Origin of the sequence: Marinobacterium sp. xm-m-312 (assembly GCF_013283295.1) — a bacterium.
In the GTDB taxonomy this organism is placed as follows: domain Bacteria; phylum Pseudomonadota; class Gammaproteobacteria; order Pseudomonadales; family Balneatricaceae; genus Marinobacterium_E.
In genome coordinates this window covers 1-57,263 of record NZ_WBYS01000009.1, presented here as the reverse complement: position 1 = coordinate 57,263, position 57,263 = coordinate 1, and the positions used below count along the sequence as shown (strand labels likewise).

The window sequence follows — 57,263 nt, the reverse complement described above, 5'->3', positions numbered from 1 at the left end:
TACCCAACTGCGGTGGTTATCGATTCAAGTGAAGTAGCGGCCGCGCAGAAGATCATATTTGATACACTCTGGCGCCTGCTTTAGCGCTTAGGCTTACTGACCATCTTGTACTGGCGAGAGCAGTAGCCGCGATCAATCCCCTCTGGACGCTTTTTAAGATGTTTAGTGTTGCGACCAGAGACCCGTTCACGCCACATACGAAACGAACTGGGCTTCATCTCACGCTGCATCAACTTGATCACTTGTGGCTCTGACAAGCTGTACAACCCCTCAATCGCTTCAAAGGGTGTGCGATCTTCCCAAGCCATCTCAATGACTCGCGAAATCGCCTCTTCTGACAGGCCGGCGTGTGCTAGCTTTTGTGACATCTAAACCTCTGAAAAATAAAGCAGATGTCGTTGTGTACGCCAGCGTATGTGTTTTAGTTCAGATGAGAGGTAGCTTATGAGTGCAGATGACAGGCTGAATGCCTGTCACTGTGTACTAAACCAGCTACGGAGTGACCGTGACAGGCTTTCAGCCTGTCATCGGCTTTGTCAGCGTCTACCAGAGACTGTAGCGTAACTCCTGAGTCGTGTCAGACTAAAGGTCAGACACGGTGCTTTTTCAAAGCACAAAAAAAGGCAGCCGAAGCTGCCTTTTTTGATCGTGTAGATCTTATTTGCCGAGTTTGCGGCGAATTGCATCGAGGGTACGAAGCTGTGCAGCTGCTTCAGCAAGCTGAGTCGCAGCACGTGAGTATTCGAACTCACCCTGCTTGTCAGCCATTGCTTGTTCAGCATGCTTCTGTGCTTCTACAGCGGTTGCTTCATCAAGGTCACCCGCACGAAGTGCAGTATCAGCCAACACAGTAATCTTGTGTGGTTGAACCTCTAGGAAGCCACCAGATACGTAGAAGATATCCTCTTCACCGCCCTGCTTGCGAAGCTCGACAGGGCCTGGTTTGATTTCCGACAAAAGCGGAGTGTGACCTGGGTAGATACCCAGCTCACCCAGGCTACCTCTCACAGAGACGAATTCGATAAGGCCAGAGAAGATCTCTTCCTCAGCACTTACGATGTCACAATGAACAGTCATAGCCATTTCAATTACCTCTTCAGGTTCCGCTTAAGGGATTACATGCCTTTGGCTTTTTCGACTGCTTCGTCGATGCCGCCAACCATGTAGAACGCCTGCTCTGGTAGAGAGTCGTATTCACCGTTCAGGATGCCTTTAAAGCCACTGATAGTGTCTTTAAGAGAGACATATTTACCTGGTGCACCAGTGAAGACTTCTGCTACGAAGAATGGCTGAGATAGGAAACGCTGGATCTTACGAGCGCGTGCTACCGTCTGCTTATCTTCTTCAGAAAGTTCGTCCATACCTAGGATCGCGATGATGTCTTTAAGCTCTTTGTAGCGCTGTAGGACACCCTGCACTTCACGTGCAGTCTCGTAGTGCTCAGAACCGATTACTAGCGGATCAAGCTGACGAGAAGTAGAGTCTAGTGGGTCTACCGCTGGGTAGATACCTAGCTCTGCGATCTGACGAGACAGTACGACTGTTGCGTCAAGGTGCGAGAAGGTTGTCGCTGGTGATGGGTCAGTCAAGTCATCCGCTGGTACGTATACCGCCTGGATAGAAGTGATCGAACCAGTCTTAGTCGACGTGATACGCTCCTGAAGTACACCCATCTCTTCTGCAAGAGTTGGCTGGTAACCTACCGCTGAAGGCATACGACCTAGCAGTGCTGATACCTCTGTACCCGCAAGTGTGTAACGGTAGATGTTGTCGACGAATAGAAGTACGTCACGACCTTCGTCACGGAACTTCTCAGCCATTGTAAGACCAGTCAACGCTACACGTAGACGGTTACCTGGTGGCTCGTTCATCTGACCGTAAACCATCGCTACTTTCGACTTGTCGAACTGCTCAACGTTTACTACGCCTGCTTCCTGCATTTCGTGGTAGAAGTCGTTACCCTCACGAGTACGCTCACCTACACCTGCGAATACAGATAGACCAGAGTGCTGAGTTGCGATGTTGTTGATCAACTCCATCATGTTTACGGTTTTACCTACGCCGGCACCACCGAACAGACCGATCTTACCACCCTTAGCGAAAGGACAAACAAGGTCGATTACCTTGATGCCTGTCTCAAGCAGTTCGTTAGTCGCTGCTTGGTCTGCGTAAGAAGGTGCTTTACGGTGAATTGGGTAACGCTCCTCTTCACCGATCGGGCCACACTCATCGATTGGGTTACCTAGTACGTCCATGATACGACCTAGGGTCGCTGTACCTACAGGTACAGATACTGGAGCACCAGTGTTTACAACGTCCAGACCACGGCTTGCACCTTCAGTCTGACCCATTGCGATAGTACGTACGACACCGTCACCCAGCTGTTGCTGAACTTCTAGTGTCAGGTTGGTTTTAGTGACGTTTAGTGCGTCATAAACCTTCGGTACATCTTCACGTGGGAATTCCACGTCAACGACTGCACCGATAATCTGAACAATACGTCCGCTACTCATGTTCGGATCCTCTTAACTTATTAGCCTGTTAACTGCTTTAAACAGCAGCAGCACCACTTACGATTTCAGAAATTTCCTGTGTAATCGCTGCCTGACGCGCTTTGTTGTAGATCAACTGAAGCTCGTCGATTAGGTTGCCGGCGTTGTCGGTTGCATTCTTCATTGCCAACATACGCGCTGCCTGTTCACAGGCGTTATTCTCAACAACTGCTTGGTACACCATTGATTCAACGTAACGAGTCAAAAGACCTGTTAGTAGATCACGAGCATCTGGCTCGTAGATGTAATCCCAGTGGTGGTTGAGAGTGTCGTCGTCTTCTTCAGCCTGAAGGGGCAGAAGCTGTTCAATAGTCGGCTTTTGCGTCATGGTGTTAACGAACTCGTTCGATACCACGTATAGACGGTCAAGTTTGCCTTCGTTGAAGCTATCAAGCATCACTTTTACTGAACCGATTAGCGCTTCCAACTCTGGTGCATCGCCTAGGCCGCTTGTTGCTGCCTTAACGTTACCGCCGTAGTTACGGAAGAAGCTAACTGCTTTACCACCAATTGCACAGAAATCGATCTCGACATTCTGTGAATTGAACTCCTTCATTTTGCCAATAGCAGCCTTGAACAAGTTAACGTTCAGGCCACCACAGAGTCCGCGATCAGAACCGACAACAATGAAACCTACTCGTTTCAGGTCGTTGTTCTGCATGTAAAGGTGTTTGTATTCAGGGTTAGCTTTCGCTAAGTGCTGAATCACACCACGGATACTGCGTGCGTATGGACGAGAAGACTCCATGCGATCTTGGGCACGGCGCATCTTAGATGCAGCAACCATTTCCATGGCGCTGGTAATCTTACGTGTGCTACCGATACTCGCGATCTGCGTCTTAATCTCTTTTCCGACTGCCATAAATCCGCCTCTATTCCTTGACCTAGTATCGGCTGAACAGAGTCTGTTCAGCCGTTCTGCTCATAACTCGAGCGCTTACCAAGTCTGGGTAGATTTGAACTTCTCGATGCCAGCTTTGAATCCAGCAGCGATTTCGTCATTGTAATCGCCTGATTCATTCACTTTAGCCATCAGGTCAGCATGCTCCGAGTTGAAGTATGCAACCAATGCAGCTTCGAATGCACCGATTTTGTTCAATTCTACGTCGCTCAGGAAGCCTTCGTTCGCAGCGTACAAGCTCAAGCCCATCTCAGCGACAGACATTGGAGAGTACTGCTTCTGCTTCATCAGTTCTGTAACGCGCTGACCGTGCTCTAGTTGTGCACGAGTCGCTTCGTCAAGGTCTGAAGCAAACTGCGAGAACGCTGCCAATTCACGGTACTGTGCAAGTGCTAGACGTACACCGCCACCCAATTTCTTGATGACTTTAGTCTGAGCCGCACCACCTACACGTGATACTGACAGACCTGCGTTGATCGCAGGACGAATACCTGAGTTAAACATACCAGTTTCAAGGAAGATCTGACCGTCTGTGATCGAGATAACGTTGGTTGGTACGAACGCCGAAACGTCGCCACCCTGAGTCTCGATTACAGGTAGAGCAGTCAATGAACCTGTTTGTCCTTTAACTTCACCTTTAGTGAACTCTTCTACGTAGTCAGCGTTAACACGCGCTGCACGCTCTAGTAGGCGTGAGTGTAGGTAGAATACGTCACCTGGGTATGCTTCACGACCTGGTGGACGACGAAGAAGAAGTGAAATCTGACGGTAAGCCCAAGCTTGTTTAGTTAGGTCATCGTAGATAATCAGTGCGTCTTCACCGCGGTCACGGAAGTACTCACCCATTGCACAGCCTGCGTATGGAGCTAGGAACTGCATTGCTGCAGGATCTGCTGCACCCGCTGCTACAACGATCGTGTGATCCATTGCGCCGTGCTCTTCAAGCTTACGTACTACGTTAGCGATAGTAGACTGTTTCTGGCCCACTGCTACGTAGATACATTTGATACCAGTACCTTTCTGGTTGATGATCGCGTCGATCGCAATTGCCGACTTACCGATCTGACGGTCACCGATGATCAACTCACGCTGACCACGGCCGATTGGTACCATTGCATCGATCGCTTTCAGACCAGTCTGAACTGGCTGGTCAACAGACTGACGAGCGATAACGCCTGGCGCTACCTTCTCTACTGCGTCTGTGATTTTTGCGTCGATAGCACCTTTACCGTCGATTGGGTTACCTAGTGCGTCTACAACGCGACCAAGTAGCTCAGGACCTACTGGTACTTCAAGGATACGGCCAGTACATTTAGCCGTCATGCCTTCTTTAAGACCTTGGTAATCACCAAGAACTACGGCACCGACAGAGTCACGCTCAAGGTTAAGCGCCATACCGTAGACGCCACCAGGGAACTCGATCATTTCGCCGTACATTACGTCAGCTAGACCGTGGATCAGGATGATACCATCGGATACGCTAACGATTGTGCCCTCGTTACGGGCTTCTGAAGACACATCAAGTGACTCGATGCGCTTCTTGAGAATCTCGCTGATCTCAGATGGATTCAGTTGCTGCATTTCTATTCCTCATTCTCAGGAATTCATCGCTTCGGCCAGTTTCGCAAGTCGAGCACGAACCGAACCGTCGATCACAAGGTCGTCTGTACGAACAATTACACCGCCTAGGATAGACTTGTCTACCTGTGCAGTGACTGCTACTTCACGACCCAACTTGGTGCTAAGCGCCTTAGCCAATTTCTGCTGCTGTTCATCAGCAAGATCGAAGGCAGTTGTCAGATCCACTTCAATTGAAGCTTCCTGAGCTGACTTCAGCTTTTTGAACTGTGCAGCGATCTCTGGCAACAGAGCCAAGCGCTGATTTTCTGCCAATAGAGCCATAAAGTTTTGGCCCGCTTGGTCGATGTCGCCTTCTAAAAGGCCATTCAGCGTCCCAGCTTTCTGCTCAGACGTTAGGGCTGGGTTTGCCAGCACCTGGGCTACTGTCGCATCCGCTACACAAGAGGCAGCGATTGACAGCATATTAGCCCACTGATCAAGGCTGCCCTTGCTAGCTGCATATTCAAATGCAGCTTTTGTGTAGGGCCGAGCGACTGTATTGAGTTCAGCCATCGTAAACCTCGCTTAAAGCTCCGCAGCTAGTTTTTCAACTAACTGTGCGTGTGCTTTCTCGTCAACAGAGGCTTCCAGAATTTTTTCAGCGCCAGCTAGTGCTAGTGCTGCAACCTGTGCACGAAGAGCTTCCTTCGCTTGGTTGATCTCTTGTTCGATTTCCGCTTCAGCAGCAGCTTTAACGCGATTAGCTTCTTCGCGCGCTTGCTCTTTAGCTTCGTCAACAATCTGGTTAGCCCGCTTGTTGGCCTGTTCAATGATGGCAGCTGCTTGCTCTTTAGATTCGCGCAGATTATCTGTCGCTTTCTCTTGAGCTAGCTTCAGATCGCGCTCAGCGCGTTCTGCCGCATCAAGACCATCTGCAATCTTCTTCTTACGTTCAGCCAGTGCACTTGTTAGTGGTGGCCATACGTATTTCATACAAAATACGACGAAGATGAAGAACGCGATAGCCTGACCAATGATGGTGAGATTGATATTCACGCCATTATCCTCGCGGTTGTCTGATTAAAAGTAGTGAAACCCATGGGGTATCTAGTTAAAAAACTACTTGTTAGCCAGCAACAGCGAACAGTACGTATAGACCAAGACCAACACCGATCATAGGAACAGCGTCGACAAGACCCATTACGATGAAGAACTGAGTACGTAGTAGTGGGATCAGTTCTGGCTGACGAGCAGCACCTTCAAGGAATTTGCCACCTAGAACGCCGATACCGACCGCAGCGCCTACAGCGCCTAGACCCATCATCAGTGCACCAGCAATGTACAGCAATGCCATTTCCATCGTTTTTCTCCGATTTAGTTAATTTAAGGTTATTACAGTTAGTAAACTCTTGTTATTCCGCTTAGTGATCTTCGTGGGCCATCGCCAAGTAGACGATTGTTAGGACCATAAAGATAAACGCCTGAAGCGTAATAACTAGAATGTGGAAAATTGCCCATGGAACCGACAGGATCCATTGAGCCCAGAACGGCAGCAGTGCAATCAGGATGAAGATCATCTCACCTGCGTACATGTTACCGAAAAGACGTAGTGCCAATGATACTGGCTTAGCCAGTAGACCAACCACTTCTAGGAAGAGGTTGAATGGCAGCAACCATTTGCCTAAAGGCTGGAAGCTAAGCTCTGCTAGGAACCCGCCAAGACCTTTCTGCTTGATGCTGTAGTAAAGAATAAGTGCAAAGACGCTCAACGCCATACCCGCGGTCGCGTTTACGTCAGTCGTTGGAACCACTTTCATGAAGTGGATACCCATCTCTGCTGCTAGGAATGGAATCCAGTCAACGGGAACCAAGTCCATGGTGTTCATTAGGAAGATCCATACAAAGATGGTCAACGCCAATGGAGCGATGAGTGCATTTTTGTAGTGGAAGATACTCTTCACGTTGTCATCGATGAACTCGATGATGGTTTCTACAAAGTTTTGAGCGCCGCCAGGTACATCACTTGTCGCACTTTTAGCCACCTTACGGAAGAACCACACGAACGCTAGACCAAGAGCAATCGACCAGAACATTGTGTCTACGTTGATCGCCCAGAAGCCCATCTCAGCAGCTTCTTGCGCACTGTGCGCAAAGCCAAGACCGTTAACAGGGTGGTTACCAAAGGTAAGGTTGGTTAAGTGGTGAGCAATATACTCTGAGGAGGTAACTGTTCCAGATGCCATTCTCAGTTTCTCTCTTTATCGAAGGTTAAGAATCCGTTTTAACGCCGAACTGCATGATCAGATTACTGACCTGAAGCAGAATCAACATCGCAAATAAGGAAAAAACACTGATGGGTTTTACCAGCACAAACGCCAGTGAAAAACTGATGGCCATCAATGCCATTTTCCATATTTGACTCGCATACAACTCTGCGAGTGTCCCTTGTGCAGACCTCTGTGTCTGCTTGTTAAAGTGCTTGTTTGCGAAATAGGCGTTAGGAATCAAGTAGATTAAACCACCTATAAGCATTGAGTACGCTGCTACAAAATCAATAAATACAGCGACTGCACTTAGCACTAACAGGATGCCTGACTGATATTTCAAAACGGTGAAATATCGAGCTTTCGCCCTATCAGAACGCTTACCAATGAGGTTTGGATTCATCATCTTTGCCCAAAAGTAGTGCGTTTATCCCAACTAATGCGGGCGCAATTGTAGGTGAAAAGGGAATAAGCATCAAGCACAGAGTAGTCTAACTATGACTAAGGTCTTGTTCGCTTTAATCGCGAAGTTGTTTAACGATCGCTTTTAGCTCTTTAGCATCATTGTAGCTGATCACAATCTTACCCTGACCCTTTGCGTTTTCGCTCAGCGTCACTTTGGTAGATAGCAGTCGAGTCAGATCTTCAACGATACGCTCATGCTTGCTGGTAAGCTCTGGCTTCGCTTTAGGCTCCGTTGGATTTTGCAAAGTGCGCACCAATAACTCAGTCTGACGAACCGATAGGCCTTTAGCCACAACCTCTCGACCGGCATCGATCTGTAACGCTTCCGTGAGAGGCAGTAGAGCACGCGCATGACCCATCTCAAGGTCTCCATGCTCTAACATACGTTTGACTTCGTCGGTCAGGTTAAGAAGACGCAGAAGGTTGGCAACGGCGGTACGCGATTTACCAACGGCATCAGCCACTTCTTGCTGTGACAGTTCAAACTCCTGCTGAAGGCGCTGCAAGGCTATGGCCTCTTCGATCGGGTTTAGGTTTTCACGTTGAATGTTTTCGATGAGTGCCATCGCAATGGCCGCTTCATCAGGAACATCTCGAATGACAACAGGCACACGCTCCAAACCAGCCATCTGGGCTGCACGCCAGCGACGCTCACCCGCGATGATTTCAAAATTATCACCACCGATGGGACGCACCACAATCGGCTGCATAATGCCTTGCGCTTTAATCGAAGCGGCTAGCTCTTCAAGCGCTTGAGGCTCCATATCACGGCGGGGTTGGTAACGACCACGACTTAGGCGCTCAACCGCCAGTTCAGTGAGTTGCGTAGAGTCACTCGATTGGTCGTTCGCGACAGTCGCTGCAGAACCGGAAAGTAGGGCGTCTAAACCACGACCCAATCCACGACGTTTTGTGCTCATTTCAACTCCTTAAGAAACCGCTTGGGCTTGCTCTTTGTCGGTACGACGAACCAGTTCACCCGCCAGTGCTAGGTAAGCAATCGCACCTCGAGAATTTTTATCGTACATGATCGCCGGAAGACCGTGGCTGGGGGCCTCTGCTAAACGGACATTACGTGGAATAACCGTACGGTAAACCTGATCACCAAAGTACTCTAAGAGGTGATCAGAGACATCCTTGGTCAAACTCATGCGTGGATCGAACATGGTGCGTAAAATACCCTCAATCTTCAGTCGAGGGTTTAGACGTTCATGGATCTTATCGATGGTGCCCACCAGTGCACTGATCCCTTCGAGAGCATAGTATTCACACTGCATAGGGATAATAACCCCGTCAGAGCTAGCCAGTGCATTCACCGTTAGCAAACTCAGCGAAGGTGGGTTATCGATCAGAATGAAATCGTATTGGTCAGCCACAGCATCGAGCGCCATCTTCAGACGAAACTCTCTACGTGTCATCTGCAGAAGTTCAACTTCTGCCGCCGTTAGGTCGCCATTGGCCCCTAAAACATCGTAGCCTACTTCTAAATTGGTGATGATCGACTCTTTGGCGCTCGCTTGATCGGTTAATAGCTCATAGACCGAGAGTGTAAGATCATGCTTATCAACACCAGAGCCCATGGTCGCATTACCCTGAGGATCTAGATCGATAAGCAGAACGCGCTTGTGCATAGCAGCCAGTGATGCCGCTAAGTTCACGCTGGTGGTGGTTTTACCAACCCCACCTTTCTGATTGGTGACCGTTAAAATCTTGGCCAACTTACACTCTCCCAATTTTCAACAGGTGTCGCTCTTCATCAAGACCGGGCACTTGAAGGGGGTAACTCTCGATTAAATGGTACTGATTTGGCAGATCTGCCAACTCCTGATCAGGATAACGGCCTTTCATCGCAAGAAACAGACCCTGATCGGCTAATAGCTCAGCGCTTAACGTTACCATATCTTCGATAGAAGCAAAGGCCCTAGAGGTAACTTGTTGGAAAGTACGACCGGCAAACGCCTCAACCCGACCATGAACCACCTCTAAATTCGATAGATTCAACTCAACTTTTACCTGATGCTGAAACCGAGTTTTTTTACCGTTGCTGTCCAGAGTAACAACTGGCATATCAGGATTAAGAATGGCCATAGGAATTCCAGGTAACCCAGCACCACTACCGACGTCGATAAGGTCGGTTTTTTCTACGTAGGGCGCAATCGCGACACTGTCCAAAATATGTTTTATCAGCATCTGTTTTGGATCGCGGATCGCCGTCAGATTGTAGGCTTTGTTCCATTTCTGTAACAACGCTAAGTAGGCCAATAGCTGCTCAACCTGTAATTCAGATACAGACAGGTTTAACCGAGTAAGACCTGACTCTAAATCGCTTTTTGGATTGTAATCCATTAACTCGCCGCCTTAGCTTGAAGCTGAAGTTTCTTCAAATGAACCAATAACAGCGAGATAGCCGCTGGCGTCATGCCCTGAATCCTTGAAGCCTGAGCAATAGTCACCGGGCGGACATGCTCTAGCTTAGATTTTAATTCGTTAGAGAGACCACCAACGGCATCGTAATCGAAGTCCTCAGGCAAAGAGGTGTTCTCTTGACGACGCATCTGATCAATCTCTTGCTTCTGACGATCAATGTAACCGGCGTACTTGATCGAGATCTCAATCTGCTCTTCAGCCGCCGCCTCAATCTCAACCTCAGAAGGTTTAATGGATTTGATATCGGCATAACTAAGTTCAGGACGTTTTACCAGATCAGCAAGGTTGTACTCACGTGCCAAAGGTGAACTCAACTTGGGTTCCAATGCAGCCGCTTCTGCTGACTTTGGTTGAATCCAAGTCGATGAGAGTCGTGCCATTTCACAATCAATTTGATCGCGTTTAGTCGAGAAGGCGGCCCAGCGATCATCACCAACTACACCCAGTTTGCGGCCGATCTCGGTCAAACGAATATCCGCATTATCTTCTCGCAACACCAAACGGTATTCAGCACGGGAGGTGAACATACGGTAGGGCTCTGATGTGCCATGCGTAATCAAATCATCAACCAAGACACCGATGTAGGCTTCGTCACGACGCGGATACCACTGATCCTGATCCAGTGCACGAGCAGCGGCATTCATACCGGCCAACAACCCTTGTGCGCCCGCCTCTTCGTAGCCTGTTGTGCCATTGATTTGACCGGCAAAGTAGAGACCAGAGATCACTTTGGTCTCAAGTGTGTGTTTCAAATCCTGAGGATTGAAATAATCGTATTCGATGGCATAACCCGGACGTGTGATATGAGCGTTTTCAAAACCGCGCATTGAACGGATGACCTCAAGCTGCACATCAAATGGCAAACTGGTTGAGACACCATTTGGGTAAAGCTCGTGCGTGGTTAACCCTTCCGGCTCAACGAAAACCTGGTGGGAGTCTTTGTCCGCAAAGCGGTGAATCTTATCTTCAATGGAAGGGCAGTAACGCGGTCCTATCCCTTCAATAATCCCAGAGTACATCGGCGAGCGATCAAGGTTATTTCGAATAATCTCGTGTGTCCGCTCATTGGTATGCGTGATGTAACAACTGATCTGTTCTGGTTGGTCACTCGCCTGGCCCATAAACGACATGATAGGCGTTGGTGTATCACCAGGTTGTTCTTGCATCACTGAGAAATCGACACTGCGTGCGTCAATTCGTGGCGGTGTACCCGTTTTGAGACGGTCAACGCGAAGAGGATACTCACGTAAACGCTCTGCGAGTCGTAATGAAGGCGGATCACCGGCACGACCACCCTGATAATTTTGCATACCAATGTGAATCAAACCGCCAAGGAAGGTACCTGCTGTTAAGACAACGCTGTTTGCAAAGAAACGAATGCCAGCTTGGGTCACAGCACCGCGAACTTCATCATTTTCTACGATGAGATCATCGACCGCCTGCTGAAAGATATCGAGGTTAGGTTGGTTTTCAAGAATAGAACGGATGGCTGCTTTGTAAAGAATACGATCCGCTTGTGCACGTGTGGCACGCACAGCGGGACCTTTGCGTGCATTAAGCGTTCTAAACTGAATACCGCCCTTATCGGTAGCACGAGCCATCGCACCATCCAGTGCATCAATCTCTTTAACAAGATGACTCTTACCAATACCACCGATGGCCGGGTTACATGACATTTGACCCAGTGTCTCAATATTGTGAGTCAATAGCAGGGTTTTAGCCCCTTTACGTGCTGATGCTAATGCCGCTTCAGTGCCAGCGTGACCGCCACCAATAATCAACACGTCATAACGATCTGGATAATCCACTCTCTACCTCTTAGCTGCCTTTTCAAACCTAGACAGAAATATGGCGCGGATTATACCTAGGGATTGCCATTGAAGAAATGGTTAAAAAATAGCCAACCTGCTGTTTGTAGAGTGAGAGTAGATAAATAAAAAATAAAATAAATATATAAAGAGAGTTTATTATTTTTAATATTATTTAAGTAGGCTGATTTCTGTTATTAACTGATTAAAAATCAATAAAAACAGTAGTTTGTAGAAATTATAACCCGCTTATAAAGCGCGAATAGCTTGAACATTTGTTGTGTGTGAGTTGTGTATAAGTAGGCTAGTTATACACAATTTATTTTATTCACAGTTTAATCGTCCAATTACTCGGGGTTAGGCTGACAGTTTTTCCACAATCGAAGAATTATTACCGCGTTTTGTGAGCTATTCTTTGGATAACTATTGAATATATCCACAACAGATGCTCAGCATTCGCCTTTTATCTGTGAGTAACTCTATTTTTGGATTGTGGAAAACTATTTACCGATACAGAAAGAGCCGAAAATCTTTCCAAGCAGGTCATCCGCTGAAACTTTACCGGTTATTTCACCTAACACCTGCTGTGTCTGCCTCAGATCTTCCGCCAGAAGTTCACCAGCACCTTGGGTATCTAACTGCCAAAGACCGGTGTTTAATAGCTCCTGTGCTTGTTCTAGAGCCTCCATATGGCGTCTACGCGCCATAAAAGCGCCTTCAGCATTGCCTTGATAGCCCATAATGGACTTTAGATGCTCCCGAAGCAGATCAATGCCTTGCTCATCTTTGGCTGAGAGTCTAATCAGTGTGTTTTCACCCTGTTGTTCAAGACTAGTACTCTCGTCTGTTAGGTCGATTTTATTGCGAACTAAGGTGACATGGCTCAGATCACCGTTGAGTTTTTCGACCATCTCAGGCCACAGCGTTTGTGGATCCGTTGTCTCTGAGTGGCTAGCATCCACGAGCATTAAGATACGATCAGCCGTTTTGATCTCCTGCCAAGCGCGATCAATACCGATCTGTTCGACTCGATCAGGTGCATCACGTAAGCCAGCGGTGTCGATAATGTGCAGTGGCATGCCATCAATGTGTATCTGCTCTCTCAAGACATCTCGTGTTGTCCCCTCAATGTCGGTGACAATTGCTGAATCACGCCCCGATAGCGCATTGAGCAGACTCGATTTTCCGGCATTAGGACGGCCAGCAATCACGACAGTCATACCCTCTCTCATTAAACTGCCTTGCTGCGCTTGGCTCTGAACCTGATTGAGTTGCTCAATAATGTTGACCAGATCACCACGCACTTTGCCGTCGCTTAAAAAGTCGATCTCTTCATCAGGGAAGTCGATGGCTGCTTCTACATAGATGCGCAGGTTGGTTAGCTGATCGACCAATTGATCAACTTCACGCGAAAAAGCGCCTTGCAGTGATTTTAACGCACAGCGAGCTGCCTGTTCTGAAGAGCTTTCAATCAGATCAGCAATGGCTTCAGCTTGAGTGAGATCGAGCTTATCGTTTAAAAATGCTCGTTCTGAGAATTCACCTGGTCTAGCCATGCGAGCACCTAGCTCAATGGCGCGGCGAATGATGAGATCGATGACAACGGGACCACCATGACATTGAAGTTCGGCAACATCTTCACCGGTGAAGCTATTGGGTCCAGGAAAAAGCAGGGCGATGCCTTCGTCGATCTGTTGATCAGTTTCATGAAAAGGGGTGTAGTGAGCGTAACGGGGTTTGGCTTTAAACCCGATAAATGCCTCTAAAATTTCAGCAGACTTAGGCCCTGAAAGACGAACAATCCCGACGCCCCCTTGGCCAGTGGCGGTTGCTTGTGCAACGATCGTATCTTTACTGCTGCTGATCATCTGAAGTCTTTCTCCAATCAATAAAAAGGGCTCCGAAGAGCCCTAGTGTGTCGCGTGGGGATTTAAGCTGCAAGTTGCTTATTTAGAATCACCCGCTTCGATCTGTTTGTTGATTACATACTGCTGTGCAATTGATAGGACGTTGTTCACCAACCAGTATAGAACCAGACCCGCTGGGAACCATAGGAAGAAGAAGGTGAAGACGATTGGAAGCATCTTCATGATCTTCGCCTGCATTGGATCTGGAGGCGTTGGGTTCAACAGCTGCTGAATGAACATGGTCGCACCCATCAAGATAGGCATGATGAAGTAAGGGTCCATTTGCGACAGGTCTTGGATGTAACCAATGAATGGCGCGTGACGGATCTCAACCGCTTCCATCAATACCCAGTAAAGTGCGATGAAGATCGGCATCTGAGCAACGATAGGAAGACATCCACCGAGAGGGTTGATCTTCTCTTTCGAGTAGAGCTTCATCATCTCTTGAGACATCTTCTGGCGATCATCACCGTATAGCTCTTTAAGACGAGCCATCTCTGGACCGAACTTGCGCATTTTTGCCATCGATTTGAACGCTTTAGCATTCAAGTGGAATAGGGCAGCTTTCACCAAAATCGTGACACAGATGATGGCAAGACCGTAGTTACCGACGATCGAGTAAAGCCACTTAAGAACCATGTAGATTGGTGAAGCGATGAAGAAGAGAATACCGAAGTCGATCGTAAGATCTAGGTTCGGAGCGATCTTCTCCAGCTGATCAGTATCTTTAGGACCCGCATACAGCGTTGCCGAGATCTGGCCTGTCTGGCCTGGAGCAACAACAGCAGAGGGTGCTAAGAAACCAGCAATGTAGTTACCGTTAAGCTGACGGGCCTGGTAGGTGTACTCCTGACCTGGATTAGGGATCCAAGCACTCATGAAGTAGTGCTGAATCATAGCAACCCAACCGTCTTGGCTCTTCTCGCTGTAACGGCCATCGTCGTCTATATCATCGAAGCTAACTTTGTTGTAGTTGTTCTCTTGAGTTGAGAACACTGGGCCTAAGTAAGACTGCATACCCATATCAGTAGTTTCTGAAGGGTCAGCACTACGATCACGCTTAAGTTGACCGAATAGAGTCGCTTGCCAGTTTGAGTCACTGTTGTTAGCAATCAGGTAGTCCATCGCAATGGCGTTGCTACCGCGTGTGAAGGTGAATCGCTTAGTAATGGCTACGCCGTTATCGACTAGGTTCAGATCTACAGCCAGTGTGTCGGCACTGCCCATGTCGTAGCTAGCTTCAGCGACAGAGTAGAGTGGACGCCCCTCTTTAGACGCATCTGGGCCATTAGGGCCAACTAAGCCTGATTGAGCAACATAGGTACGGTTAGCGTTCTGCTCAAGCAGAACCAAGGGATCTTCGCCTTCCAACGTCGCTTTATGATCGAGCAGTTTGACTTCAATGATGTCACCGCCACGTGGATCGATCAGAATGCCGAACTTATCAGTGGTTACACTGACCAGATCACCTGTTGCTGCAGCCAGTGTGGACGTTGCTGCACCTGCGGTTGGTAGATCAGCTTCAGCTGCTGGCGCTGCGCTTGGCAGGTCGTTACCTGCGGCTGGCTGGTACGCTGAAACTGATTCAGTTTGAGTTTGTTGTGCTGCGACGGGAGTGTTGTAATCAGCATTCCACTGGAGAACCAGCATGTATGAGATTAGACCGAGTGCGCCGAGTAGAATGACTCGCTGTATATCCATGGCGAATTAACCATTACCTTTATTTGAGGTTTGGGCTTTTAAAGCCTGCTTGTTTAAACGTTTCCAACTTTTCGCTATGAGCGCATGTAATTGCTCGTTTTCCAGCTCATCAATACCACGTCGAGATAAAACAACAATGTCGACATTAGGGAGCTGATGCTGGTTAAAACGAAAAGACTCGCGAATGATACGACGAACGCGGTTTCGATTCACGGCTCTGCGAATATTTTTTTTGGAAAAAACGAATCCGATGCGGGGATGATCAGATTGGGAGTGGCGGGCAAGAATCAGTAGATGAGTATCACTGACCTTAAAATCGGCTTTGTCGAATACCCTTTTGAAATCACCGCCAGTTAAAAGTCTTAACTGGCGAGGGTATTCGAACTCAGCCATTTGGCATTCAGCAAGTCCGCTTAATTATGCAGACAAGCTAGCGCGGCCGCGTGAACGACGACGAGCAAGCACTTTACGACCGTTTTTAGTAGCCATACGAGCACGGAAACCGTGGTTGCGCTTACGCTTTAGTACGCTTGGTTGAAATGTTCTTTTCATTGCCTTGTCCTATTACAAGTCATTTATACGTCACAGATGTTGTATGGACATCTGCCTAAAAATCGAGACGCAAAATTCTATAGAAATCGCTAAGCAGTTGCAAACCTTTTGTTTGCTATCCATAAAAAAACCAGCCCGAGAGCTGGTTTTTTATCAGCTAAACGAGCTATTAGCGCATTTTACGCTGCATGTAGCCGTCTAGAGGACCTTCTGAAACAGACATCCACTGGTTCTGGTCTTTCTGGAACGCAGCCATGCTGTCGTAGATGCGTTTGAAGTCTGGGTGTTCAGCAGAAAGCTCTTTGTAAGTTTCCTGTGCAGCTTCCCAAGCAGCATCCATTACGTCTTTCGGGAAGACCTTCATCTTAGTACCACCCGCTAGGATAGTCTTAAGTGCTTCTGGGTTCTTCGCATCGTAGAAGGCAGTTGTCTTAACGTTTGCACGCTCAGCTGCTGCTGCAACAATGTTCTGGTACTCAACTGGTAGAGCGTCGAACTTCTCTTTGTTGATGTAGACAGAAAGGTTTGGAGCCGCTTCCCACCAACCTGGAGTGTAGTAGTACTTAGCAACCTTGTTGAAGCCCATCTTCATGTCATCGAATGGACCAACCCATTCAGCTGCATCGATAGTGCCTTTCTCTAGTGATGGGAAGATATCGCCACCCGGGATAGACTGAGGCACAACGCCTAGCTTCTCGATGATCTTACCGCCCATACCACCGATACGCATCTTCAGACCCTGAAGATCGTCTAGTGATTTAACTTCTTTGTTGTACCAACCACCCATCTGTACACCCGTGTTACCTGATGGGAATGGAACGATGTTCGATTTAGCGAAAAGCTCTTTGATCATTTCGCCGCCACCACCGAAGTTGTACCAAGCTTGGAACTGACGGTAGTTAAGGCCGAAAGGAACGGTTGTATCTAGAGCGAATGCTGGGTTTTTACCGAAGTAGTAGTATGACGCTGTGTGACCTGCTTCGATCGTACCGTCTGATACTGCGTCAAAGATCTGCATAGTGCCTACGATTTCGCCCGCAGGGAATACACGAATCTTGAATTTACCGTTGGTCATCTTCTCTACTTCTTCAGCGAAGTAGACACCGCCCATGTAGAAGCCGATACCTGGAGGTACAGCCGACTGTAGGCGCCAGTTAAGTTCTGGAAGCTCAGCAGCTGAAGCTGCAGTTGCTGCTGAAACGGCTGCTGCTAGTACAGCACCTTTAAACAGATCTCTACGTTTCATGATATTTCCTTGTGTTTGCCTTTTCGGCGTTTATTGTTAGTTAGGACACAGCTAATACTAGCTATAACCAGCCACCATGCAAGAGTATTAATTATTTGCCTGAATCAACCTGCTACTTTGGTCTAACTAATCAGGTGATCTGGTAGGACCAGTTAACCCTTAAATTTCTCTTTGATGGTTCAAACATGGCCATTTAATAGGCTTTTCGATCTGAAATTAAGACTTAAGTCTATATCTATCGTTTGTTCTGGTATGACCAGTTGCAACCTCTTCTTGTACCACACTTGAAAACCGGTCACACTGCGAGGCTATAACAAATAGATCAGAGAGCGTGTTTAAGGAATGAAAGCTTTACTGAAATTCTCAGCGGGCATTGATGCAATCAATGGCTGGGTTGGCAACTACATTAAATGGTTAATTCTTGCAGCGGTATTGGTCAGTGCAGGTAACGCAACAACTCGTTATCTGTTCAGTATCGCGTCTAATGCAATGCTGGAGTTGCAGTGGTACCTGTACGCTGCTGTGTTTACGGCGGCAGCGGGCTATGTGCTTAAACTAAATGAGCACGTACGCATCGATGTGGTGAGTCAGCGCATCTCACCAAGAGCCCGCAACTGGATTGACGTTATTGGTCTGCTCTTCTGTGTGATGCCGGTCAGCCTCTACATCTGCCTACAATCCATTCCCAATCTTTTAGAGACCTATGCTAACCAAGAGGTGAGTCAAAATGCGGGTGGCCTGCTGCGTTGGCCAGTGCGTGCAATGATTCCTCTCGGTTTTGGTTTGTTATTCATTCAAGCATTCAGCGAATTGATTAAGCGCTGGGCTTTTCTAAAAGGCTATATCGAAGATCCGCTGAGTAAAGGTGGTCACGTAAACATGGACGACGAGCAGGAGACGGCGTAAATGGAATTTCTAGCGGATAACATCGCGCCGATTATGTTCGGCACTCTGATCATCTTCCTTCTATCGGGCTTCCCAGTTGCGTTTAGTTTGGCAGCTAACGGCATTCTGTTTGCGATCATTGGTCATGAGCTTGGTCTATTGGATTGGGTGCTGCTTCAGGCAATACCTGAACGTATCTACGGCATTATGCAGAACGACACTTTGCTGGCGATTCCGTTCTTCACCTTCATGGGGATTATCCTGCAACGCTCAGGCATGGCAGAGGACTTGCTTGAATCGGCAGGGCAGTTGTTTGGGCGAGTACCGGGTGGTCTTGGTTATGCTGTCATTCTTGTCGGTGCGCTCCTCGCGGCAACGACGGGTGTTGTGGCAGCATCGGTGATTTCAATGGGCCTTATCTCCTTGCCGGTTATGATGCGATACCGTTATCACTACCCGACAGCGGCGGGTCTTCTGACCAGTGCCGGCTCGCTGGCACAGATCATCCCACCTTCACTGGTGTTGATCGTACTGGCCGATGTGCTTTCACTGTCAGTTAAAGATGCTTACATGGGTGCTATGCTACCGGCGGCAATGGTTGTGAGCTTCTTACTTCTATACATGTTCGCATTGTCGATCTTCAAACCGGCGATGGTTCCACCACTGCCAGCAGAGGCGCGTACTCTTCAGGGCACCAAGCTGATGGTGTCGGTTCTGACCGCGATGCTGCCACCGATCATTTTGATCTTCTTGGTATTGGGAACCATCTTCGTTGGTTGGGCAACACCGACCGAGGGTGGGGCAATGGGTGCTGTGGGGGCTCTATTGCTCTCGATCATCCGTCGTCGTCTGACGCTGGAGGTTATCAAAGGGGCTCTGGACTCAACGGCCAAACTGTCGACCTTCGTCATGTTTATTTTGGTTGGTTCATCTATCTTTGCTCTATCCTTCCGAGCAGTAAACGGTGACCTATGGATTGAGCACCTGTTTAGCTTTATCCCTGGTGGTGAGCTTGGCTTTGTTCTATTTGTCAGCTTATTGGTATTCGTACTCGGCTTCTTTATCGACTTCTTCGAGATAGCATTCATCTTGATGCCACTAATTGGCCCGGTTGCGGCAAACATGGACATCAACATGGTGTGGTTCCTCGTCGTGGTTGGATTGAACATGTCGATGTCGTTCTTAACACCTCCCTTTGGCTTTGCACTCTTCTACCTGCGAAGTGTGGCTCCAAAGAGCGATTACAAGGATGAGATTACCGGTCGTTTGGTACATGGCATGAAGACCATGGAGATCTACCGAGGGGCTATTCCATTCATCCTGATTATGCTGACATCACTGGCGTTGATCATCATCTTCCCAGAGATAGTGACCTACAATCTTGATGCACCTTTGGATGTTGATCTGGATACGATAGAGATCACTATCGATGGTATGGGTGGTGGTGACGACCCATGGGGCGCTGACGCGTCGGACCCATGGGCTGAGTAATACTATCTACGTTGAAAAGGCTGCTTCGGCAGCCTTTTTTGTGCCTGTTTTTACGTTGATTGTCAGTTTTTTGTGAATAAGTCTGTTTATAACTTATGAAAAAGCTGTCATTTAGTTGTTAAGTTCTGGAAAAAGTCGGATATAGGTCAAAGGTTGTGAGGGCTTGTAACCTATTGATTTAAAAACCTTGCCGCTATTTATCTGAAAATTCTGTGGATAATTGCACCCATTGGGGATAAGATTCAACCATACTTCTAAAAACCCACTGGGACTCAACAAATGTTTCAAGATCTATGGCAACAATGCCTAGAAACGCTAAAAGATGAACTGCCGTCACAGCAGTACAACACTTGGGTTCGCCCATTGCGTTTGGATCTAGAGACCGAGTCGCACATTGTTCTACTGGCCCCAAACCGTTTCGTAAAGGATTGGGTCGCGGATAAGTTCGTTACCCGCTTTCAAGATGTCGTTGAACGCTTGAGTGGTGAATCTGCGCCACTTATCGAAATAAGCATAGCAGGGTCCGTTGCCTCACCCGTCACTCGTACTCGACCAGAAGTGGCTCGAGCAAAGCCAATGCGTGTTGAGGCTCAAGAGTCCCAAGCTGAATTCACGTCGACCTCTATTGTTGCCCCCTCTACTGATATTATTCAGCCTGAGCTTGAGGTTCAGCCAGAGGTGATGGAGCGAACGGTGCAGGTCGAGGGTGGTTTGCGCCATCAGACCAGTTTAAACCCCAGCTTTACGTTCGAATCCTTTGTTCAAGGTAAATCAAACCAGCTAGCCTCTGCTGCGGCTCAACAGGTGGCCGATAACCCGGGTGGTGGTTACAACCCACTCTTTATTTATGGTGGTGTCGGCTTAGGTAAAACTCACTTGATGCATGCTGTGGGTGCAGAAATGCTTAAGCGTAATCCCAACGCTAAGATTGTCTACCTGCACTCAGAGCGCTTCGTAGCCGATATGGTTAAAGCACTTCAGCTGAATGCGATTAATGACTTTAAGCGCTACTACCGCTCGGTCGATGCACTGTTGATCGATGACATTCAGTTCTTTGCCAACAAGGATCGCTCGCAAGAGGAGTTCTTCCACACCTTTAATGCGCTACTTGAAGGTGGCCAGCAGATGATCTTGACCAGTGATCGCTATCCTAAAGAGATCGGTGGCATGGAAGAGCGCTTGAAGTCTCGTTTTGGTTGGGGTCTAACCGTGGCTATTGAGCCGCCAGAACTTGAGACGCGCGTCGCTATTCTTATGAAAAAGGCGCACGAAGCGCGAATTAAGCTTCCAGATGATGCCGCCTTCTTCCTTGCACAGAAGATTCGTAGTAATGTCCGAGAGTTAGAAGGTGCTTTGAAGCGAGTTATAGCGAACGCTCACTTCACTGGTAGTCCGATCACCACGACCTTTGTCAAAGAGTCGCTGAAGGATCTACTGGCATTACAGGACAAACAGGTTAGTATTGATAACATTCAGCGAGTGGTGTCTGAGTACTATAAGATCCGTGTAGCCGATCTTCACTCAAAACGCCGCAGTCGCTCAGTCGCTCGTCCAAGACAAGTTGCTATGTCTTTGTCTAAGGAGCTTACTAACCACAGCCTACCAGAGATAGGCAACGCATTTGGCGGTCGAGATCACACCACGGTCTTGCACGCGACACGAAAAATTAAAGAGTTGCGTGACAGCAATGCTGAGATCGCAGAAGATTACAAAAACCTGCTTCGTCATTTGACGACCTAACTGACAGACTGAGATAGGAATACGCATGAGATTCGTCATCACTCGTGAGGCTTTGATTAAACCACTACAGCTTGTTGCCGGCGTGGTTGAACGCAGACAGACACTGCCTGTGCTCTCGAACATTCTGATGGTGGCTGAGGGTGATCAACTCTCACTAACCGGTACCGATCTCGAAGTCGAGTTGGTAGGGCGCGTGCAGCTTCAAGAGCCGGCACAACCAGGTTCAGTGACCGTTCCAGCACGCAAGCTGATGGATATCTGTAAATCGCTCTCTGATGACGCTCGTATCGAGATGGAGTTGAGCGGTCAGAAGATGATCATCAAGTCGGGTCGTTCTAAGTTCTCACTAACAACCTTGGCGGCGTCTGAATTCCCGAATGTTGAAGATAGCCCACAAGCCTTCGAGTTAAGCTTGCCACAGTCAGAACTGCGTCAGTTGATCGAAAAGACAGGCTTCTCTATGGCGCAACAGGATGTCCGTTATTACCTAAATGGCATGCTACTGGAAGTAAGTGAAGACTCACTTCGTTCGGTTGCGACCGATGGTCACCGTCTGGCTACTTCGGCTTCTGCAGCGGATGTGCCAGCGGGTGGTGCGCATCAGATCATCGTGCCTCGTAAAGGTATTCTTGAGCTAGCTCGATTACTCCAAGGTGGTGACTCACCGGTTACACTGGTTATTGGTGCATCACACATTCGTGCCAATGTCGGTGACTACACCTTCACGTCGAAGCTGGTTGATGGCAAGTTCCCTGACTACCAACGAGTGATCCCTAAAAACGGTGACAAGGTCGTTCTTGGTGATCGCCAAGAGCTGCGTCAGGTATTCCAGCGTATTGCGATTCTATCGAACGAGAAATATCGAGGTGTGCGTCTGACGCTCAGCGATGGCTACCTTAAAGTGACGGCAAATAACCCAGAGCAGGAAGAGGCAGAAGAGACTGTAGCTGTTGAGTACGAAGGTCCTTCGATCGATATCGGTTTCAACGTTAACTATCTGCTCGATGTACTCTCTATTCTTGGTTCCGATGTGGTTCGTTTCACCTTAGCTGATGCAAACAGCAGTGCGCTGATTCAAGGCTTCGATGATCCAAACTCAACCTACGTCATCATGCCAATGCGCATGTAATTAACGCTTCAATAGAGGCCGTCCCTAGGGCGGCCTTTTCTGTTTATGCGCATCAAGCGACTACAACTCTCTAATCTTCGATCCATTCAATCCCTGGCCTTTGATGCGTCAGCGGATATCAACATCATTCACGGTCAAAACGGCAGCGGCAAAACCAGTATTCTGGAAGGTCTTCACTTCTTGTCTGTGGCCCGCTCATTCAGAACGCACCAGAGCCGATATGTCATCTCTGAGGGCCAACAACAACTGACCTGTTTTGCGAAGATTGAGGGTGAATCTGATTCCGGTGGTCTAGGTGTTGAACGAACCCAGCAGGGCGATGTGCGTGCCCGTTTCAGAGGTGAAGAGATCGACTTAACGGCCCTTGCTGGCTTAGTCCCGATGCAGGTGATCGACTCTGAAAGTTTCACACTTTTAGACGGTTCACCGTCTGTTAGACGACAATTTATCGATTGGGGTGGATTTCACCATTCTACGGGGTTTATTTCCGTCTGGAGAGGCTTTCAAAGAGCGTTAAAACAAAGGAATTCACTGCTAAAACGTGGTAATATTGATCGGTCGTTACGCGAGGTTTGGGATAGAGAATTTATCCTTCACGCAGAACGACTTACAGAGCTTCGAAGCGCTTATGTTGATGCCCTTTTACCGCACTTTACAGGCATTGCTGAGCAGTTGGTTCGAGAGGTCGTTACGGATCTACGTTTTAGCCCGGGTTGGGACAGAGATCAGGATCTACAGACTCTGTTAAATGAGAGTTTTGAACGTGATATGCGTCAGGGATTTACCTCCCTTGGGCCACAGCGTGCTGACCTTAAATTCAAGGTTGGAAGTCGCAGTGCCGCTGAGCACTTATCACGAGGCCAGAAGAAATTGGTCGTTAGTGCACTTAAACTTGCGCAGGGTCAGCTCTACGAGGCTACCCGAGGTCACTCCTGTATCTACTTGATCGATGACCTCCCTGCTGAGTTAGATAAAGAGCACCTGGCAACGTTTTGCTCGTTCTTGAAACAGAGCAACAGCCAAAGTTTTGTAACCTGTGTTGAGCCAAGCTCAATGCTAGAGGTATGGGGCGCAACTACTGACGGTGCCCTATTGAACGTCGATTCAGGTCAGTTAACTGCAAAGCAGACATTTGGAGAGATCTATGAGTGAATCAAACCAAGATTACGATTCGTCCAGTATTAAGGTTCTTAAAGGCCTTGATGCCGTGCGCAAGCGCCCAGGGATGTATATCGGTGATACCGACGACGGTAGTGGTTTGCATCACATGGTGTTCGAGCTGGTCGACAACGGCATTGATGAGGCACTCGCAGGTTTCTGTAGTGAGGTGGGCGTAACCATCCATGCTGACGAGAGTATTACCGTCAGCGATAATGGTCGCGGCATTCCGACGGATATCCACGAAGAGGAGGGTGTCTCTGCGGCCGAGGTTATCATGACGGTCCTCCACGCCGGTGGTAAGTTCGATGACAACACCTATAAAGTCTCAGGTGGTCTTCACGGTGTTGGTGTGTCGGTGGTAAACGCCCTGTCGACTGAGCTGCGTTTGACCATTCGTCGTGCTGGTCAGGTTCACGAGCAGGTTTACAACCACGGTGTACCGGCAGAGCCTCTAAAAGTGATCGGTGAGACGGATACCAGTGGTACGATCGTGCGCTTCTGGCCTAGCCCTGAAACCTTCACCAACATCGAGTTCCAGTACGACATTCTTGCTAAACGCCTTCGTGAACTCTCATTCCTTAACTCAGGCGTTCGTATTCGTCTTAAAGATGAGCGCTCTGGCCGTGAAGAAGTCTTTGAATACGAAGGTGGTCTAGCTGCCTTTGTTGATTTCCTTAACCAGAACAAATCGCCTATTAACAGTATCTTCCACTTCAATGCGATGCATGAAAATGGTGTTGGCGTTGAGGTCTCTCTACAGTGGAATGACTCATTCCAAGAGTCGATTCACTGTTTTGCCAACAACATCCCACAGCGTGATGGTGGTACCCACTTATCGGGCTTCCGCGCCTCCTTGACGCGTGGTTTGAACAGCTACATAGATTCTGAGTCGTTAAACAAAAAAGGCAATGTCAGCACCAGTGGTGATGACAGTCGTGAAGGTCTAACGGCGATCATCTCTGTTAAAGTGCCAGATCCTAAATTCTCTTCACAGACCAAAGATAAGCTGGTTTCGTCTGAAGTTAAGACAGCAGTCGAGCAGTTGATGGCAGAGCACTTCAATAACTACTTGCTAGAGAACCCATCTGAAGCGAAAGCGGTTGTGCAGAAGATGATGGATGCGGCGCGTGCCCGTGAAGCCGCGCGTAAAGCGCGTGAGATGACGCGTCGTAAAGGTGTGTTGGATATCGCTGGTCTACCGGGTAAATTGGCAGACTGCCAAGAGAAAGATCCGGCACTCTCTGAACTCTACTTGGTGGAGGGTGACTCGGCGGGTGGTTCTGCTAAGCAGGGCCGTGATCGTCGAACTCAAGCCATCCTTCCGCTTAAAGGTAAGATTCTTAACGTTGAGAAAGCACGTTTTGACAAGATGCTGACTTCAGCTGAAGTCGGTACTCTGATTACTGCACTAGGGTGTGGTATCGGCCGAGATGAGTTCAACGTTGAAAAACTTCGTTACCACAGCATCATTATCATGACCGATGCGGACGTCGATGGATCTCACATTCGTACCCTTCTATTGACCTTCTTCTTCCGTCAAATGCCAGAGTTGATTGAGCGTGGCTACATCTACATTGCTCAGCCGCCTCTGTACAAAGTGAAGAAGGGCAAGCAAGAGCAGTACCTAAAAGATGATGAAGCGATGGATATGTACCTGCTTCAAGGTGCTTTGGAAGGTACTTCACTCTATCCTGCTGAAGATGCGCCTGCTATCACTGGTGCAGCGCTTGAGACGCTATTTGGTCGCTACCGTAAGGTGATGGCAATGATCAACCGTCTCTCGCGAATCTACCCAAGCCAGGCTTTGATGCAGTCACTCTATGTTCCGCGTTTGGCGGCCGATTCGCTGGGTGATAAAGCGACGGTAGAGGGTTGGGCTAAAGAGCTACAAGCTAAGCTAGATTCTATTGTTACGTCGGGTTCAGAAGTCTACACAGTGGATGTTGAGTACGACCAAGAGCACAGCTCTTATGTGCCGGTGGTTAATGTATTGCTTCACGGTATTACGAATGCGTTCCGTTTTGAGGCTGACTTCTTCCGCTCTAAAGATTACGACTTGATCGTTGATCTTGGGGCAGAGCTTTCTGGTCTGTTAGCGGATGGTGCTTACCTTCAGCGTGGCGAACGTCGTATGGATGTGACAGAGTTGGGCGAAGGCATTGAATGGTTGATGGGTCTTGCGCGTCGCGGCAGTAACATTCAACGCTACAAAGGATTGGGCGAGATGAACCCTGATCAGCTTTGGGAAACAACCATGGATCCTGATGCGCGCCGCATGCTTAAAGTGACGATCGAAGATGCTATCTCTGCTGATCAGTTGTTTACCACGTTGATGGGTGATGAGGTTGAGCCTCGTCGTGACTTTATCGAGTCCAACGCACTGAATGTCTCTAACCTAGATGTTTAATGTTTAGTGTTTTAGAGAAAGGGCGCCTATAGGCGCCTTTTTAATTTGTTTCACGTGAAACAAACTCCTTGTTTCTATTTCTAAGTTTCAATCTTATTTGATAAAAAGTTTCACGTGAAACATTTGAATCAATCGTCGCTAAATTAACTGTGCATCGCTTGAGTGAATCCGTCCATTGAAAATCTAATAGTAAAATCAGAACTAGACTTCGGTTGATAGTCGATGAACGTATGGCTTTCAAACATGTTTAAAAGTAGCTGGTTGTCATTTGGGATGGTCGGTGTGACAAATTGAAGATCGGCCCGCTTATCGTCACAACTGGCAGTAAAAGAGATAGGTATCTGATTGACGAGTGAGTGATAAATAGAAGGGCTGCTAAGGCAATCACTGACGCTGAGAATGAAGCCGGTTGTTAGAGCTCCATCCGTGTCATCACCAAAATACACCGCATATTTATCAAATTCATTAATGCTTCGGTGGAGATGTGTCGCAGAGAGAGGCTTGTTAAGCATATTAAATGGAATCATTTCGAACCCAATATAACTGTTCAAACCAAGTGCATATTTGATCTCTTCACCATTCGGGTGCTGGTTAAAAATGATAATTCGATCATCCTCATTGGTTATGGGTTTATCTAGGAAAAGTGTGTAAAACACTAAAAGGCCAATAATGAAATAGGCGATGGCGGTGAGTTTGGGATTAACTTTTTGCATCTTGCATCCTTGCAGTCAGTGGTTTGATTCAACACTATGCAAAGTAGTAGAAAAGCAGATATTTACAAATAAAAAACCCGAGCAGTGCTCGGGTTTTTTGATGGCCAATTAAGTTTAGCCAGCCAATTCGGAGATATCGGCGATTCCACCAAATAGCTCTTTAAGTTGTTGCAGCATCGCAAGACGGTTTTGCTTAACGTCAGCGTCATCTGCCATGACACGAACCTCTTCGAAGAAGCGGTCGATTGGCTGACGAAGATCAGCTAGAGCTTGAAGAGCGCCCTGGTAATCGCCTTCACCTGTCATTGATGCAACTGAACTGCTTAAACCCTTGAGTGCTTGAGCAAGCTCTTTTTCAGCCTCATCAGATAGCAGTGCATCGTTGATAGCGGTAGACGGTGTAGAATCTAGTTTCGCAAGGATATTACCAACGCGCTTGTTGCCAGCAATCAGTGCTGAGGCCGCTTCAAGTTGTGTAAAGGCCGCAACAGCATGAGCACGACGCACAAAGTCTAATGGTTTGCTTGGGCGAAGACCGTGGATCGACAGGTAGATCTCAGCGCTAATGCCCTCTTCTTCAAACCAGAAACGGAAGCGTTCCAGCATGAATTCAAAGACATTATCAGCAGCACTGTCCAAAGCAGGGAGTGCTTGGTAGTTTGATGCTGCAGTCTGAAGAAGCTCTTTAAGATCAAGATCTAACTCATGTTCAACGATAATACGAAGCACGCCCAATGCTGCACGACGCAGTGCAAATGGATCTTTAGAACCTGTAGGCGGCTGGTTGATCGCAAACAGACCGACTAGTGTGTCCAAGCGATCTGCCAAGGCTACAGCAATGCCCGTTTTAGAGGCAGGTAGATCGTCACCGGCAAACTTTGGCATGTACTGCTCGTAGATCGCCTGTGCAACTTCTTGCTCTTCACCATCGTGCAGTGCGAAGTGGTAACCCATAAGGCCCTGAAGCTCTGTGAACTCATAAACGGTATCTGTTAGCAGGTCACACTTAGCAAGTTGTGAAGCACGAGCGGCAAACGCTTCATTACCGCCAATCAGTTTGGCAATGGCAGTGGCCGTTGCTTCAATGCGAGCAGCTTTGTCGGCGACTGTGCCAAGCTCGTTTTGGAATACGACACTCTTTAGCTTCTCTAGGCGATCAATAAGAGGCGCCTTCTTGTCCGTTTCAAAGAAGAACGCAGCATCAGCTAGGCGAGGGCGAATCACCTTCTCGTTGCCTGCAATCACCTGCTGAGGATCTTTAGACTCAATGTTTGAGATCGTAATGAAGTACGGCATCAGCTTGTTGTTGCTATCGACAAGGTGGAAGTACTTCTGGTTCTCTTTCATTGAAAGGATTAGGACTTGCTCAGGTACCTCAAGGAAGCGCTCTTCAAAACGTCCAGCCAATGCAACAGGCCATTCGTTCAGTGCACAGACTTCGTCCAGAAGATCTTCGTCAATCTCAGCAGTTCCGCCAATACGAGCAGCTTCAGCTAGCACTTGTTCACGAATCATTTCACGACGCTCAGCGAAGCTAGCCACAACTTTACCGGTGTTACGAAGCGTGGCAGCGTATTCACCTGCAGTCATCAGCTCAATATCATGTGGGTAGTGGAAGCGGTGGCCACGTGATTTACGGCCAGAAGTGACCTCAAGTAGAGTACAAGGCAGAACCTCATCACCCAGCAGCGCAACGATCCATTTAACAGGGCGAACAAACTCAGTACGGCTAGCCGCCCAACGCATACGCTTAGGAATCGGCAGGCCGCTCAAAGCGGTCTCAAGCATTCCTGGTAGAAGTTCTGAGGCAGGTTTGCCAACCTCAGTACCGCGGTAGACGTAGTAGTCACCCTTGTCGGTATTCTCAATGACAAGGTCTTCAAGAGAGACACCGCAGCTGCCAGCAAAACCTTTAGCGGCCTGTTCAGGTGCTTTTGCAGAGGGGCCGCGTTTTTCAATGTTACGATCAGGCTGTTGGCTGTCTAGCTCTTTAACCAATACGGCCAAGCGACGTGGAGCAGCAAATAGCTCTAAAGATGAAAAGTTAAGCTGAGCATCGTTCAGTTGAGCCGTGAGGCTTTTACCCAGTGCGTCTGACAGAGAGAGAAGTGCACCCGGTGGTAGCTCTTCAGTACCCAGTTCAAATAGAAAATCTTGATTACTCATTACTCGGCTCCCTCCAGTGATGCTAGGACCTCTTGGCGAATAGACTCTTCTGCCATTGGGAAACCAAGCTCTTTACGCTTGTTGTAGTAAGCTTCGGCAACACCGCGAGCTAAGGTACGAACACGAAGAATGTAACGTTGACGCTCAGTCGCAGAGATCGCGTGACGCGCATCCAGTAAGTTGAAGGTATGCGATGCCTTCATGACCTGTTCATAAGCCGGTAGCGGTAAGCCGACATCCAGCAGTTTTTGACACTCTTTTTCGTAGTGCTCAAAGTTGCTGAATAGGTGTGGCACATCGGCGTATTCAAAGTTGTAAGTCGACTGCTCGACTTCATTTTGGTGGAATACATCGCCGTAGGTTACAACGGTACCGTCCGGTGCCTTAGACCAAATCAGATCGTACACACTGTCTACCTCTTGAACGTACATTGCTAGACGCTCTAGACCGTAGGTGATTTCGCCAGTGACCGGGTAACACTCAAGACCGCCAACCTGTTGGAAGTAAGTGAACTGAGTGACTTCCATGCCATTCAGCCAGACTTCCCAACCAAGACCCCAAGCACCCAATGTAGGTGATTCCCAGTTGTCTTCTACAAAGCGTACATCGTGTGTCAAAAGATCAAAGCCAAGACGCTCAAGCGAACCAAGGTAGAGCTCTTGGAAATTGTCTGGGTGAGGCTTCATCACAACCTGAAATTGGTAGTAGTGTTGAAGACGGTTTGGGTTCTCACCGTAACGGCCATCGGTTGGGCGTCGGCTTGGTTGAACGTAAGCTGAGTTCCAGCTCTCTGGGCCGATAGCACGCAGAGTGGTAGAAGGGTGGAAAGTACCAGCACCCACTTCCATATCCAGTGGCTGAACAATTACACAGCCTTGCTCGGCCCAATACTGTTGTAGGGCAAAGATAAGACCTTGGAAGGTGCTTACATCAGGTTTGACAGTGTCGGTCACGACAGAAGTCCTCGGCTAGGATTTTTTGCAAAAAATTAGCCGAGAATTATACAGCATTCCTTAAGAATTTAAGAGGGGCGTAACCCTATCCATTTAATAGGGTTATCGGCGCCAGAAAGCCGGTGTTAGTAGGACTAATAAGGTAAATACCTCAAGACGTCCAAGCAACATCGCAAAGACCAGAATCCATTTGGCGGTAGTCGGTATGTCACCATAGTGTGCCGCAACATCACCAAGGCCTGGGCCAAGGTTGTTGAGCGTAGCGCCCACTGCCGACCATGCCGTTACTTGATCCAGTCCAGTGGCTAGCAGAGCTACCAGCATCACCACAAAGACGATCAAGTAGACCGAGAAAAACCCCCAAACCGCTTCAAGCACTTTATTTGAAATTGGGCGTCTTCCCAACTTCACTGGCATGATTGCGTTCGGGTGAATCAGGCGCATAATTTCACGGTAACCCTGTTTTAGAATCAGCAGTAGACGTATCTGTTTCATGCCACCACCGGTCGATCCTGCACAGCCCCCGGCAAAGGCTGCCAAGAAGAGTAAGAAGGGCAGCATGGCGGGCCAGTGTGCAAAGTCCGCGACGGCAAAGCCGGTCGTCGTTGCAATGGAGACAACCATAAAGACCGCTTTGCGCAGCGCCTCAATCGATTCATAGGTACCAGTAAAGTCGAGCACAAACAGCGTAAACAGCGACAGGCTGATCAGAGAGAAGAGGTAGAACTTGAACTCTGGATCTGAGAAGTAGTGGGCGACACTGTGCTGTCTCCAAGCGGCAAAGTGAAGGCCGAAGTTGATCCCCGAAAGCACCATAAAGAGTACACAAATCATCTCGATCAGTGCGCTGTCATAGAATCCAATACTGGCATCGTGTGTTGAGAACCCGCCAATGGCAACAGTAGAGAAACTGTGGCCAATCGCATCGAACAGCTCCATTCCTGCCGCCCAGTAGCCCAGTGCGCAGGCAATCGTCAGCGTCAGGTAGATGTTCCAAAGCGCTTTGGCAGTTTCGGTGATTCTAGGTGTCAGCTTTGAATCTTTTACCGGGCCAGGTGTTTCAGCGCGGTAGAGCTGCATCCCACCGATGCCCAGCATTGGCAGTATCGCGACGGCTAGTACGATGATACCCATACCACCTAACCACTGCAGCTGCTGTCGATAGTAGAGCAGGGACTTGGGAAGCGTATCCAGTCCAGTAATCACTGTTGCCCCTGTTGTTGTCAGACCAGAAACGGCCTCAAACAGAGCGTCGGTAAAGGTAAAGTTTGTTTCGGCCGAAAAGTAGATAGGTAACGAACCGAAGAAGCCCAGTACCGTCCAGAATAGAACGGTAATTAAGAATCCGTCGCGTGTTCTAAGGTCTTGGCGGACTCGCATGAAGGGGAGCCAGATTAAGAAACCGGTACACAGAGTGACGAAGAAAGCCCCAACAAATGCTTGAATATTGCCATCGTCGTAGATCATCGAGACGAGGGCTGGCGGAAGCTGAGTGATGCTGAATATCATCAACAGCAGGCCAAGTATTCTGAGAATCACTTTGAAGTGCATGGGAGCCTCAGAAGAAGGTTAGGCCGACGGTAAAGAGCTTCTCTACCTCGCCAATTTGACGGTTATCGATAAGGAACAGAATGACGTGGTCGCCATCTTCAACCACGACGTCATCGTGGGCAATCAATACCTGGTTGTCTCTCACAATGGCACCGATGGTCGCACCTGCGGGTAGCGCAATATCCTCAATGGCGCGCCCAACTACTTTAGAGCTTGACGGGTCACCGTGGGCGATCGCTTCAATCGCCTCTGCTGCACCACGGCGCAGAGAGTGAACCGCTGCTACATCACCGCGACGAACGTGGGCTAGTAGGGCACCAATGGTGGTCTGTTGTGGTGATATGGCAATGTCGATAACGCCACCCTGGACAAGGTCAACATAGGCCGGGTTGTTGATCAGCGTCATCACCTTTCTGGCGCCTAAACGTTTGGCCAGCATCGACGCCATGATGTTAGCTTCGTCGTCGTTGGTTAGGGCACAGAAGACATCGACATCATCAATATTCTCTTCGAGAAGCAGTTCAGAGTCAGAAGCGCTGCCATGCAGAACAATGGTGCGGTTTAGATCGCGTGCCAAGTGGTTGCATCGATCTAGGCTTCGCTCAATCAGTTTGACCTGGAAGTCATCCTCAATCGATTCGGCTAGTCGGAATCCGATGTTGCCACCCCCGGCAATCATGATGCGTTTATAAGGGTTATCTAATCGGCGCAGTTCGCCCATAACCGAACGTATATCGCCAGCAGCGGCAATAAAGAAGACCTCATCGTCCGCCTCAATGACCGTGTCACCGGTTGGAATAATAGGGCGGTCCTGTCTGAAAATGGCTGCCACACGAGTGTCGACATTGGGCATATGCGCTCTAAGTAGGGCGATCTCACGACCCACCAGTGGGCCACCGTAATAGGCCTTAACAGCAACCAATTGCGCTGCACCATCGGCAAAATCGAGAACCTGAAGGGCGCCTGGGTGATGGATCATTCGGGCAATGTGTTGTGTCACCAAGTGCTCAGGGCTGATCAATACATCAATTGGGATGCCGGCAACGTTGTTCTCTTTCTGCGTATTGAAGAGCTTACCTTCAGAGTAGTTGTAAGCTTGGTCACGAACTCGGGCAATCAACTTTGGTACGCGAAAATGCGACCAAGCGACCTGGCAGGCAACCATGTTGATCTCATCTGAGTTAGTCACTGCGATCAACATGTCGGCATCTTCTACGCCAGCGCTATGCAGAATAGTTGGCAGTGAAGCTTGGCCTTCAACCGTACGAATATCGAGGCGGTCGGCAAGTTCTCTGAGTCTTGGGCCATCGACATCAATGACAGTAATATCGTTGGATTCACTGGCGAGATGCTCTGCTAGAGAGCCACCCACCTGTCCTGCACCCAGAATAACAACGTTCATGTAACGCTTAAGCCTCTTCTATTCGCTTGATGCGGGCGTAGTAGAAGCCATCATGGCCTCCATTTTGTGGAAACAGCTGCCGACCGGCAGGTCTCTCTATGCCCCATTCTGCGACTATTTTGCACTCTTTCGCATCCGAGTGCTCTTTCAAAAATCGTTCGACAACACGCTCGTTCTCTTGTGTGAACACTGAGCAGGTTGCATACAGCAATGTACCACCAGGCTTGAGCATATCCCATAGGTTATTAAGGATCTCAAGTTGAGTGGTTGCAAGACCCAGGAGATCTTCGTTACGACGCAGTACTTTGATGTCAGGATTACGACGAATGACACCGGTAGCACTACAGGGCGCATCCACCAGAATGCGATCGTAAGCGTCACCGCTCCACCAATCCCGTTGAGCGGCATCACCGACAATGACACCCGCACTCTGTTCTAGTCGTTCTAAATTCTCTTCGATGCGCGCGACTCGTCGAGGCTCTAACTCCAGCGCATCGATCTCAATATCATCTTCCAATTCAAGAAGGTGGCAGAGTTTTCCACCGGGTGCGGCACAGGCATCGAGTATGCGTTCGCCCGCTTTTACACCCAGCAGTTCTGCAGCCAATTGTGCCGCTTCATCTTGAACCGATACGTGCCCCTCTGCAAAGTGTGGCAGCTTATCCACAGAGCAGGGCGACGTTAGGTAGATGGCATCGCTTGAGAACAATCCAGCGGTTGCTTCGATTTCTGCACTGTTCAGTATCTTAAGGTATGAATCACGATCGCTTTTCGAACGATTGACCCGCAGACACATCGGTGGGCTCTGATCGTTTTCGGTCATTATGCTTTGCCAGTGATCGGGCCAGTTGTGCTTGAGTTTAGCGATTATCCACTCAGGGTGATTCCAGCGGCCAGTCTCGGTCTGCTGGATATCAGCTTCTAAACTATCTTTTTCACGCTGGTAACGACGCAACACGGCGTTCAACAGTTTGGCGGCCCAAGGCTTACCCATCTGCTTAGCGCCTTCAACGGTTTCGTTGATGACAGCATGTTCAGCCGTCGAGAGATGTCTCAATTGGTAGAGCGCGCTCAACAGTAGGGCAAAGACGTCAGTGTCCTCTTCTCTAAAAGGCTTGCGCAGACACTCACGGCTGAGCGCTTCAAGCTGTGGATAGAAACGAAGCGTGCCGTAGCAGATCTCTTGAAACAGAGCGCGGTCACGAGGTTCAACTCGAGAGAGCATGCCTGGCAGTCGGCTAGAGAGTGAACCGTTGTGTTGTAACAGCTGCGATAGAAAAACAGCCACTTGCACCCTTAGGTTAGCGGTATTACTCAAAGCGCATACCCTCTACAAACGGGTGGTTGTTTGAATTGAGAAGGGCCGACGCTTCAGTGGCGCGACCGCCTGGCATCTGAATGGTTTTGATCAGCAAAGAGCCTTCGCCACACCCGATCAGGACGCCCTGTTTATCGGCTTTGATCAGAGCACCAGCATCACCGGCTTCTGATTGTGCTTCCGCTCTCCAGATGCGGACGCTTTTATCATCAAGGGATGTGTAAGCCACCGGCCAAGGAGAGAGGCCGCGAACTTGACGGGCGATCGCGTCTGCCGACTCAGTCCAGTCGATTTTACCTTCAGCTTTCTCAAGCTTATTGGCGTAGTTAGCTAACGCATCGTCTTGAATTTCTGGAGTTAACTCGCCTGCTAACAGTGCAGGTAGTTGCTCAACCAGCATATTGGAGCCGAGTACTGCTAATCGATCATGCAGTTCTCCGCTACTCTCCTGTTTATCGATTGGCGTAAACACCTTAGCCAGCATAGGCCCAGTATCCAGCCCAGCCTCCATCTGCATCAGCGTCACACCGGTCTCTTTGTCACCTGCCAGCAGTGCACGGTGGATCGGAGCAGCACCACGCCAACGCGGTAGAATAGAGGCGTGTACGTTAACGCAACCCAGTTTTGGTGTATCCAATACAACCTGCGGCAGTATCAAGCCGTAGGCAACAACAATCATTAAATCAGCGTCGATCGCAGCCAGTTCCGCCTGAGCCGCTTCATCACGCAGTGAGAGTGGTTGAAACACGGGAATATTTGCTTGCAGTGCAATCTGCTTAACGGGGCTCGCTTGTAACTTCCTACCACGGCCCGCTGGTCGATCGGGTTGGGTGTAAACGGCTACCACATCAAAGCCGGAATCGATCAGAGCCTGTAGATGAGAGGCGGCAAAATCTGGGGTTCCGGCAAAAATAATTTTAGACAATTCGATATCCTAAAATGAAACAGGCTTGCCAAGGTGAGCGGCAAGCCTGTCTGATCTTTAAGCCTGAGCGGCTTCTAATTTATGTTTCTTCTCGAGTTTTCCGCGGATTCGATCACGTTTTAATCGAGAGATATGGTCAACAAATAGCTTACCATTCAGATGATCCAGCTCGTGCTGAATACAGACCGCTAGCAAACCGTCAGCAATTAACTCATAAGGTTCGCCATCACGACCAATCGCATTCAGCTTAACGCGCTCTGGGCGAACGACGTTTTCGTAGAAGCCAGGGACAGAGAGGCAACCCTCTTGCATCTGTTCAGTCTCGTCGGTTAACACTTCAAAAGAGGGGTTAATTAGAACCAGTGGCTCATTGCCCTCTTCGGATATATCGATTACGACGATCTGTTTATGAATATTGACCTGTGTTGCGGCCAGACCAATGCCCGGAGCGTCGTACATGGTTTCAAACATGTCATCGATGATCTTGCGTACCTCATCATCGACCGTCTCAACCGGTTCAGCAATGGTGCGAAGGCGCGGGTCTGGGAACTCTAAAATTTTAAGCAGTGCCATACCGTTTAGTGATCTCTCTCAATCGGATAACTAGTAACATTGTTAATATTGTCTATTATACCTATTAGGACTCTGTTTGCATGTGGTACACGTTAAGCAGTGCAATCGAATAGATAAGCGTCAAACGCTGAAGGACAGTATGTTTAAACGGATAAAACAGATCGCTGCCGTTGCATTGGGTTTAACCTCTATGCTGGTGCAAGCTGACACCATCAAGTTGGCGCAAGATGCCCCCTCGGAATACACCGTTGTTAAAGGGGATACCCTGTGGGATATCTCCGCGCGTTTTCTCAAAAGCCCTTGGCTCTGGCCTAAGGTTTGGGAAGTAAACTCGCAGATCTACAACCCTCATCTGATCTATCCTGGAGATGTCATCTACCTCTACTGGGAAGATGGTGAGCCACGCCTAGGTCGTAAACCAGGTACTCTGGTATTAACGCCTGAGGTTAAAGTCGTGCCACGCGAAGAGGCTATCGCTTCGATCCCTCTGCGTGATGTACAAGCCTTTCTCAATGATAGCCGAGTGGTTGATAATCAAATGTTAGCGGATGCGCCCTACGTGCTGGGTGGTAAAAACCAACGCATCCTCGCTGCCAATGATGATCGAGTCTATGTTCGAGGTGAATTGTTAGATGACAGTCGTCAGCAATCTCTCTACCGTCCTTTGATCGAGTATGTAGATCCCAACACCGGTGAGTCTTTAGGTTATGAGCTACACCGCGTCGCTGATGCGCTGGTACGTGGTTCTGAAGGCGACACAATCAGTGTTGATATTCGCAACAGTACTGAAGAGGTGCGTTTAAAAGATATTCTGATTCCAACCGGCGAAGCGCCGTTGGTGACTCGGTTTATGCCGCGCCCGGGTCCAGAGCTCGAAAATGTTGAAGTCATCGCCGTATTAAATGGCGTTGCCAACATTGGTCAGTTTAACAGTGTCACAATCAATGCTGGCGAGCGCGAAGGAATCGAACCAGGCAGTGTCTACGCGATCTACAATCGTGGCGAAGAGATTCGTGACCCTAAAACAGGTGAAAAACTTCAACTACCAGCCGAGCGTGCCGGTGAGTTGATGGTCTACAAAGCCTTCGACAAGGTCAGTTATGCGCTGGTGATGCGTGCAACCGAAGTGATTCAGGTTGGTGACCCACTTCGTCAGCCTTAACGTCACAATATTAGACAATCGCTGCACAAGGATGTGCAGTGTCAGGAGCAAGGATGCCAGCCGAATCGATCGACTGGGTTGCACTGCGCCTTTTGGCTATGCGACCCGCTTCCAATTTAAAATTCATTCAACACACTGACTGGCCTGATCGGCTAAAAGACTCTAAGTGCTTAATAGAGCAGTTAGAGCTTTTTAACGAAAGTCAGTTCGCTGTCAGGCAGATAAAGTCACTCTACGATCATGCCGAAAAGCATCTAAATGTCATTAAAAACATAGATTGTGACGTTATCTGCTTTGAAGATAGCCGTTATCCCGAATTGCTTAAATCGATCTACGATCCGCCCGTGGTGCTCTTCTCAAAAGGCAATGTGCAAGCATTGAGCGACCCTCAAGTCGCTATGGTGGGTGGGCGAAAATCATCCAGCTTGGCCCGTGCAACCGCACAGCGATTTGCTCAAGAGTTAACCCAATCCGGCGTACATGTCACCAGTGGATTAGCCATAGGCATTGATCACGCAGCTCATCTCGGCGCAATACAAGCCGGCCCCGGTTCAACAATCGCCGTTATGGCAAACGGCCCAGATCTGGTTTATCCACAACGGCATCAACGGCTGGCCCAGCAGATATTGGACTCAGGCGGGCTGTTAGTCACTGAGCAGTTGCCCGGTATCCAGCCCAGGCCCTACCTATTTCCAGAGCGTAATCGCATCATCAGTGGTATGAGTTTGGGAACCCTAGTCGTTGAAGCCGCTATTAAGAGTGGATCACTGGTCACGGCGCGTTTGGCGCTGGAGCAGGGGCGGGAGGTATTTGCCATACCGGGTGCGATTACCAATGAGCTTGCAAGAGGCTGTCACCATCTAATTAAAGAGGGAGCTCAGTTGGTTGAAACGGTTTCCGAAATATTGGCGTCACTCTATCTACCGCTTACTACAGATCGTGTTGAGACGCCGCCCATTGAGTCTGAGGATCCCATAATCCGTGCACTGCATCAGCAGCCGTTAACTGCCGATCAGCTTGCAGCAAAGCTCAGTATTCCGATTGGGCAGCTTCAACGTCTGCTCGTGGAACTAGAAATCTCAGGAATTATTGGCCGAGAGGGAGCCCGTTACGTCGTTCTTCGGTAGAATAGCGTTTTTTCCAAAGTAAGATTCTGATTATGGTGAATGATTGGAGCATTAAACAGGCCGTAGAAGTGGTCCAGCAGGGTGGCGTAATTGCCTATCCTACAGAGGCGGTTTGGGGGTTAGGTTGTGACCCTTGGAACGAGCATGCCGTGAAACATCTGTTAGCGGTTAAACGCCGCCCTATGCATAAGGGCTTAATATTAGTGGCAGCCAATATTGGACAGGTTGAACCACTGCTGCAGAATCTGACAGCCGAGCAGCGTCAGGTTGTTGAGGCAAGCTGGCCTGGACCCAATACCTGGTTGATACCGGATACCGACGAGATGATCCCTGAGTGGGTTAAAGGCCAGCACAGCTCTGTTGCTGTTCGTGTCTCTGCACATCCCATCGTGCAGGCGCTCTGCAACCGTGCCGATATGCCGTTGGTATCAACCTCGGCTAACCCCTCATCTGCAGTACCTGCAAAGAGTAAGTTGAGAGTAAGTACTTACTTTGGAAATAGAATTAATTATCGTGTTCAGGGCGCATTAGGCGATTCGGATCGACCATCCGTGATTCGTGATGCACTGACTGGACAGACCCTACGAGTTTAGAGACGGAGATTGCGAATGAGCAAACCGAGCGTAGCAGAAGTAAAAGCCTTCTTAATGGATCTTCAGGATCGTATCTGTAATGAACTGGCAGCAGCCGATGGTGGCGCTGAGTTTGTTGAGGACTCTTGGGATCGACCCGAAGGCGGCGGTGGCCGAAGCCGAGTCATTACGAACGGTGCGGTGTTTGAAAAGGGCGGCGTTAACTTTTCGCATGTTCACGGTAATCAGATGCCTGCATCGGCAACTGCGCACCGTCCTGAGCTTCAAGGCCGTAACTTTGAAGCGATGGGTGTCAGCCTTGTGATGCACCCTAAAAATCCTAAAGTGCCGACCTCACATGCCAATGTTCGTTTCTTCATTGCGGAGAAAGAGGGCGAAGAGCCAGTTTGGTGGTTCGGTGGCGGATTTGATTTGACCCCTTACTACGGCAATGAAGAGGATTGTGTTTTTTGGCACCAAGTGGCTAAAGACGCTTGTGACCCTTTTGGGGACGATGTCTACCCACGCTATAAAAAGTGGTGTGATGACTACTTCTTCTTGAAGCATCGTGGTGAGCCTCGCGGTATCGGCGGCCTCTTCTTTGATGACCTGAATGAGTTGGGTTTTGATCAAAGTTTTGCGCTGATGCAGTCCATTGGTAATGCCTACACCAAAGCCTATGTACCGATTATCGAGCGCCGTCGTGATGAGAGTTATGGTGAAGCCGAGCGTGATTTCCAATTACACCGTCGCGGCCGTTACGTTGAATTCAACCTAGTGTTTGACCGTGGCACTCTGTTTGGATTGCAGACCGGTGGCCGAACCGAATCGATTCTGATGTCGCTTCCACCGGAAGTGCGCTGGGACTACAACTGGGCGCCTGAACCCGGTACAGAAGAGGCGCGTTTGACCGATTACTACCTGCAATCTAGAGACTGGTTAGGCTTAGAAGCATGATCGATCAGTACCGAGTGACAGGCAATCCGATCAAACATAGCCTGTCACCCAGAATTCATAGCCACTTTGCTCAGACAACGGGTGAGTCTCTGAACTACACCGCTCAGCTGTTAGAGGCGGATACCTTTACGGACACGCTGAGGGTTCAACTGACCTCTGGAGAGATCAAGGGCTCTAATGTGACCCTGCCGTTTAAAGAGCTGGCTTGGCAGCTTGCACAGGAGCGCACGGCGCGCGCTGAGACAGCCGGTGCAGCCAATACTCTCTGGTTAAATGAGCAGGGCGAAATTTGTGCTGATAACACCGACGGCATTGGTCTGTTAACTGATCTAAAGAACAACTTGGGTTTGGAATTAGCCGGCAAACGCGTCTTGATACTGGGTGCAGGTGGTGCTGTGCGTGGTGTCATTCAGCCGATGTTAGAAGCTCAGGTTGCTAGCGTTGTGATAGCGAATCGCACGGTATCAAAAGCTCAGGTTATTGCCGATGTCTTTGCGGGCGCTCCCGTCTCTGCTTGCGGCTATGAAGACATTACTGGGCCGGCTTTCGATCTGATCGTCAATGGCACTTCGGCCAGTATTGGCGGTGAGTTGCCCCCTGTGCCTGCTGAAGCGATCGATGCCAACAGTTGTGGTTACGACATGATGTACGGTGCCGAACAGACGCCATTTTGTGCCTGGTGCGAACAGCATGGTGCACGTGCCATAGACGGTCTGGGTATGTTGGTTGAACAAGCGGCAGAGTCCTTCGCAATTTGGCGAGGGGTAAAACCCGAAACAGCCGAGATTCTTAATCAGCTCAGATCCGAACTGCAACACAAATAGCATTGACTTAGAGGGGGGAGCGCTTCAGTCTAAGGGTATCAATTCGCTGTATTGGATGCCCCGCATGGAAAAGCTAGCCCCGCTCTCAGTCGATCAACTCTACCGTACCTGCGATACCGATCTTCTCCCGTTTAAAACCACCGATAACCTAGAGGGCTTCGCCGGCTTCTTTGGTCAAGATCGTGCGCTTGAAGCGATGGAGTTTGGGGTAGGCATGAACCGCCCCGGCTACAATCTATTTGTGATGGGTAACCCGCACACAGGACGTTTCTCCTTTGCGATGGAGAATCTGCGAGAAGCCGCTAAAAGCCAATCCAAGCCATACGATTGGTGTTACCTAAAGAACATACAAGACACTCGTCACCCTCAAGCGCTGCGCCTCCCAGCCGGTAAAGCCGTTAAGTTGCAGCACGATCTTAGTAAGCTTCTTAACCGTGTCGTCACTGAGCTGCCTGCTGCCTTTGAAAGTCCCGCCTATCAGCGTGAAAAATCTAAGATTGAACGTGACTTCAACCGTCTCTATGACAAAGCAGTAGAGACGGTCGAGAAGCAGGGGCGTGAATACTCCATCGCCGTTTATCGTGATGCGGGCACGATTGGATTTACGCCCGTAGCGGAAGGGCAAGCCATCGATGAGGCGGTCTTTTCGGCGCTTCCGGAAGAGATCCGTGACGCCTTTTCAACACACATATCCGAACTGGAAGAGCTGCTTAATGAGCAACTGACAGAGATGCCACGCTGGCGCCGTGAGGCCGCTGAAGCACTGCGTTACCTCGATCGTGACACCGCTCGTCACGCAATTAAACCCCTGTTTGAAGAGGTGCGAGGTGAATATTCAAACCTGAAGGGGGTGAACAGCTACCTTGAAGATGTAGAGCGTGATCTGATTCGTAACGCCGGTGAGATGATTGCGGAGGGGATTTTTGAGAACAAATCCGAGACGGCTCGTCGCGAATTCATGAACGAGAACTACGGTCTTAATCTGCTCGTTGATAATGAGAAGACCAAAGGTGCGCCAGTGGTCTATGAGGCGCACCCAAGTTATGAAAATCTGTTTGGACGCATTGAGTACAACAGTGAAATGGGTGCTATGATCACCAACTACCGTCTGATTCGTCCGGGTGCACTGCATCGAGCCAATGGCGGTTACTTGATCATTGAAGCGGAAAAACTCTTTGAGCAACCCTTTGTCTATGGCGCCTTGAAGCGAGCGTTAAAAGCGCATGCGATTCGCATCGAAAACCCAGTCAGTGAGTATGCCGGTATCAGCACCGTAACGCTCTCACCTGAGGAGATCGATCTGGATGTGAAGATCGTCCTCATTGGCGCCCGTAACATCTACTACCTCTTGCAAGAGCTCGATCATGACTTCGAAAAGATGTTCCGTGTTGTGGTCGATTTTGAAGAGGATGTCGAGCGCACACCGGCGACCATTCGCCAGTACGCCCGTCTAATGAGCACGCTGGCCAAAGAGGAGAAGCTAGCACCGTTAACTCGTGAAGCGGTAGCGCGACTGGTTGAGCACTCCTCTAGACTGGCGGGTGATCAAGATCTTCTATCGGCGCATATCGGTGAATTAGTCGATCTACTCTGTGAAGCGGACTACCGTCGCGCTAAATCGAATGACAAATACATCGATGCGGCACACGTCGACGCGGCACTGTCGTCCAAAGAGCGTCGAACCGGGCGTCTCTCTGAAAAGATCCAAGAGGGTATTACCAACGAGACCGTTTTGATCGACACGGATGGTGAAGCGATCGGTAAATCCAATGGTTTGACGGTTCTGCAGGTTGGTGATGTTAGCTTTGGTTCGCCGGCGCGTATTACCGCAACGGTACACCCCGGTAGTCGTGGCATCGTCGATATTGAGCGTGAAGTCACACTCGGCCAACCGATTCACTCAAAAGGGGTGTTAATTCTGTCCGGTTACCTGGGTCACCGTTACGCTAAAGAGTTCCCGTTAGCGATCTCGGCCAGCATAGCGATGGAGCAATCCTACGGTTATGTGGACGGTGATAGTGCCTCAATGGCGGAGATCTGTACCCTGATCTCAGCGTTAACGCACATACCGATCAAACAGCAGTTCGCGATGACCGGATCCATCAACCAATACGGTGAAGTTCAGGCGATTGGTGGTGTTAACGAGAAGATTGAAGGTTTCTATCAACTCTGTGAGTCTCGCGGTTTAACCGGTAGACAGGGTGTGATCATTCCCAAAGCGAACGTACGCAACTTGATGCTGAAACAGGAAGTGGTGGATGCCGTGAAAGAGGGGCTCTTCTCAATCTACTCAGTCGCAACCGTTGATGAAGCGCTGGAGCTTCTAATGGGTCGCAGCGCAGGTAAAGAGAAAGCCGACGGCGTGTTCACCCAACGCTCTATTGGTGCTGAAGTGGTTAAACGCTTGCGTGAGTTGTCTAAGGCGAAGGCTTAGTCTATTTAGTCTCTGCCGTTTCTTAGAGTGGGGTCAGACCACAGGTCAGACCCCTGTTGGAGTCTTCTCGCAGAGGAGACGATGAGATATCGCCTCATTTCGCTTCGCTCAATAAAGCTCCAGCAAATTTTTAATTTGCCCAATCCTCGGCCAGATGCTCATTCTTCAGCTTCACATAGTTGGCAGCAGAGTAGCTGAAGTAGCTCATCTCTTTTTCAGTCAGGTCGCGAACTGCTTTGGCAGGGCGGCCCATGTAGAGCTTGCCACTCTCTAGACGCTTACCTGGCGGTACAAGCGCGCCGGCACCGACAACGACATCATCTTCAACGATTGCGCCATCCATTACCGTCGCTGACATACCAATCAGGACACGGTTGCCTATGGTGCAGCCGTGCAGCATCGCCATGTGACCGATGGTCACTTCATCGCCAATAATCAACGGATAGCCGTCAGGGTTATAGCTGCTGGCATGAGTGATGTGCAGGATTGCTCCGTCCTGAACATTGGTGCGAGCGCCGATACGAATATGGTTCATATCGCCACGGATCGCTGTCAGCGGCCAAACAGATGCGTCATCACCCAGCACCACATCCCCAATGACAACCGCACTGGGGTCAACAAACACCTTATCACCTAGGGTTGGGCTGATGCCTTTAAAAGGACGTAGTTTCATATCGCATTCCTTGAATAACTGATCCGCTCACCCCATTGTATAGTAAAGCGTATAGAGTTTTTGATCTCGGAGAGACCGATGAGTAACCCACTGTTAGAACCATCTTCACTGCCACAATTCAGTACCATCAAACCTGAGCATGTTGTTCCCGCCGTCGATGAGCTATTGCAGCGTAACCGTGAGCGTATTGCAAAGATGACCGAACAACCACTGATGGATTGGCAGAGTTTAGTGGGTGAACTGGAACAGCTAAATGATGAATTAGCTCAAGCCTGGTCTCCGGTCTCTCATCTCAACGCCGTGGCGAATACCGATGAGATGCGCGAAGCGTATAACGCCTGCCTACCTAAACTCTCTGAATACTTTACTGAGCTTGGCCAGAATAAAAAGCTCTATGAAGCGTACGAACAATTTAGTCAAAGTGCGGCCTTCTCTGAACTTTCAGATGCCCAAAAGAAAGTGATTACTAACTCACTTCGTGACTTCCGTCTAGCGGGTATTGGTCTGCCAGAAGAGAAACAAAAACGTTACGCCGAGCTTCAACTAAAACTCTCTGAATTGACCACTAAATTCTCTGAGAACGTCTTGGATGCGACACAGGGGTGGACCAAGCATATTACCGATGAGACCGAGTTAGCTGGGTTGCCCGATCATGTCCTTGAAGCGGCTAAGCAGGCGGCTGAAAGTGAACAGTTAGAGGGCTGGGTGCTGACTCTCGACTTCCCTGTCTACTATGCCGTGATGCTGCAGGCTGATAATCGTCAACTGCGTGAAGAGTTCTATACGGCCTATGCGACTCGTGCTTCTGATCAGGGGCCAAAAGCGGGTGAGTGGGATAACACCGATCTCATTGAGCAGATCCTGACCCTGCGCCTTGAGTTGGCGAAGTTGCTTGGGTTTAGTAATTACGCGGAATATTCACTGGCCACTAAAATGGCTCAATCTACCGATCAGGTGGTGAACTTCCTTGAGGACTTAGCAGCTAAAAGCCGTCCTCAAGCCGCTAAAGAGTTAGAAGAGCTGACCGCTTTTGCTCAATCAGAAGAGGGTATGAGCGATCTGCAAGCTTGGGATATCACCTACTATGCAGAGAAGCTGAAACAGCAACGCTTCAACATTTCCCAGCAAGAGCTGCGTCCCTACTTCCCACTCCCTAAAGTGTTGGATGGGCTGTTCGCAGTAACCGAGCGCCTCTTTGGTGTCAGCGTTACTGAACTGAAAGAGTTTGATACCTACCATGACGATGTTCGACTGTTTGAGTTGAAGCGTGATGGTCAGGTACTCGCAAACTGTTACCTAGATCCATTTGCTCGTGCCGGTAAACGTGGTGGTGCATGGATGGATGACTGTCGTGTTCGCCGTAACATCAATGGTGATATTCAACTGCCCGTGGCGTATCTAGTCTGTAACTTTACGGCGCCGTTAGAGGGCCAGCCTGCGCTACTAACCCATGATGAAGTAACGACACTGTTCCACGAGTTTGGCCACGGTCTGCATCACATGCTGACGCAAATGGAACATGCCGATATCAGTGGAATTAATGGCGTGGCCTGGGATGCTGTCGAACTGCCCAGTCAGTTCATGGAGAACTGGTGTTGGGAGCCAGAAGCGTTGGCACTGATCTCCGGTCACCATGAGACAGGTGAGCCTCTGCCAGAAGATATGCTGAATCGCATGCTTTCGGCTAAGCATTTCCAATCGGGCATGATGATGGTGCGTCAGCTTGAGTTTTCACTGTTCGATTTCATACTTCATCGTGATTTTGAGCCTGGCCAAACGTCAGTACAGTCTGTTTTGAACAGTGTTCGTGAACAGGTAGCAGTATTGAACCCACCTGCATTCAACCGTTTTCAGCACAGCTTTAGCCACATCTTTGCAGGCGGCTATGCAGCCGGGTACTACAGCTATAAATGGGCTGAAGTTCTGTCGGCCGATGCGTTCTCTCGTTTCGAAGAGGAGGGTATCTTTAATCAGGAGACTGGTGCATCCTTCCGAACTGAAATCCTTGAGAAGGGCGGTTCTAAAGAGCCAATGGAGCTATTTGTCGCGTTCCGTGGCCGTGAACCTGAAGTGGATGCTTTGCTTCGCCACTCAGGTATTGCCGCTTAATTCAGCGAAGGAGCTGCTATGAAACCAGTTAAACGCTTTGTCGCCGGTGTGGTCTGTCCACGCTGTGCCGCTATGGATAGCACACGAATGTACCGCGATGAAGAGCGTGAGTATCGTGAATGTGTTAAATGCGGGTTTGAAGACAGCATGCGCCTTGATGGCCGTCCAGAACCCAAAGAGCTTGAGACTCGAGTCTCTAAAGAGGGTGTGGATCCGTTAAAGAATACGCCAGCAACGGAAGTAGAAGCTCAGCCGCTGCAGTTCTTTACTAACCCTAATTTGCAGAAAAAGGACCACTGACGTGAGCCAAGATGCTGATATCTGTGGCTGGGCACGTCAGTCTGAGATAGAGCATCGTTACCACGACCAAGAGTGGGGTTTACTGCGAACTGATGACCGAACACTGTTTGAGTTTATGGTTCTAGAGTCCGCACAAGCGGGTTTAAGCTGGCGCACCGTATTAAATAAACGCGAAGGCTACCGTCGCCACTATCGTAATTTTGAACCCGAGCGAGTGGCTCAGTTTGGAGAGAAAGAGATAGAGGCGATGCTGGCTGATGCCGGAGTCATTCGTAATCGCGCCAAAATCGAAGCCTCTATTAATAATGCTAAGCACTTCTTAGCCATTTCGACGGAGTTCGATGGTTTTGCAAACTTTTTGTGGTCGTTTATGGAGAGTAGAGTGATCGTAAACAGACCCAAAACGCTAGCTGATATACCTGCAGAAACCGATCTCTCAAAGCAGATTGCGAAAGATCTAAAGAGACGTGGCGTTCGCTTCTTCGGCTCAACCATCGTCTACGCCTACCTTCAGGCTACCGGCTTCGTCAACGATCACCTAGAGACCTGCCCCGCCTACCAGCGTTGCATCGATCATCTGTAGGAACGAATTGCCAAAGGCAAACCGTGACGCAGAAATAGTCGTGTCAGGCTGAAAGCCAGACACGGGGACTTTGTGGCGGGTCTTGTTGCAACGGTGTCTGGCCTTCAGCCTGACACCACCTTCAAATGTTATTTAGGATTGGATTACGCCTTAAACCAAACCCCACGCTGGTTATAGCGGTGGAAAATCCAGAACCCCATCAATGCTCTGACCAAAAATGCCGCGGTGAATGATAACCATAGGCCGGTATTACCTAGATCTTGTGTTAGCCACCAGAGGGGTAAAAACGTGCCAAACACAGTGACGACCATGATCTGCAGCATCGCTTTAGATTGAGTCGTGCCGACAAGAACACCATCTTGGAAATAGCTCCATACAGCGATCAATGGAAGCACCCAGATAAAGATCAAATAGTCCTGTGCGACATCCAATACCGATTCAATGTCGGTCATCAGGCTCAGAATAGAGTGCCCACCCAACATAAACGTGAGTGTAAGCCCCAGCGCAAACAACAAGGACCAGAGAGCTGAACTCTTCATGGCGCGGTAGAAGTTGTATCGATCCTTGGCACCCGCATAGCGACCACAGATCGCCTCAGCAGCGTGGGCGAATCCATCGAGAGCGTGCGAGATCAGCATCAAGAAGTTCAACAGGAGAGCATTAGCCGACAGTATATCCGTTCCAAGTCGCGCACCTTGTGAGGTGAAGAAAGCAAACATAAAGAGCAGTGACGCGGTCCGAACAAATAGGTACTTATTCACGGTAAAAATCGCGCGATAGGCTGACAGTTGACGAAGTGAGTTTGGCAAAATTGCACCATCAATCAGGTTTAGATGGCGCTTCATCAGCAGTAACCCAAGAACCACACCGGTGTATTCAGCTATCAGTGTTGCACTGGCGACACCCTCTGCGCCCCAGCCGAAACCGAGCACAAACAGCAGATCTAACACCAGATTCGTCAGGTTGACGACGGTCATAATGATCAGGGGTGAGCGTGTATCTTGATTACCGACAAACCAGCCCACTAAGACGTAGTTGAACAGCGCCGCTGGAGCACCGTAGATACGAATATCGGCATAGCTTCGAGCGGTTTCGTGGACATCGGAATCGGCACCCATCCACTCTAAACCCAAAGTGAGTATGGGGATTTGTGCGAGCCACATAAGGCTGCCGAGACCCAGTGCGATCAGGGTTGCTTGCGCTAAAAAGGTCCTATTTGCATTGCCATCTTGGCGTCCCACAGCTTGTGCAATTAGCCCAGTGGTGCCCATTCGTAAGAATCCAAACGCCCAGTAGATGGTGGTAAACAGTGTGGCTCCAATTGCCACCGCCCCTAAATGCTTCGGATCATCCAAATGGCCGACAACGGCGCTATCGACAAGACCCAAAAGGGGAACAGTGATGTTGGATAGCAGCATCGGCCAGGCCAGCGCCCAAACACGCTGATGCATGCTCCAATCATTCAGTTGAATCATGCCCTTGCCCGGGGTGCGAAGAAGATCAATAAGAAGATCACCAGTGCGCAGACAACGACACTCGGGCCCGCTGGAGTGTCCGCAAACCAAGAGAGCGCAATACCTCCAACAACCGCGATAGACCCAAGCATACTGGCAAAAATCGCCATCTGTTCTGGCGTGGCAGACATTCGCCGCGCCGCTGCAGCCGGCATGATCAATAGAGAGGTAATGAGCAGCACACCAACCAGTTTCATCGCACCAGCAATCACCATGGCGATTAACAACATTAGGGCGAGTCTATAGCGAGCAACCTGTATCCCCTCTACTTGGGCCAGCTCCTCGTTAATAGTGATGGCTAGCAGTGGTTTCCAAAGCCAGTAGATCGCGGCTAAGACAGCTATGCCTCCCAACAGAATCCACTTAAGGTCTTCGGGAGTGATCGCTAATAGATCTCCAAACAGGTAGGCCTGAAGGTCGATGCGTACGTTATCCAACAGTGATATCGCGACCAGACCCAGTGATAGCGCACTGTGCGCCATAATCCCCAACAGCGTATCGGTGGCTATCCAGTGTTGGCGCTGCATTGCGACTAAACCAAGCGCCAGCGCTACACAGCAGAGCACGACGGCTAGGCTCAGGTTGATATCAAACAGAATGCCCAGTGCGATGCCGAGTAGAGCTGAGTGAGCCAAGGTGTCACCGAAGTAGGCCATACGGCGCCACACAACAAATGCACCTAAAGGGCCGGCAACAATGGCGACTGCTATGCCGGCAATCAACGCATAGATGATGAAATCAAGCATGATCACCCCCACAGCAGTCACCTTCAACGACGTTACCATGCATATCGTGGCTATGGTTGTGATGGTGATTATAGAGCGCCAGCGTTGACGCGTGAGAAGCGCCAAACAACTCTATATAGGCAGGGTCTGCGCTGACGGCTTCTGGATGTCCCGAGCAGCAGACATGTTTGTTCAGACAGACGACGTGATCGGTCGATGACATAACCAGATGCAGATCGTGTGAAATCATTAACACACCGCACTTTCGTTCTTTACGGATATCCGTGATCAGCCGATAGAGTTCGGTTTGACCATTAATATCGACACCTTGAACCGGCTCATCTAGCACGAGTAGATCGGGGTTTCTTAACAGAGCCCTAGCAAGAAGGGTTCTCTGCATTTCACCACCGGAAAGATCATGAATCGAGTAATCGACCAGGTGTTCAGCACCCACCGAAGCTAATGCAGCCTCGATGTCGTTTTGGTTATAGCCATGGGGAATCTGCAAAAAGCGTTTAACGGTTAACGGTAGTGTCCGGTCGATCTGAATTTTTTGCGGCATATACCCGATGCGCAGGCCCGGTTTCGTCCAAACAGTGCCTTCGGTCGGTTTCACCAGTCCAAGTAACACCTTTACCAGTGATGACTTACCCGCGCCGTTGGGTCCGATCAGTGTGGTGATGCAGTCGTTATGCAGTGGCAGGTTCACATTGTTGAGCACCGATTTATTACCAAAGCGCAAACTGACCCCGTCCAATCTGGCCAGATCTGGATTACTCATGATTCACTCCCACGACAATCGCTGCAAAGACCTAACAGCTCGATATTCTCTTCCTCAAGCTGAAAGCCGTGCGTATTAGCGACTCGATTAAAGCTCTCTTGAAGCTCACTGGTCTCAATTTCGGCTGCGGTTTTACACTCTCTGCAGATCATAAATGCCGATGGATGTGGGTGTTCTGGATTTGAGCATCCAACAAAAGCGTTGAGTGATCCGATTTTGTGAATGAGCCCCAGCTGATGCAAAAAATCCAATGCCCGATAGACCGTCGGTGGCGCTGAGTTAAAGCCCGCGTCAGCCAGCGCGGGTAACAACTCATAGGCACCCAGTGGCTTATGGGAGCTCCAGACGAGTCGTAACACTAACTCGCGAATAGGAGTCAGACGCTGGCCACTCTCTTGGCAGATCGCCTTGGCGTTATCTAACGCACCACTGACGCAGTGATCGTGGTTGTGGTCTGAATTGAATGCGTCGTTGATTTCAAGCATGCTTTATCTCAATTATTGTTATATTATAACAATACATTTTCTGGTTTATAGGCATTGTACCCAATGACACACAAATTTACCGCTTCTGTTGCTACCTCTCTCTTACTAGCATCCACTCAAGCTCAAGCCGATACTGTGATGGCCAGTGTTAAACCGCTGAGCCTTATTACTGCCGAACTCTTAGTCAATGTTGCCGAGGTTGATACTCTTCTGCGAGACGGTGCCTCCCCGCATGACTTTGCCCTGCGTCCCTCCGATCGTAAGCGACTGAACAATACAGATTTATTGATTTGGGTCGGCCCTGACATAGAACCCTATCTAGAGAAAGTAATCGATGCTTCTAAGGTTGAGCATTTAGCGATGCTTGATGAGCATGCAGAGCATGGTGAAGATGATCATAGAGATCCTGATCATGAAGAGGAGCATCATCACGATGAACACGAAGGCCATGAACATGAAGAGGAACATCACGATGCTCATGATGAGCATGAAGGTCATGATCATGCCGGTCTGCACCCTTGGCTAGATATCGAGACCGTTGAGCACTTTGCGGAAGAGCTGTCGGTTGAACTTCAGCACCACTTTCCTGCTAAAGCCTCACAAATCAAAGAGAACGAGACCGCTTTCTTAGCGTCACTGAAACAGTTCGAAAGCCAAGCAAAAGAGCAATTAGAGCCCGTTCACCAAAAGGGCTTTCTGGTTTTCCATGACGCCTACGATGGCTTTGTGAATCACTTTGATCTTAACCAGGTTGGCTACTTCACAGTCAGCCCCGAACTTAAGCCAGGTGCCAAACATTTAGCCGAACTTCGTGAGACGTTGGAGCATAGTGGCGTTTCATGTGTCTTTAAAGAGCCACAGTATCGACCTGCTTTGATCGACTCGATTACACGAGGATTTGAAGTTCATGTCGGTGAACTGGACCCGTTGGCCTCCGATGTTGCTCTCGCGCAAGGAGCATACGTCAACTTCATGCAGGGCTTGGTCGATGAGTTCACGGAGTGTTTAGCTAAACGCTGATTTAATCTGCATACCCTGAACCAAACGCTTTAAAAGGCATCTTCAAACCGAGCTCAGGAACCTGCTGACCAATCCATGCAGGAAAGGTATTACTGTTAGGGCCGGGAAAGAGAGTGTATTCGTTAGCCCAAGGGTAGCGTTTGGCTGCTTCGTCAATTTTAGGAATTAAGTGTTCTGCTTCAGCGCCGCGAATGTCCAAAATGAGCTCTGGTTTAGAGTTATACCAGTAGCGATCAGGGATATCCTGTTTGATTTGTAGGGCAGGTAATCCGCGTCCGGTGCGCCAACCGACAACGTCGTAAACGGTGTAGTGTTGTGCATTTTTCTGCTTGGTAGAGATCCATGTATGCACTGCAAAGTAGCCACGCACACCGAACAGATCTGCACCGTATACTTGGATAACTGCCTCAGGGTGCTCACTGGGTAGCGGTGCGATTTCAGCACTATCGCGTTTTGCGGTTCGCCAATCTTGGGTGCTACAACCGGCTAAAAAAGCGGCTATAAGAAGCGTCGCTAATGGTTTAACCATACTTTTTAATGAGGTTTGGTCGTGTTTGGTTTTTGCACTGCCCAAGGTTTTCCATTACAGGTTTTACGGTTTGGGCAGTTAGGTAGACAGCCGCGGCAGGGAAGTGGTGCATTGTTGCTCATAAAAATCTCCTTTCAGACATTTACGCCCAACAAAGCAAATCAGGTCATTCACTATCGACTGCGCAGTGTAAAATCTGTGATTCCCAGCCATCATCAAGACGCTTGGCAATCATCTCAATGCGACTCTCCTCACACGCATCGATTGCGAGCTCTTTTAGGGATCCATCCGCTAGGTTATAGCCAAATAGCCCCTCATTGGTGATAAACACCGCTTTCATTCGCTCAACCTCTAAGCCCGATAAGAAGAGATAGAGTTTGGAGCGATCAAACTGGTATCGCTGATCAAATCGCCACCCAACACTTAAGAACCCATCGCCTTGGTTTTCTGCTTTAAGAAAGCCAATTTCAGGGAGAGGCTGTTCGCTTGCCAGAACTGATTGGTGCGAATGGTGATGGTGTGCATGAGCAGCCTTAGCATGGGTGCTGCCAGACAGCAGGCTAGGGTCGAGCTGACCCTGTTCGGTAAACGCGAGTGGTTTGCTTGGGGAAAAATGCTCGTCTATATACTGTGATAGACGCTCTTTATCTCCCTCATCGTAAAGATCTTGTTTATTACCAATAACGACATCGGCAATCGCAATTTGCTGATTAAAGGTCTCATGCGTTGTATAGCGTTCATCTTTAAGCTGGCGCGCATCAACCAGTGTGATGATCTTTTGAATTGAAAGAACGTCCTGATAGTGCTCATTGGAGAGAACTTCTAGCACCTCTTTAGGGTGGCCCAAGCCAGTGGGTTCAATCAGAAGGCGATCGGGCTTAGCTTTTGCGAGCAACATGTTCAGAGCGATCTGCATCGGCAACCCTGCTGCACAACACATACAACCGCCAGGTACTTCCCTTATGAATATTCCCTGCTCTTCTGAGTATTGGCCTTGCATCAAGCTACCATCGATACCGATCTCGCCAAACTCATTAACCAAGATGGCCCAGCGTTCATTTTTTGGTTTGTTCTGCAGTAAGTGAACAATGGCAGAGGTTTTACCGGCTCCTAGAAACCCTGTAATGATATTGGTGGGGACAGCTTTAATCGTAGTGTTATCGTTTAGCATCGAATAAATCATCTATTGATGGTGTGACTGAGGATATTAATACCAAACCTATTGAATGTCTGTTGCGTAGAGAAGACAAACTTGGGAGATTAGAGATGTTTGGTTTATTTAAGAAAGATCCATTAAAGAAGTTAAAAAAAGAGTATGCAGAGCTAACAGAGCATGCGATGCAGTTGCAGCGCAATGGGGATATTGCGGGTTACTCACAGTTAACGAGCAAAGCTGAGGCTACCTACAAGAAGATTCAAGAACTTGAGAGTCAGTAGTGGGTTTACCTATTGTGAAAGCTGGCTCAACTCTTCAGTTTTAAGCAGTGTTTCAAAAGCAGGCTTGGCGAATAAGAAACCTTGCTGGTAGTAGATTCCTAGTTCCTGCAATGTCTGCTTCTCTTCAACGGTTTCGACACCTTCCGCAATGATCTGAATACCAAGATCATCACACATCGTTTTCACAGACTTAATGATTGCAAAACGTGTCTTTGAGTGGTCAATTTCATGGATCAGCTGGATATCGAGCTTGATCAGATCAGGCTTAAATTCCGTCAGCATATTTAAACCTGAGTACCCAGAACCAAAATCGTCCATAGCTGTCTTAAAGTCCTGCTCCTTATAAAACTCAATCGTTCGTTTCAGGTGAGCAATATCGTCGACACGCTCAGTTTCGCTGAACTCAAAAATCAACCTTTTGGGATCAATCGAATAGACTTTTGCCGCTTCGAGTGTGGTGCGAATACACAGCTCAGCCTTATAGATAGCCCTGGGCATGAAGTTGATACTGAGGAGCGACTCATCGTCAAAACGCGACGCAATCTCAATGGCTTTAACGCGACAAGTCTGGTCAAAGCGATAGAGGTTCTGTTCATTGACCTGTTCAAAGACTGATCCGGCCCCCTCGCCGTTAAGCCCCCTTGCCAGTGCCTCTTGGGCAAAAATCGTCTGATGGCGGAGATCAACAATGGGTTGGAAGGCCATAGTGAAATCAAAGCCCAACACCTCACCATTTAGGCACTGCTTACAGCCCAATTTTGAGTAGTCGATCGGTGTTATGACTTTGTCACTTACCATGTTGCATACCTAATCTGAGATTAGTTTCAGCATAGTTCAGTCTGTTAATGCCTTCAAATAAAAACCTTATTAACCACTAATTTGTTGGTAGATGGTTCGTGTATCAACAACAGCCTTGTGCTTTGCGGCCATTAGATAAAGCCCTGCCATTTTACGATGTAAAAACAGCACATCGGCCGGTGGGGTATGCCACGCATCTGGGTCTTTACTAACACTCATACCAATCTCATGGATGCGTTTAGCAATATCACTCTGAGCAAAATGATAAGGCGTTGCTGATCTGAGGGGTTCTGCGGCAATGGTAAAGATATCGATAACCGCTGCTTTGTTTGCCACATCGGTACCATTTTTGAAAAACCCAAGCACCTCCAATGCCGCTTCAAGGCCTGCTCGGTTTTGATCAATGGCCTGGTCTATGGCCTGTTTGTAACGATCGACAAACTGAGGATCGAACTGCCTTACCGCGCCAAAATCGAACAGAATCAGTTTGCCAGTGTCTGGGCAAACATGAAAATTTGCGGGGTTGGGGTCTGTCTGCATTAAGTTCATCTGCAGGAGTTCAGTAAAGAATAGTTCCAGCATCAGCCCCATGATGCGGCTGGCATCCTCTGGGTGATCTTTTAGCCACTCTTCAATGCCCACGCCCTCTACAAAGCTCATCGTCATGATGTTAGTTTCCGAAAGCTCAGCGAAGTAAGTTGGCATTATAAGATTTTTACTGATGCTAAAATTACTGATCTTGCCGGAAAAATCAGTCAAATGCCTTGATTCTGCGTAGTAATCAGCCTCTAAGTGAAGCTGGCGCCTTGCTTCATCAACCAATTCATCTATATCCAGCCCTTTGGGCAGTAAACCGCTTAGCCTGAGCAGTGAAATGACGTTATCTATGTCGCTGTCGATGCTCTGTGCCACACCGGGGTATTGGATTTTAATTGCTAATTCATTGTTATCCAGAGTTCGTGCTTTGTGGACCTGCCCAATAGAAGCGGCGGCAATGGGGTCGAACGAAAAATAGTTAAACTGATCCATCCAATCAGTGCCCCAGCTCGACTCAAGCGTATGTATGAGCTGAGTCTTAGGCATGATGACGCCTTGCGACTGTAGCCTAGCTAGGACAGCTGCCAGCTCAGGCGGGAGTAGGGTTCCAGCATCCATCGAGAGCAGTTGACCCAATTTCATCGCTGCGCCACGCATCCGAGCCAGTTTATCGGCAACATCACCCATATTTTTAGGTGTTAAAACCAGCTCATTCAAAGAGGGTGCTTCACCTTTTATCCAGCGTTTAGAGCCCTCTGTTAAGACGTTTCCAGCAAGTTTTGTAGCTAATCCGCCCATGCTTAATAGGCGTGATGCTCTGCTTTTGGGGACGGGGGAGGCAGTGGTTAAGGTTTTCTCATTCATGAAGTGGCGTACGTGAACGATAAACCTTCAGATCGAAACCTTTAATCAGGTTTGAGTAACGGTGGCCTAGAACGGCCACCAAGATGATTTAAGACGGTCGCGACAACCTTGCAGCTGACTGCCATACATTCGCGCATTGGCATCGACCTTTTTAGCAACACCAATTAACCAGGCTTTTTTATTGAAGGTCTGTTTCTTCCAGCCGCCGTGGCCTTCGTGATATGCAAGGTATTGGTTGTAGGCGTCCCATTTAGAGATACCCAAAGTGCGTTGTGAGATGCCGGCGTACCAACCCATAAAGTCGACAGCGTCGGCATAGTTCTCTCGGCTTGCCCAGAATCGGCCCGTTTTACTTTTGTACCAATCCCAAGTGGAGTCCTTTGCTTGTGCATACCCGTAAGCTGAAGAGATCCGCCACCACATTGGCACCCCTAAAAAGGTATCTCGTGGCGGTGCTGCATCGTGCTTAAAGCTCGACTCCTGGCGCATAATCGCCAACTGAACCTGCATCGGAAGCCCCCACTTCTCTTCCGCCGCCATCGACGCTTTGTACCAGTCAGGCTTCTCATTAAAAATGTAACAGGCGTTCTCAACATTGCGCGGAGGCGAGGTTGCGCAGCCAGCTAGCAACAGCACAGAAAACAGAGCAATAAAACGTGTCATAACAACTCTTAATTTAAACATTTGACTAGGAGAGGCTAGCACATCTTGGTTTTGCTAGCAGCGGTAATGCCGTGATGCGGCCTTTCTAATCTGTAAATGGGTGACTCATTGTTTTATAGGAATTTGCGACTACGCTTAAATTATTAGCAAATTGGAGATTGTTATGATCATTCGCACAGTTTTAGCCTCGCTTCTCTCTATCTCACTATTGGCGACATCCCCATTGGCGGTTGCAGAAAAAGGAAAAGAAAAGCCAGAACATCACCAAGAGAAAGCCAAGAAAAACAAATCGCAAAAAGCAGGCGTGGCCAAGCAGGAGGCTGTTGATCAGCTTGTTAAGGAGTTAGGGCTAAAAAATCGCGGCCAGCTTCATAGGCTATTGGGCGGATTAAACTCAACTGATATCACCACCATCACAGCCAGTGATATTCCAACAAGCAAACTCAAGCAAAGAGTCATGGATGGTGATAAATCTGAAGAGACAGTTGACCAAATTCGAAAACTAAACAGAGCGGCTATTACCTTGTTGGCTAAAGAGCCAGCAACATCAGAAGAGATTGCGCAATCAGTGGCTGACGTTCTTGAGTTGTTGAAAAATTAAATTGAGTCTTTGATATGCGGTATTGGAAGCGAAAACCGCATTAACTGGGTTAATTCTAGAGTGATTCTTTGCGGATGGGTTTATGGTAATACAAGCATTTTGTACTAGTCTTAATGATACCGGTAGTACGACTTCATAGATGAAAGGATTCCAGCATGACCACACAAATAGATAGTATTCCTACCCACGAGCGTAAAGTGTTCCTTGAACAGCATCCTGAGATGTTTAAAGCAGCGCCTTTTAGCTTCCTGCTAGCCTTAATTCTGGTTCCGATTGGCATCGGTTTGGTTATTTTTCTGATCTGGTGGTTAAAGGTAAAAACGACAAAGCTGGTTATCACCGATCAAGAGGTTGAATTCCACTGGGGCATTTTGAATCGAGATATGGTCGAAGTGAATCACGCCGCGCACCCATCTGTTGCGATAAAGCAGTCATTACTGCAAAGAATATTTGGTAATGGTGACATCACCATCACACGAGCAGGCGATGACGCAGATCTTGTGATCAAAGGATATGATGACCCAAATGAGATAAAGCGCATGATTGACGCTTGCGCACCACAATGAATGAGATTCTTGAGATCGGCAAAGAGGTTTACCATAGAACACAAACAAAAAGCCCAGTCGTTTGACTAGGCTTTAAAGATGGTGCCTCGAGGCTTCTATGTTGCCTTCCACGAGCACTTTAATAGCTAACAAGCGTACTGATTACGCCAGTCTACGGTACTTTAAGGTTCGATGTACAGGGCGGAAATGTACCGAAAAATGAGCC

Annotated in this window: 57 protein-coding genes (1 of these 57 running past the window's edge); 20 read left to right on the top strand and 37 right to left on the bottom strand. The window is 48.9% G+C overall.

What is annotated here, in order from left to right; translation table 11 throughout:
• Positions 1-84 carry the end of a TrmB family transcriptional regulator gene (locus XMM312_RS10960; RefSeq protein ID WP_173482150.1) on the top strand. It extends 657 nt beyond the left edge of the window, so 84 of the gene's 741 nt are visible here — the last part of the coding sequence; the start codon falls outside the window, past its left edge; its stop codon occupies positions 82-84.
• Here XMM312_RS10960 and XMM312_RS10955 read toward each other — a convergent pair.
• From XMM312_RS10955 to XMM312_RS10865, 19 genes are all read right to left on the bottom strand, one after another.
• Positions 81-368, bottom strand: a complete 288-nt coding sequence (locus XMM312_RS10955; RefSeq protein ID WP_173482151.1) for a TIGR03643 family protein — start codon at positions 366-368, stop codon at positions 81-83. The genes XMM312_RS10960 and XMM312_RS10955 overlap by 4 nt on opposite strands.
• A gap of 289 nt (positions 369-657) precedes the next feature.
• Positions 658-1,083, bottom strand: coding sequence for a F0F1 ATP synthase subunit epsilon (locus XMM312_RS10950; RefSeq protein WP_173482152.1), 426 nt, complete (start codon positions 1,081-1,083; stop codon positions 658-660).
• Positions 1,084-1,115: 32 nt separating this feature from the next.
• Positions 1,116-2,513 (bottom strand): F0F1 ATP synthase subunit beta, encoded by a 1,398-nt coding sequence (gene atpD, locus XMM312_RS10945; protein ID WP_173482153.1) that lies wholly within the window; start codon positions 2,511-2,513, stop codon positions 1,116-1,118.
• 37 nt (positions 2,514-2,550) lie between these two features.
• Entirely contained in the window at positions 2,551-3,414 is an 864-nt protein-coding gene (gene atpG / locus XMM312_RS10940; protein WP_173482154.1) for a F0F1 ATP synthase subunit gamma, read from the bottom strand.
• A gap of 75 nt (positions 3,415-3,489) precedes the next feature.
• Positions 3,490-5,034, bottom strand: coding sequence for a F0F1 ATP synthase subunit alpha (gene atpA / locus XMM312_RS10935; RefSeq protein ID WP_173482155.1), 1,545 nt, complete (start codon positions 5,032-5,034; stop codon positions 3,490-3,492).
• 15 nt (positions 5,035-5,049) lie between these two features.
• Complete coding sequence (locus XMM312_RS10930; RefSeq protein WP_173482156.1) at positions 5,050-5,586, bottom strand: F0F1 ATP synthase subunit delta; 537 nt, start codon at positions 5,584-5,586, stop codon at positions 5,050-5,052.
• Between the two features lie 12 nt (positions 5,587-5,598).
• Complete coding sequence (locus XMM312_RS10925; RefSeq protein ID WP_173482157.1) at positions 5,599-6,069, bottom strand: F0F1 ATP synthase subunit B; 471 nt, start codon at positions 6,067-6,069, stop codon at positions 5,599-5,601.
• A 70-nt stretch (positions 6,070-6,139) separates the two neighbouring features.
• A complete protein-coding gene (atpE, locus tag XMM312_RS10920; protein WP_169451839.1) occupies positions 6,140-6,373 on the bottom strand; it encodes a F0F1 ATP synthase subunit C in 234 nt (77 codons plus the stop codon).
• A 61-nt stretch (positions 6,374-6,434) separates the two neighbouring features.
• Complete coding sequence (gene atpB, locus XMM312_RS10915; RefSeq protein WP_173482158.1) at positions 6,435-7,256, bottom strand: F0F1 ATP synthase subunit A; 822 nt, start codon at positions 7,254-7,256, stop codon at positions 6,435-6,437.
• Positions 7,257-7,281: 25 nt separating this feature from the next.
• The gene (locus tag XMM312_RS10910) at positions 7,282-7,683 is read right to left on the bottom strand and encodes an ATP synthase subunit I (protein WP_173484678.1); all 402 of its coding nucleotides are present in this window, start codon (positions 7,681-7,683) and stop codon (positions 7,282-7,284) included.
• 112 nt (positions 7,684-7,795) lie between these two features.
• Positions 7,796-8,662, bottom strand: a complete 867-nt coding sequence (locus XMM312_RS10905; RefSeq protein WP_173482160.1) for a ParB/RepB/Spo0J family partition protein — start codon at positions 8,660-8,662, stop codon at positions 7,796-7,798.
• Positions 8,663-8,671: 9 nt separating this feature from the next.
• The gene (locus XMM312_RS10900; RefSeq protein ID WP_173489252.1) at positions 8,672-9,460 is read right to left on the bottom strand and encodes a ParA family protein; all 789 of its coding nucleotides are present in this window, start codon (positions 9,458-9,460) and stop codon (positions 8,672-8,674) included.
• A 1-nt stretch (position 9,461) separates the two neighbouring features.
• Complete coding sequence (gene rsmG / locus XMM312_RS10895) at positions 9,462-10,088, bottom strand: 16S rRNA (guanine(527)-N(7))-methyltransferase RsmG (RefSeq protein ID WP_173489251.1); 627 nt, start codon at positions 10,086-10,088, stop codon at positions 9,462-9,464.
• Positions 10,088-11,977, bottom strand: coding sequence for a tRNA uridine-5-carboxymethylaminomethyl(34) synthesis enzyme MnmG (gene mnmG, locus XMM312_RS10890; RefSeq protein ID WP_173489250.1), 1,890 nt, complete (start codon positions 11,975-11,977; stop codon positions 10,088-10,090). The genes rsmG and mnmG overlap by 1 nt, the downstream gene beginning before the upstream one ends.
• A 500-nt stretch (positions 11,978-12,477) precedes the next feature.
• Entirely contained in the window at positions 12,478-13,845 is a 1,368-nt protein-coding gene (gene mnmE, locus XMM312_RS10885) for a tRNA uridine-5-carboxymethylaminomethyl(34) synthesis GTPase MnmE (protein ID WP_173482164.1), read from the bottom strand.
• Between the two features lie 78 nt (positions 13,846-13,923).
• Entirely contained in the window at positions 13,924-15,585 is a 1,662-nt protein-coding gene (gene yidC, locus XMM312_RS10880; protein WP_173482165.1) for a membrane protein insertase YidC, read from the bottom strand.
• A gap of 6 nt (positions 15,586-15,591) precedes the next feature.
• Positions 15,592-15,978 carry a ribonuclease P protein component gene (gene rnpA, locus XMM312_RS10875; protein ID WP_173482166.1) on the bottom strand — a complete coding sequence of 129 codons (387 nt, stop codon included), beginning with the start codon at positions 15,976-15,978 and terminating at the stop codon, positions 15,592-15,594.
• A 24-nt stretch (positions 15,979-16,002) separates the two neighbouring features.
• The gene (rpmH, locus tag XMM312_RS10870; RefSeq protein WP_173482167.1) at positions 16,003-16,137 is read right to left on the bottom strand and encodes a 50S ribosomal protein L34; all 135 of its coding nucleotides are present in this window, start codon (positions 16,135-16,137) and stop codon (positions 16,003-16,005) included.
• 169 nt (positions 16,138-16,306) lie between these two features.
• Positions 16,307-17,383 carry a TRAP transporter substrate-binding protein gene (locus XMM312_RS10865; RefSeq protein WP_173482168.1) on the bottom strand — a complete coding sequence of 359 codons (1,077 nt, stop codon included), beginning with the start codon at positions 17,381-17,383 and terminating at the stop codon, positions 16,307-16,309.
• A 342-nt stretch (positions 17,384-17,725) separates the two neighbouring features.
• On the opposite strand from XMM312_RS10865, the gene XMM312_RS10860 reads away from it, so the two are divergent.
• The 6 genes from XMM312_RS10860 to gyrB all read left to right on the top strand — a co-directional run bounded on the left by XMM312_RS10860 (position 17,726) and on the right by gyrB (position 26,196).
• Positions 17,726-18,289, top strand: coding sequence for a TRAP transporter small permease subunit (locus tag XMM312_RS10860; RefSeq protein ID WP_173482169.1), 564 nt, complete (start codon positions 17,726-17,728; stop codon positions 18,287-18,289).
• The gene (locus tag XMM312_RS10855) at positions 18,290-19,759 is read left to right on the top strand and encodes a TRAP transporter large permease subunit (protein ID WP_173482170.1); all 1,470 of its coding nucleotides are present in this window, start codon (positions 18,290-18,292) and stop codon (positions 19,757-19,759) included.
• Between the two features lie 279 nt (positions 19,760-20,038).
• Entirely contained in the window at positions 20,039-21,499 is a 1,461-nt protein-coding gene (gene dnaA / locus XMM312_RS10850) for a chromosomal replication initiator protein DnaA (RefSeq protein WP_173482171.1), read from the top strand.
• A gap of 25 nt (positions 21,500-21,524) precedes the next feature.
• Positions 21,525-22,628: a DNA polymerase III subunit beta gene (gene dnaN / locus XMM312_RS10845; protein ID WP_173482172.1), complete on the top strand. Its 1,104-nt coding sequence runs from the start codon at positions 21,525-21,527 to the stop codon at positions 22,626-22,628.
• Positions 22,629-22,673: 45 nt separating this feature from the next.
• Entirely contained in the window at positions 22,674-23,780 is a 1,107-nt protein-coding gene (gene recF, locus XMM312_RS10840; protein ID WP_173483711.1) for a DNA replication/repair protein RecF, read from the top strand.
• Entirely contained in the window at positions 23,773-26,196 is a 2,424-nt protein-coding gene (gene gyrB, locus XMM312_RS10835) for a DNA topoisomerase (ATP-hydrolyzing) subunit B (RefSeq protein WP_173482174.1), read from the top strand. Before recF ends, gyrB begins: the two co-directional genes overlap by 8 nt.
• Before the next feature lie 143 nt (positions 26,197-26,339).
• On the opposite strand, the gene XMM312_RS10830 is transcribed toward gyrB, so the two are convergent.
• From XMM312_RS10830 to def, 8 genes are all read right to left on the bottom strand, one after another.
• A complete protein-coding gene (locus XMM312_RS10830; RefSeq protein WP_173489249.1) occupies positions 26,340-26,909 on the bottom strand; it encodes a hypothetical protein in 570 nt (189 codons plus the stop codon).
• Between the two features lie 114 nt (positions 26,910-27,023).
• Entirely contained in the window at positions 27,024-29,075 is a 2,052-nt protein-coding gene (glyS, locus tag XMM312_RS10825; protein ID WP_173483712.1) for a glycine--tRNA ligase subunit beta, read from the bottom strand.
• Positions 29,075-30,028 (bottom strand): glycine--tRNA ligase subunit alpha, encoded by a 954-nt coding sequence (gene glyQ / locus XMM312_RS10820; protein ID WP_173482177.1) that lies wholly within the window; start codon positions 30,026-30,028, stop codon positions 29,075-29,077. The genes glyS and glyQ overlap by 1 nt, the downstream gene beginning before the upstream one ends.
• A 102-nt stretch (positions 30,029-30,130) precedes the next feature.
• Complete coding sequence (locus XMM312_RS10815; protein WP_173489248.1) at positions 30,131-31,579, bottom strand: TrkH family potassium uptake protein; 1,449 nt, start codon at positions 31,577-31,579, stop codon at positions 30,131-30,133.
• A gap of 7 nt (positions 31,580-31,586) precedes the next feature.
• Positions 31,587-32,981, bottom strand: a complete 1,395-nt coding sequence (gene trkA, locus XMM312_RS10810) for a Trk system potassium transporter TrkA (protein ID WP_173484674.1) — start codon at positions 32,979-32,981, stop codon at positions 31,587-31,589.
• Positions 32,982-32,988: 7 nt separating this feature from the next.
• Positions 32,989-34,269 carry a 16S rRNA (cytosine(967)-C(5))-methyltransferase RsmB gene (gene rsmB, locus XMM312_RS10805; protein WP_371731476.1) on the bottom strand — a complete coding sequence of 427 codons (1,281 nt, stop codon included), beginning with the start codon at positions 34,267-34,269 and terminating at the stop codon, positions 32,989-32,991.
• Positions 34,270-34,291: 22 nt separating this feature from the next.
• On the bottom strand, positions 34,292-35,224 hold the full coding sequence (fmt, locus tag XMM312_RS10800; RefSeq protein ID WP_217363584.1) for a methionyl-tRNA formyltransferase: 933 nt from the start codon (positions 35,222-35,224) through the stop codon (positions 34,292-34,294).
• A 57-nt stretch (positions 35,225-35,281) separates the two neighbouring features.
• Complete coding sequence (gene def / locus XMM312_RS10795; protein ID WP_173482181.1) at positions 35,282-35,797, bottom strand: peptide deformylase; 516 nt, start codon at positions 35,795-35,797, stop codon at positions 35,282-35,284.
• A 139-nt stretch (positions 35,798-35,936) separates the two neighbouring features.
• On the opposite strand from def, the gene XMM312_RS10790 reads away from it, so the two are divergent.
• The 6 genes from XMM312_RS10790 (at position 35,937) to XMM312_RS10765 (ending at position 42,873) form a co-directional block, all read left to right on the top strand.
• A complete protein-coding gene (locus tag XMM312_RS10790; RefSeq protein ID WP_254442934.1) occupies positions 35,937-36,959 on the top strand; it encodes a LysM peptidoglycan-binding domain-containing protein in 1,023 nt (340 codons plus the stop codon).
• 53 nt (positions 36,960-37,012) lie between these two features.
• On the top strand, positions 37,013-38,086 hold the full coding sequence (gene dprA, locus XMM312_RS10785) for a DNA-processing protein DprA (protein ID WP_173489247.1): 1,074 nt from the start codon (positions 37,013-37,015) through the stop codon (positions 38,084-38,086).
• A gap of 32 nt (positions 38,087-38,118) precedes the next feature.
• The gene (locus XMM312_RS10780; RefSeq protein ID WP_173482183.1) at positions 38,119-38,679 is read left to right on the top strand and encodes an L-threonylcarbamoyladenylate synthase; all 561 of its coding nucleotides are present in this window, start codon (positions 38,119-38,121) and stop codon (positions 38,677-38,679) included.
• Positions 38,680-38,694: 15 nt separating this feature from the next.
• A complete protein-coding gene (gene hemF, locus XMM312_RS10775; RefSeq protein WP_173489246.1) occupies positions 38,695-39,615 on the top strand; it encodes an oxygen-dependent coproporphyrinogen oxidase in 921 nt (306 codons plus the stop codon).
• A complete protein-coding gene (gene aroE, locus XMM312_RS10770; RefSeq protein WP_173489245.1) occupies positions 39,612-40,439 on the top strand; it encodes a shikimate dehydrogenase in 828 nt (275 codons plus the stop codon). Before hemF ends, aroE begins: the two co-directional genes overlap by 4 nt.
• 64 nt (positions 40,440-40,503) lie before the next feature.
• Entirely contained in the window at positions 40,504-42,873 is a 2,370-nt protein-coding gene (locus tag XMM312_RS10765; RefSeq protein ID WP_173489244.1) for a Lon protease family protein, read from the top strand.
• A gap of 130 nt (positions 42,874-43,003) precedes the next feature.
• Here the strand turns inward: XMM312_RS10765 and XMM312_RS10760 are convergent, their stop codons facing one another.
• On the bottom strand, positions 43,004-43,546 hold the full coding sequence (locus tag XMM312_RS10760) for a gamma carbonic anhydrase family protein (RefSeq protein WP_173484673.1): 543 nt from the start codon (positions 43,544-43,546) through the stop codon (positions 43,004-43,006).
• 78 nt (positions 43,547-43,624) lie between these two features.
• On the opposite strand from XMM312_RS10760, the gene prlC reads away from it, so the two are divergent.
• Genes prlC through XMM312_RS10745 form a run of 3 tightly spaced genes read left to right on the top strand, consistent with a single transcriptional unit; the run spans position 43,625 to position 46,538 of the window.
• Complete coding sequence (gene prlC / locus XMM312_RS10755; RefSeq protein WP_173489243.1) at positions 43,625-45,655, top strand: oligopeptidase A; 2,031 nt, start codon at positions 43,625-43,627, stop codon at positions 45,653-45,655.
• 18 nt (positions 45,656-45,673) lie between these two features.
• Positions 45,674-45,955, top strand: coding sequence for a YheV family putative zinc ribbon protein (locus XMM312_RS10750; protein WP_173482188.1), 282 nt, complete (start codon positions 45,674-45,676; stop codon positions 45,953-45,955).
• Between the two features lies 1 nt (position 45,956).
• Complete coding sequence (locus tag XMM312_RS10745) at positions 45,957-46,538, top strand: DNA-3-methyladenine glycosylase I (RefSeq protein ID WP_173489242.1); 582 nt, start codon at positions 45,957-45,959, stop codon at positions 46,536-46,538.
• A 143-nt stretch (positions 46,539-46,681) separates the two neighbouring features.
• On the opposite strand, the gene XMM312_RS10740 is transcribed toward XMM312_RS10745, so the two are convergent.
• Genes XMM312_RS10740 through XMM312_RS10725 form a run of 4 tightly spaced genes read right to left on the bottom strand, consistent with a single transcriptional unit; the run spans position 46,682 to position 50,043 of the window.
• Entirely contained in the window at positions 46,682-48,013 is a 1,332-nt protein-coding gene (locus XMM312_RS10740; RefSeq protein WP_173489241.1) for an MATE family efflux transporter, read from the bottom strand.
• Entirely contained in the window at positions 48,010-48,798 is a 789-nt protein-coding gene (gene znuB, locus XMM312_RS10735) for a zinc ABC transporter permease subunit ZnuB (RefSeq protein WP_173482193.1), read from the bottom strand. The genes XMM312_RS10740 and znuB overlap by 4 nt, the downstream gene beginning before the upstream one ends.
• Entirely contained in the window at positions 48,791-49,558 is a 768-nt protein-coding gene (gene znuC / locus XMM312_RS10730; RefSeq protein WP_173489240.1) for a zinc ABC transporter ATP-binding protein ZnuC, read from the bottom strand. The genes znuB and znuC overlap by 8 nt, the downstream gene beginning before the upstream one ends.
• On the bottom strand, positions 49,555-50,043 hold the full coding sequence (locus XMM312_RS10725; RefSeq protein WP_173483723.1) for a Fur family transcriptional regulator: 489 nt from the start codon (positions 50,041-50,043) through the stop codon (positions 49,555-49,557). Before XMM312_RS10725 ends, znuC begins: the two co-directional genes overlap by 4 nt.
• Positions 50,044-50,106: 63 nt before the next feature.
• On the opposite strand from XMM312_RS10725, the gene znuA reads away from it, so the two are divergent.
• Complete coding sequence (gene znuA, locus XMM312_RS10720) at positions 50,107-51,063, top strand: zinc ABC transporter substrate-binding protein ZnuA (protein ID WP_173483724.1); 957 nt, start codon at positions 50,107-50,109, stop codon at positions 51,061-51,063.
• A gap of 1 nt (position 51,064) precedes the next feature.
• Here znuA and XMM312_RS10715 read toward each other — a convergent pair whose 3' ends face one another.
• A complete protein-coding gene (locus XMM312_RS10715; protein ID WP_371739806.1) occupies positions 51,065-51,637 on the bottom strand; it encodes a DUF3750 domain-containing protein in 573 nt (190 codons plus the stop codon).
• A 121-nt stretch (positions 51,638-51,758) separates the two neighbouring features.
• Entirely contained in the window at positions 51,759-52,763 is a 1,005-nt protein-coding gene (locus tag XMM312_RS10710; RefSeq protein ID WP_173483725.1) for a GTP-binding protein, read from the bottom strand.
• 95 nt (positions 52,764-52,858) lie between these two features.
• Between XMM312_RS10710 and XMM312_RS10705 the strand changes: the two genes are divergently transcribed.
• Entirely contained in the window at positions 52,859-53,029 is a 171-nt protein-coding gene (locus XMM312_RS10705; protein WP_173489239.1) for a DUF6435 family protein, read from the top strand.
• Positions 53,030-53,038: 9 nt separating this feature from the next.
• Here the strand turns inward: XMM312_RS10705 and XMM312_RS10700 are convergent, their stop codons facing one another.
• The 3 genes from XMM312_RS10700 to XMM312_RS10690 form a co-directional block, all read right to left on the bottom strand.
• Entirely contained in the window at positions 53,039-53,827 is a 789-nt protein-coding gene (locus XMM312_RS10700; RefSeq protein WP_173489238.1) for an EAL domain-containing protein, read from the bottom strand.
• 69 nt (positions 53,828-53,896) lie between these two features.
• Positions 53,897-55,228 (bottom strand): AarF/ABC1/UbiB kinase family protein, encoded by a 1,332-nt coding sequence (locus XMM312_RS10695; protein ID WP_173489237.1) that lies wholly within the window; start codon positions 55,226-55,228, stop codon positions 53,897-53,899.
• Positions 55,229-55,294: 66 nt separating this feature from the next.
• Positions 55,295-55,891 (bottom strand): transglycosylase SLT domain-containing protein, encoded by a 597-nt coding sequence (locus XMM312_RS10690; protein ID WP_173482202.1) that lies wholly within the window; start codon positions 55,889-55,891, stop codon positions 55,295-55,297.
• 223 nt (positions 55,892-56,114) lie between these two features.
• Here XMM312_RS10690 and XMM312_RS10685 point away from each other — a divergent pair, with 223 nt between their 5' ends.
• Both XMM312_RS10685 and XMM312_RS10680 read left to right on the top strand, forming a co-directional pair.
• Entirely contained in the window at positions 56,115-56,492 is a 378-nt protein-coding gene (locus tag XMM312_RS10685; RefSeq protein WP_173489236.1) for a hypothetical protein, read from the top strand.
• Between the two features lie 155 nt (positions 56,493-56,647).
• Positions 56,648-57,058: a PH domain-containing protein gene (locus XMM312_RS10680; RefSeq protein WP_173489235.1), complete on the top strand. Its 411-nt coding sequence runs from the start codon at positions 56,648-56,650 to the stop codon at positions 57,056-57,058.
• Positions 57,059-57,263: the final 205 nt, after the last annotated feature.

What these genes read in the sequence shown, in the direction of transcription:
- XMM312_RS10955 (WP_173482151.1), bottom strand. Translation starts at nt 368, where the DNA reads ATGTCACAAAAGCTAGCACACGCCGGCCTGTCAGAAGAGGCGATTTCG.
- hemF (WP_173489246.1), top strand. Translation starts at nt 38,695, where the DNA reads ATGAGCAAACCGAGCGTAGCAGAAGTAAAAGCCTTCTTAATGGATCTT.
- XMM312_RS10750 (WP_173482188.1), top strand. Translation starts at nt 45,674, where the DNA reads ATGAAACCAGTTAAACGCTTTGTCGCCGGTGTGGTCTGTCCACGCTGT.
- atpG (WP_173482154.1), bottom strand. Translation starts at nt 3,414, where the DNA reads ATGGCAGTCGGAAAAGAGATTAAGACGCAGATCGCGAGTATCGGTAGC.
- rsmG (WP_173489251.1), bottom strand. Translation starts at nt 10,088, where the DNA reads ATGGATTACAATCCAAAAAGCGATTTAGAGTCAGGTCTTACTCGGTTA.
- XMM312_RS10865 (WP_173482168.1), bottom strand. Translation starts at nt 17,383, where the DNA reads ATGAAACGTAGAGATCTGTTTAAAGGTGCTGTACTAGCAGCAGCCGTT.
- trkA (WP_173484674.1), bottom strand. Translation starts at nt 32,981, where the DNA reads ATGAACGTTGTTATTCTGGGTGCAGGACAGGTGGGTGGCTCTCTAGCA.
- dnaN (WP_173482172.1), top strand. Translation starts at nt 21,525, where the DNA reads ATGAGATTCGTCATCACTCGTGAGGCTTTGATTAAACCACTACAGCTT.
- znuA (WP_173483724.1), top strand. Translation starts at nt 50,107, where the DNA reads ATGACACACAAATTTACCGCTTCTGTTGCTACCTCTCTCTTACTAGCA.
- prlC (WP_173489243.1), top strand. Translation starts at nt 43,625, where the DNA reads ATGAGTAACCCACTGTTAGAACCATCTTCACTGCCACAATTCAGTACC.
- XMM312_RS10930 (WP_173482156.1), bottom strand. Translation starts at nt 5,586, where the DNA reads ATGGCTGAACTCAATACAGTCGCTCGGCCCTACACAAAAGCTGCATTT.
- atpA (WP_173482155.1), bottom strand. Translation starts at nt 5,034, where the DNA reads ATGCAGCAACTGAATCCATCTGAGATCAGCGAGATTCTCAAGAAGCGC.
- XMM312_RS10855 (WP_173482170.1), top strand. Translation starts at nt 18,290, where the DNA reads ATGGAATTTCTAGCGGATAACATCGCGCCGATTATGTTCGGCACTCTG.
- rpmH (WP_173482167.1), bottom strand. Translation starts at nt 16,137, where the DNA reads ATGAAAAGAACATTTCAACCAAGCGTACTAAAGCGTAAGCGCAACCAC.
- XMM312_RS10950 (WP_173482152.1), bottom strand. Translation starts at nt 1,083, where the DNA reads ATGGCTATGACTGTTCATTGTGACATCGTAAGTGCTGAGGAAGAGATC.
- XMM312_RS10905 (WP_173482160.1), bottom strand. Translation starts at nt 8,662, where the DNA reads ATGAGCACAAAACGTCGTGGATTGGGTCGTGGTTTAGACGCCCTACTT.
- XMM312_RS10740 (WP_173489241.1), bottom strand. Translation starts at nt 48,013, where the DNA reads ATGATTCAACTGAATGATTGGAGCATGCATCAGCGTGTTTGGGCGCTG.
- atpE (WP_169451839.1), bottom strand. Translation starts at nt 6,373, where the DNA reads ATGGAAATGGCATTGCTGTACATTGCTGGTGCACTGATGATGGGTCTA.
- znuB (WP_173482193.1), bottom strand. Translation starts at nt 48,798, where the DNA reads ATGCTTGATTTCATCATCTATGCGTTGATTGCCGGCATAGCAGTCGCC.
- XMM312_RS10860 (WP_173482169.1), top strand. Translation starts at nt 17,726, where the DNA reads ATGAAAGCTTTACTGAAATTCTCAGCGGGCATTGATGCAATCAATGGC.
- XMM312_RS10705 (WP_173489239.1), top strand. Translation starts at nt 52,859, where the DNA reads ATGTTTGGTTTATTTAAGAAAGATCCATTAAAGAAGTTAAAAAAAGAG.
- aroE (WP_173489245.1), top strand. Translation starts at nt 39,612, where the DNA reads ATGATCGATCAGTACCGAGTGACAGGCAATCCGATCAAACATAGCCTG.
- XMM312_RS10910 (WP_173484678.1), bottom strand. Translation starts at nt 7,683, where the DNA reads ATGATGAATCCAAACCTCATTGGTAAGCGTTCTGATAGGGCGAAAGCT.
- XMM312_RS10815 (WP_173489248.1), bottom strand. Translation starts at nt 31,579, where the DNA reads ATGCACTTCAAAGTGATTCTCAGAATACTTGGCCTGCTGTTGATGATA.
- XMM312_RS10700 (WP_173489238.1), bottom strand. Translation starts at nt 53,827, where the DNA reads ATGGTAAGTGACAAAGTCATAACACCGATCGACTACTCAAAATTGGGC.
- yidC (WP_173482165.1), bottom strand. Translation starts at nt 15,585, where the DNA reads ATGGATATACAGCGAGTCATTCTACTCGGCGCACTCGGTCTAATCTCA.
- XMM312_RS10695 (WP_173489237.1), bottom strand. Translation starts at nt 55,228, where the DNA reads ATGAATGAGAAAACCTTAACCACTGCCTCCCCCGTCCCCAAAAGCAGA.
- atpB (WP_173482158.1), bottom strand. Translation starts at nt 7,256, where the DNA reads ATGGCATCTGGAACAGTTACCTCCTCAGAGTATATTGCTCACCACTTA.
- atpD (WP_173482153.1), bottom strand. Translation starts at nt 2,513, where the DNA reads ATGAGTAGCGGACGTATTGTTCAGATTATCGGTGCAGTCGTTGACGTG.
- XMM312_RS10725 (WP_173483723.1), bottom strand. Translation starts at nt 50,043, where the DNA reads ATGCTTGAAATCAACGACGCATTCAATTCAGACCACAACCACGATCAC.
- glyS (WP_173483712.1), bottom strand. Translation starts at nt 29,075, where the DNA reads ATGAGTAATCAAGATTTTCTATTTGAACTGGGTACTGAAGAGCTACCA.
- znuC (WP_173489240.1), bottom strand. Translation starts at nt 49,558, where the DNA reads ATGAGTAATCCAGATCTGGCCAGATTGGACGGGGTCAGTTTGCGCTTT.
- dprA (WP_173489247.1), top strand. Translation starts at nt 37,013, where the DNA reads ATGCCAGCCGAATCGATCGACTGGGTTGCACTGCGCCTTTTGGCTATG.
- def (WP_173482181.1), bottom strand. Translation starts at nt 35,797, where the DNA reads ATGGCACTGCTTAAAATTTTAGAGTTCCCAGACCCGCGCCTTCGCACC.
- XMM312_RS10760 (WP_173484673.1), bottom strand. Translation starts at nt 43,546, where the DNA reads ATGAAACTACGTCCTTTTAAAGGCATCAGCCCAACCCTAGGTGATAAG.
- XMM312_RS10690 (WP_173482202.1), bottom strand. Translation starts at nt 55,891, where the DNA reads ATGACACGTTTTATTGCTCTGTTTTCTGTGCTGTTGCTAGCTGGCTGC.
- XMM312_RS10830 (WP_173489249.1), bottom strand. Translation starts at nt 26,909, where the DNA reads ATGCAAAAAGTTAATCCCAAACTCACCGCCATCGCCTATTTCATTATT.
- rnpA (WP_173482166.1), bottom strand. Translation starts at nt 15,978, where the DNA reads ATGGCTGAGTTCGAATACCCTCGCCAGTTAAGACTTTTAACTGGCGGT.
- XMM312_RS10680 (WP_173489235.1), top strand. Translation starts at nt 56,648, where the DNA reads ATGACCACACAAATAGATAGTATTCCTACCCACGAGCGTAAAGTGTTC.
- XMM312_RS10765 (WP_173489244.1), top strand. Translation starts at nt 40,504, where the DNA reads ATGGAAAAGCTAGCCCCGCTCTCAGTCGATCAACTCTACCGTACCTGC.
- XMM312_RS10710 (WP_173483725.1), bottom strand. Translation starts at nt 52,763, where the DNA reads ATGCTAAACGATAACACTACGATTAAAGCTGTCCCCACCAATATCATT.
- mnmE (WP_173482164.1), bottom strand. Translation starts at nt 13,845, where the DNA reads ATGATCAGCAGCAGTAAAGATACGATCGTTGCACAAGCAACCGCCACT.
- XMM312_RS10790 (WP_254442934.1), top strand. Translation starts at nt 35,937, where the DNA reads ATGTTTAAACGGATAAAACAGATCGCTGCCGTTGCATTGGGTTTAACC.
- dnaA (WP_173482171.1), top strand. Translation starts at nt 20,039, where the DNA reads ATGTTTCAAGATCTATGGCAACAATGCCTAGAAACGCTAAAAGATGAA.
- XMM312_RS10780 (WP_173482183.1), top strand. Translation starts at nt 38,119, where the DNA reads ATGGTGAATGATTGGAGCATTAAACAGGCCGTAGAAGTGGTCCAGCAG.
- gyrB (WP_173482174.1), top strand. Translation starts at nt 23,773, where the DNA reads ATGAGTGAATCAAACCAAGATTACGATTCGTCCAGTATTAAGGTTCTT.
- recF (WP_173483711.1), top strand. Translation starts at nt 22,674, where the DNA reads ATGCGCATCAAGCGACTACAACTCTCTAATCTTCGATCCATTCAATCC.